Below are 57,671 nucleotides of genomic sequence, written 5' to 3' on the forward strand. Positions count from 1 at the left end.
CGCTTTCGTCCAAACGGCTAAGCGAACCGCCGAGTGCGGTCCCGCATGCTCGGTGGTGTGAGAGGTGGGTCGGGAAACCCGACCCACCTACTCGATTGCCGTCGAACAGTTCCGGCACGACGGCCTGGTGGACGAACCGGTGATTCGCAAGGCTCGGTGTGCCATGGACGTCAGTATGGTTGCCGGGTAGGCCAGCACTGAGATGTATGTGCCTGACGCGCTGGGCCCCAACGGCATGCTCAATATCTTCGGCGAGCTGGTAGATGGCCCCAACTTGTTCGGCGGCCTGTTGCAGGCTGGCTGGTGGAGCATCAAAGTGCAGGCTGAGCTGAGCTAACCACGGGCGGTCTTTGAAGCTTTGGATAATGTCTTCGCGGTGATCACGTAGTCCGATGCCCAGGTGTGATGCCGCCAAAATACCGTCATCGCTGGATGTTTGTGGGGTGATCCGCAGCCCGATGACCGGCAGGGCGAGTGCGCCATCGCCAATCTGATCGACCCGATCCAATTCTGTAAAGCTATCCACGCTGAAACTGATATCGGCTTCTACGAGTTGGCGCAGCATGGCGCGGGAATTGGCTGCTGCATTGTGCACTATTTCGTGAGGGAGGAAGCCGCAGCGACGGGAAATGACGAGCTGGCTGGCAGACGCTGCCTGAACGCCCAGCCCACGAACCCGAATATGCTCCAGCACGCCGGGCAGCGTCATCTGCTCGAGGGTGACCGTGTGTGCCACCCACTGCTCCGGATAGGCCTCAAACAGCTGTTCGATGAGCTGATCGAGGACGTTGAAATCTATCGCACCGAGTACCGGGGTGGTCTCGTTGAGGAGCGGAGCGAGTTCTTTAATGGCCGTGGTGCGTTGCGCTGTGATCTGTGTCGCTGAAACCGTCATGCCCTGATCTTACGATGCAGGGTAGGACGCGATAAAAATTGGGTGACTCGTCAGAAAACGTGCATTGCGGTTATTGTCGAGATATGACACAGAATTATGAACCTGGCTCAGAGCAGTACCCCAGTGGTCAAAGCGACCAGGGCTACGGCTGGCAACACCCACCCGGATACCCCGTGCCACCACAGAACCCCGAGGGGCAATCCGCTTCGACCACGTCGTTGGTGCTCGGCATTATCGGCCTGTTTACCTTCGGCATTATTTTGGGGCCGTTGGCGATCTATTTCGCGGTCAAAGCTGAACGCAATGGTGTCTCGGCGACCCCGGGCAAAGTCATCGGTTGGATTGTCACCATCTTGCACGGTCTTGGCATTCTCATCGGCATCATCGCGATGATTTTTGTCATCGCGGCGGCATCCTCGTCGTTATCGAATGCCGCGCTGCTGTTGTTGTGAACTTGTTAACTCCAGCGTGCGATGGCGCGTTTCTCGGCGAGACCCAAGAGGATGTCGGTGATTTTGCCGAGGACAGCCAACAATATGATGGCTAAGATGAGCCGATCGGTTCGTCCGTTATTTTGCGAGTCGGTCAATAAGAACCCGAGCCCCATTGATGAGGCGATGAGTTCGGCAGCGACCAAGAACAACCAGGCTTGTGCTAGTGCCAACCGGAGCCCAGAGAAAATGGATGGTACGACGGCGGGCAGTTGGATGGTCTTGAACAGGCGGATGCCTTTATATCCGAATGCGCGGCCGGCTTCGACCAGGTGTTGGTCCACGTGTTGTAGGCCCGCATAGAGCGTAGTGAAGACTGGGAAAAACGCGCCGATCGCGATGAGCGTGACCTTGGAATCTTCGCCAATCTGCATCCACAGAATGAGCAGCGGCACCCAGGCCAGTGAGGGCACGGCACGCAGCGCACCCAGGATGGGAGTCAGGAGTGCGTCGGCCCAGCGCGAGAGCCCTAGCACCGCACCGAAGATCATGCCGAGTACAGCACCGATGCCGAAACCAATCAGGACACGCTGGACCGAGATGCCGATATGCATCCACAGGTCGCCGCGCTCCAGGAGCCCCACCGTGGCGTCGATGACGGCGCTGGGGGACGGCAACTGAACCGGGGTAAACAGCTCTGCTGCAGTGACCGCCCACCAGGCGATGAATAGCGCGATGGGTACGAGGAACCCGATGACAGGTTTGACGCCTTTGCGGTCGAGAAAGCGTGTTTTCTTAGCGGTCGGCGCCGGGCTGGTGCCGGCCTGGTCGAGGTTGGGCTTGTGCTGACTGGTGACGTCTGTTTTTTCGATGGTGGTCATATTTACTCAGCACTCTCCGCATTTTCGGCGAACTCGGGACGCAATAGGGTCTCGAGTGCTTCATCCACATTTTCCTGGTTATCGACATCACCGGAGGTCACGAAGATCGAGGAGATATTCGACAGCACCTCGGTCTGGTCTTCACCTGGAACCGGGCTGATATCGAAACCGGAACGCTCGTTGATGACGATTTCGGCGACGTCCTCTTCAATTTCGCCTTCATCAGCGAGCAATTGGGCGGTTTCTGCTGGATTCTCCAGCGCCCATTCGCGTGCACGCTCATAGGTATCGACAACCGTTTGTGCCACTTCAGGCGATTCTTCGAGGAAGGACTCAGTGGCGTTCAAAAACGAGTAGGTATTCAAGTCCACGTTGCGATAGAGGAATTCGGTATCGTCCTCGGCGCCGGCCATGATCGGATCCAGACCAGCCCAGGCATCGACCGAACCGTTATTCAGCGCCGTGTAGCCATCTGCGTGCTGGACGTTTTGTACTTCGAGGTCATCGAGCTCGAGGCCAGCTTCTTCGACGGCTTGTACGAGGAAGAAGTACGGATCGGTTCCGCGAGTGGCCGCAACCGCGCGTCCTTGAAGATCCTCGACCGATTCGATGTCGGAGTCTTGCGGTACCACCAGGGCGGTCCATTCGACGTTGCCAACCACGCTGATGGTTTGGATCGGGGTGCCCGTCGAGCGGGCCAACAGTGCAGCGGAACCTGCGGTTGAGCCAACGTCGATGGCTTCTGCGCGCAGGTTCTCATTGGCGCGGTTCGAGCCGGCCGAGTATACCCATTCAACGTCGCCGTCGAGCTCTTCTTCTAACCAACCCTGATCTTTGATAATCAGTGACAGTGGGTTGTAGGTGGCGTAGTCGATGCTCAGGGTTTCGGCTGCGGTCTCGGCTTCGGCGTTTTCACCGGCACAGGAGGTCAATGCCAGTGCGCCAGACAGGATCGCTGCGGACAGAGTTTTACGTGACAAGGACATGGTTATACCTCCGAGGTTGCAAGTGTTTCGACGCCGAGGCCGGTCAGCAGTTGTTTCCGCAGCGAGACGAGCGCTGGGTCATGGCTAACACGTGGGCGTGGTACAGGTGGTGTGAAGATGTTGGCGATGGTTGCACCCTGGGTGTGGGGCGAGTCATCGAGCAGTACGATGCGGTCTGATAGCAGCAGTGCTTCGTCGACGTCGTGGGTGACCATGACGGTGGTCGTGCCGGTTTGTGCATGCACATCCAACAGCAATTGCTGCATTTTGATGCGGGTCAGCGCATCGAGGGCGCCAAACGGTTCGTCGAGCAGCAGGATTTCTGGGTCACGCGCCATGGCGCGAGCCAATGATGCACGCTGGGCCATACCGCCCGAAATTTTCCGAGGACGATGCTCGGCGGCATCGGTGAGGCCAACCAGCTCAAGTAGTTCAGCCACTCGCGCTCTACCCTCGGCCTTGGAGAGTCCGTCGGGCAAACCAATCGCGACGTTGTCTGCCACGGTGGCCCAGGGGAGGAGCCGAGGTTCCTGGAAACCCACCGCGCAGCGGGCGTCATATTCGTTGACTTCCGTGTTTTCGATCAGCACCTTGCCGGTGAAGCCGGTGTCGAGGCCACCGAGCGCGCGCAGCAGCGTGGATTTTCCAGAGCCAGAGGCCCCGATGATTGAGATGATCTCTGCGGCACCGATTTCGAGGTTCACTCCGGTCAAAATCTGGCGGGTTGAGCCATTGGTACCGAAAGCGCGACCAACATTTCGGCAGGCAACGGCAGGGGTTGATACTGAATGCGTCATCAAGGATTCACTCCATCGATCTCTTGGCATTAGCACCTGCCCCGCGGGGTGGTTGCTGCGACGTCAACGAGCCAAGTCTCTTAGTCGCTCTGGATGGTTACGAAGCACAAGCTTAGACGAACCTGCACGGAAAAGGGAAATGCACCCGTCATATGCTTAACGAAAAATGCCAGGGAGTCGCGTCCTCCCTGGCATCTTCGGATCGGTCGGTTATGCGCGGTCGGTTTTTGCCTGGCGCCGGTTTTCGACGATCGCCAGCACCTCGTCGCCTGCGTTTGGCCCGGGTTTTACACCGGTCGGTACACGGAAGAAGAACAGCGCGCCGATGCCCCACCAGATGGCGAAGATCAGCCACGGCTGCCAGTCAAGCGCCGAAGGCATGCCCGGTAGGTACACGCTGAACAGTGCACCGGTGAGCACAGTCGCGGTCCAGCCGATGAGTTCACCACCGCGGCCCTTGCCACCAATGCGCAGCGGGCGGTCCATGCCGGGATCGCGACGACGCAGCACGATAAAGATGACCGAGACCATGAAGTAGGCGATGATAATCGATGGTGCACCGGAATCGACCAGCCAGGTCAGCATGTTTTCGCCAAAGAAGGGCGCCAGCAAAGAGAGTCCACCGATGAAGTACAACGCGTTGGCCGGAGTCCGATATTTGGGGTGCAGCTGACCAAACCAGGCAGGCAACATCCCGGTGCGCGCCATCGAATAAACCAGCCGGGAAGCCCCCAGCATCAGCGAGTTCCACGAGGTCAAAATCCCCGCGATACCACCAGCAATGAGAATGTTTGCCATCAACTGGGAATTGAATAAGGAACCGAAGGCATCGGCGACCGCAATATCCGCTTGGGCAAGCTCATCTCCGCTCATCGCCGACGACGTCGTGACCACAACCATGATGTACCAAATGGTGGCCATCGCAACCGAGATAATCACGAGACGACCAATTTTACGAGCAGGGACGTTGACTTCTTCGGCAGACTGCGGGATCACATCGAAACCGATAAACAAGAACGGAATGGCGATGAGCACCGTGAAGAATCCTGCCGTCCCCGGAGTAAAGAACGGTTCCATATTGCCAGCATCACCGCGGGTGGCCGAGCCGAAAATCATCAAGATGCCGACGACGATCAAGAAGATCACGGTGAAGTTTTGCGCTATCGACGCCTGCTTGACGCCCCGCACGTTGAGCCACGTGATGACCAACGCGCCAGCTACGCCGATAAGCGCCCATGTTAGGTGGACGGTATCACCGGCAATGTCCCACATGGGCAGCGCATTGATCTCGGGAAAAATATAGGCGACCGTTCGCGGGAAGGCCACCGCTTCAAAGGCCACAATGGTGACGTAGCCGCCCACCAGCGCCCAGGAACCGATGAACGCAAACCGCGGGCCCAATCCTCGCAACACGTACTGGTGCACACCACCGGCAAGTGGCATGGCCGAGGTCAGTTCCGAATACACCAGCCCGACCACCGCCATAATCGCGCCACCCACCACTATGGCGGCGACTGCACCCATGGTGCCGGCCTCTTGAATCCAGCCACCGGTCAGGACAACCCAACCGAAACCGATCATCGCGCCGAACCCGAGGGCGAGCGCATCAATATTGGTCAGCGTCTTCGCCAGCTTTACCGGCTGCTGCCCCGACTCTTTCGATGACATGCTGTTACCTTTCTCATAAATTCACTTCCTCAGCCTAGGACAGCATTAGCGCTTATCAGCGTAATGTTGTGACATTGCAGCTGGCAATGTTGCTCACATCTGTGTTTGAATCAGGTGTGTAACCCATCCAGAGCGGCTAAGAGATCTGGCTCGTTGACGCCGCAGCAACCACACAGAGTGCAGGTGCTACCGCCAGAACCGATGGAAGGAGAACTCATCGTGTCATCAAATCGCCAAATTCTCTTTAACGCCTTCGATATGAACTGTGTCGGGCACCAATCACCAGGCCTGTGGCGTCATCCGCAGGATCACTCCCGCGATTACAACAAGCTTTCCTACTGGACCCAGCTAGCACAAACTCTTGAAAAGGGTCTGTTCGACGGGCTCTTCATTGCTGATGTGCTGGGCCCATATGATGTCTATGGCGACAACGCCAACGCCGCACTGACGTCCGGTGCTCAGGTCCCGGTCAATGACCCATTCCTACTGGTCTCCGCGATGGCCGCGGTCACCAAGAACCTGGGTTTTGGTATCACCGCGGGTACGTCGTATGAACATCCCTTCCCGTTTGCGCGTCGTCTTGCCACCCTGGACCACGTCACCGACGGCCGTGTGGGCTGGAACGTCGTGACCGGGTACTTACCATCGGCCGCCCGCAACATGGGCAATGACGACCAGATGGAACACGATCGCCGCTACGAGCACGCTGATGAGTATCTCGAAGTGATTTACAAGCTGCTTGAAGGCTCTTGGGAAGACGATGCTGTGCAGGTCGACCGTGAGAACAACGTGTTCACCGACCCGGCCAAGGTGCACAATATTGAACACGAAGGTGGATTCTTCAAAGTACCGGGTGCAGCGGTTACCGAGCCATCGGCCCAGCGAACCCCGGTCATTTACCAGGCGGGCGCCTCAACGCGCGGTCGTGCCTTCGGGGCAAAACATGCTGAAGCGACCTTTATTAACTCACCAACCACGCAGCTGCAAGCTCAGTCTGTTGCAAAGACTCGCGAAGAACTCGTCAAAGCTGGACGCGATCCTTACGACATTCGAATCTTTGGCATGCAGACCATCATTACCGCTGCGACGGATGAAGCTGCCTGGGAGAAGTACCGGGATCTCGCACAGTATGCGGATGTTGAAGGTGCGCTATCGCTCATGTCGGGGTGGATGGGTACCGACTTCTCGAAATACGATTTGGATGCTCCGATTGGTCATATCGAATCCAACGCCATCCAGTCAGCTGCGGAAACGTTCCGTAAGGCTTCCGGTGATGGCGAAGAATGGACTGTCCGGAAACTGGCCGAATGGGTTGGTGTCGGGGGCTTCGGGCCAATTCTGGTTGGCTCCGGCGCCACGGTAGCCGAAGAGCTCATTCGTATCCAAGACGAAGCCGACATCGACGGTTTCAACCTGGCGTACCACATCACCCCGGGCACATTCGAAGACATCGTCGAGTACGTTGTCCCAGAGCTGCAGGCCCGCGGACGGTACAAAACCCAATACACCGAAGGCACGCTGCGTCATAAACTCTTTGGTCGCGGCGACTACCTACCCGACACCCACGTCGGTGCCAGCTATAAGCTCGGTGCAAAAGCAGCGGTATAACGCGGTAGCTCTCCGAAGACAGCACTGCCCCACAAACCTGATGCTCGAGGTCGGTGGGGCGGTGTGTCGAAGACGTTTATGTAAACGCCTTGGACGCGGTATCGAGTTGTTGTACTTCGTCGTTAGTCAGTTGCAGATCGGCTGCTGCGATCAGCGCTGGCAGCTGGTCTACGTTGGATGCGGATGCCACGGGCGCGGTCACACCCTTGGCCAATAACCATGCGAGCGATATGGTTGCGGGTTCCACGGAGTGCACCCCAGCAATTTCAACCACCGCGTTGACGACGTTGAGCGCCTCATCGGTGATCAGGTCTTCGGCGAAGCCCTGGCGTGCTTTGCCTTCGATGTCAGCTTTGGAACGGTATTTACCGGTCAAAACACCAGACGCCAGTGCAAAGAACGGGAAGACCGCGGCATTGAATTCTGTAGCGATAGGGCGGTAGCCCTGCTCGTAGTCCTTGCGGTGGATCAAGTTGTACTGCGGCTGGATAGCCACCGGCACCGTGAGGCCTTCAGCCTTCGCGGTTTCAAACCATTCACGCATGCGCTCAGGTGAGAAGTTGGATAGCGCGAGGTGCTTGACGCGGCCGGACTCCACCAAGCTGTGGGCATGGCGTACCTGGTCGATGATCGTAACGTTTTCGTCATCGTAGTGGGCGTAGTAGATGTCCACGTGGTCGGTCTGCAAACGTTTCAGGGAGTCATCGAGTGCGGCCTCGACGTTGTCTTCGCTGAGCCCGGGACGAGTCGGTAAGCCCCCGACTTTGGTCGCGATGATGACCTGATCGCGGTTCCCGCGGGCGGCAAGCCATTCGCCAATAACCTTTTCGGATTCGCCGTCCTCATGCCCTTCGGCCCACACCGAGTACAGGTCGGCGGTATCGATGAAGTTGCCGCCGGCAGCAACGAACTCATCCAGTACTTTAAACGATGCGTCACGGTCTGACGTCCAGCCGAAGGTGTTGCCTCCGAGGTTCAATGGAAAGACGTCGAGATGTGTGTTTGGGATGCGGGCCATGTGCACTCCCTGAGCAGTAGGTGAGGCATGCAGAGATTTTACTTGCGATGGAGACTAACTTAACTGAACTGACTTTCTGCGTCAAGTAATGTAGTCTAGCGATATGAGCAACACACCTGAACCCCGTTGGTTGGATGAAGAAGAAGACTTTACCTGGAGGGCCGTGTGGTCGTTAATGACTTGGCTGCCGGTCAAACTGGAAGCTCAGTTGCGTGAAGACCATGGGCTAAGTTTGTATGAGTACTATGCGCTCTCACAAATCTCGGAAGCCCCGAACCGCGCGATACGACTCAGTGAGCTGGCCGGTATCACGAATATGACGTTGTCGCACCTATCCAGGGTGATCTCACGGATGATGAAGGCCGGTTGGGTTGAGCGAGTGGTCGATCCCAACGATGGTCGATATACACTGGGCCAATTAACGGATGCAGGGTGGGATAAAGTCGTGGAAATGGCGCCCGGTCACGTGGAGGCAGTGCGCCATGCGATTTTCGATCAGCTGACTGATGAGCAGATTCATGCGCTAGGCGAAGCCTCTGCTCGAGTTGCGGAAGCCGTCTCGCCGCATGGCAAGGTCACCGGCCGTCCTGGAAGCTAAGCCTCAATCCACCGATCAGATAGGTGGATAGCGTTTGCGGCAGGGAAGGATCGATGAGCTGCGATTGCGCATTCTGGGGCTCGGGAAAGTCTCCCGGCTTTGCAGCGGTTGTGTCCACTGATTGGTTTCCGAGCATCGCTCCTGCTGCTTGGCCTGACGCCCAGCTTCGAGGTGGATGGTGATCATGACACAGCTGGTGGTGGACTCAGCGTATTGTGCCATAACCGGTCAAACGCGGTAGCCCACTTCCCATGCGTGGGTAAATGGTAAATGCAGTACCAGTTTGCGGGCGCGGTGCGCGAGCCGGGCGGCAATGTTGAGCAGTTTCTGACGCAGACTGACCGTCCTAGCATTACCCAGGTCGCCACCAGCAAGCGTTCCAGCGGCGCGCGGTAGGTTGCGACTGATCGCAGCAGTCACAAACCAAGCCGCGTTGGCATAAAACTTACCGGAAGGCATATGGGCCAAGGGTCCTGCTTTTAGGTCTGCAAACACCTACTCGACGACCGTGTGTTGGCCGTGGACCTTATCTGCGGCCACCGTCTCCAGGACGGATTTTTAACGGTGGTGAAGAAGACGTGATACCAGTAGGTGGTAAAGAGCTGGCTGTGGGCGGCTACCAGTTTGGTGGCGTTGAGCTCCGGGATACGACGCACCACCAACCGGCTAGCCACTTGCTCGCCTTTGGCTTTCGATGAGAATGTGGTGAAAGCAATTTCCGCGACCTGGGGCAGCAGAGACCCACCGACCAGTGTCTTCTCAAAGATGGCTTGCGGGTACTTGATCCCCATCTATGCATCCGCTGGGGTGTCAGCAATAGCATTCATCACTGCCGCGTTTTGTGGCACAGTCACCGAGTAGTCGGCTCCAGCCGCGCGAACTGACAGCACCCCGAACCGAGCGAGTTGTTGGCCAAGGATCAACGGTGCGGCTTTGGCTGTGGAAATGGTGGCAGTCAGCCCGTTGAGACCGCGCAGTGTGTAGTAACCGAGCCCGGCGCCATGTTTGTTGGGCGAAAAGACCTCGATCGCCATGTCATCAAAGTCCACAAACACCATCTCACGACCGGTGCCATCCGGTGGGCTCACCGGCAACAGCTCGGTCTGGTGGCTCAAGTTGGTCAGGAATCTGGCGGCCACTGCGACCAGCTGTTTCCCATGCCCATGCGTGTATTCACACAGATGTGAGCCCAGCGTTGAGGGCGCCTACACCGCGGAACAATGATTTCATACCACCATGGCGCAGAATGTCCCTATTATTAATACTGTCAGCACCAGCAGCCAGCCCAGACACCAGCGACATGATCTTTGCCTCTGGGTTCGCGCCTTTATCCGCCCCAGTATTGAACACCGTGAGCCACTGGTCAGCCAGCCGTTTCAGACCAGCATTCTGCGCCAATCGCAACAGTGGCGCAAGTCCTGCCGACGACACGAGATTGCGCTCGTCAAAGGCATAGGCAATACCCGCAGCAGTGTAATTAAATAACATCTCAGAGGTGTCCTGCTGACCCTAATAAGAGTTTTCTCAAAAATCACTATTATCCAAGGTAAGGGACACTTCTTTAGTTGAAACGCCGCACCCACAGCCAATTTATCGATGGATCTAGGCTAAAGACTCACACCAAGGCGTGAATGAAACCAAAAAGTCTGACTTGTTTTTCCTAGCGCTGTTTTGAAGCTCTTCAAACCTGGCGGACGTCAAGCGGTTATCGTGCCGGACAGCGTAGTGTTCGACTCCTGTAAAGCACATATAGATCTGCGGAAAATGCTGGTTGAGGAGCAGAAGCTGGTCGTCGTATTTAGGCTCTCCTCAGACGTGTTTGAGCAAGATGCTGGTGGTTCTATCGCATGTCAGTTCTGTCCTAAAACCAACCAGGCGGCATTTGTAATGTCTTGTCCTCCTGAACGTTTCGGCTGCCTACGGCATCGCCGCAGTTTCATGGAATATTTTCGGGGGCGTATAACCACCAACACCGCTATCCCGGGATCGACTTCCATACCCCAGCTGACGTGCACTTTAACCTCACTGCACAAGTCCACCAAGCCCCCACAGAGCCATGCAAGCCGCTTGGCCGGCACACCAAGAGCGTTCTGCCCACAACAGATTATGGGCGGGCGGCTTCCTGGGACAGGTGGAATTTCTGGATATTAGCGTAGAGCGACCTACTTCTCGGCTGGATCTGATTGTCATTGCAACGCTAGCCAGTAGATGGAGCTATAGTAAAAAGTCTTGCCATTGGGTCGGACGCTAGTATCTTGCTGCCAACTACCTCCAGCCCCGGCCTCGATCTACTCCGGTTTAACATACCCAACGCTAGAGTGACCATCCTCCATCAACTGACAGCACTGTACCGGTGCAGTAGGTCGCATCTTCCGCAAGAAAGACTGCGGCTTTGGCAATTTCATCTGCCGTTCCAAACCTGCCCATTAGTGTTTCCGCATGGATTTTTTCGCGAGCTCCCTCTGGCACAGCAGAAGTCATGTCAGTGTCGACGAATCCCGGCGCAAGAATATTAACCCGAATGCCATCTCGTCCGAGTTCTTTTGCAAGAGAGCGGCCGAAACCAACCATTGCCGCTTTGGCGGAGCCGTATGCTGTGTCGCCAGCGTGTCCTATCAAGCCGACTACAGAAGAAATCAGGACGATGCTCGGGGCATCACTTTTCCGCAGTTCGGGCAGGACTGCGCGAGTCAATTGTGCCAGTGAGCTGATATTCGCCTCAATGACACTCCACCAATCGTCGTGGGAGACCTTGTCGATTCTGCCACCTTTCCAAAGGCCCGCATTGACAACCACCCCGTCGAGATGACCGAATTGGCGCACCATGGCCTGGACAGCCTGTTCTGCGGAGTCAGTCGAGCTCAACTGATAACGAATTGGGGCGACGTGGTCACCAAATTCTTCAGCCAACGCTTGGGCTCGTTCTGGGCTGGAGTTGTATGTGGCGCCTACCGCAATGTTTCGTTCAGCTAGGCGGCGAACGATCTGAGATCCGATACCGCGGGAGCCACCGGTTACGAGAACGGTCCGACGGCGTGGTGCCTCTTTTTTATCTGGTAAATAACTAGTCATATTGGTATTGTATCGACTAGTACATTTTCTTCAAGAGTTAGTTAAGACGCCAGTACATGGAAGTTGGAGGCGGGAATGAGCAATGCAGAAACAGCGGCTGCGGGCAAATCGGGAGCTTTAGCTGGTATTCGAATCCTTGAACTAGGTGGTATCGGTCCGGGGCCTTTTTGTGGGATGTTGCTCGCTGATCTAGGTGCTGAAGTGGTGCAAGTGAAACCTCCTGGTGCGGTTGGAACTGAACAAGCAGGGGAAGTGCTCAATCGAGGACGTCGGTCACTCACTCTCGATTTGAAAGAAGAAGCAGGTCGGGAGATCGCCCTGAAAATTGCCTCTGAAAGCCACGCAGTTATAGAAGGCTTCCGTCCAGGAGTTGCCGAACGTCTTGGCCTGGGGCCTAAGGACTGCGCAGCACGCAATCCGGGAATCGTGTACGGTCGAATGACCGGTTGGGGCCAATCGGGACCTCTGTCAGACTACGCTGGTCATGACATAAACTACATTGGCCTTACAGGCGCGTTAGACGCAATAGGATTGCGCGATGGACCGCCTGTTCCTCCGTTGAACCTAGTCGGAGACTTCGGCGGTGGTGGTGTTTACCTTGCTCTCGGAGTTGTGAGCGCGGTCTGGGAAGCTTCCCAGTCTGGCGTCGGTCAGGTCGTCGATGCATCTATCGTCGACGGTACAGCTTCGCTATTGGCAATGCTCATGGGAATGCGTAGTACAGGCGAGTGGAATGGTGCTCGCGGCGAAAACCTGCTTGATGGGGGAGCGCACTTTTATGGAGTTTACGAATGTTCTGATGGAAGGTACATGTCAGTTGGCTCCATCGAATCGAAATTTTATGACCAATTACTTGGTGGGCTTCAGCTAGAGGACCCACCTGACGTGGATCGGCTGTCCTCCTATGAGTGGCCGCGACTGCGTAGTCGAGTAGAGCAAGCTTTCCGCGCTCGACCACAGCAAGAATGGACCGAAATCTTCGCCAATCTTGATGCATGTGTCACGCCGGTTCTTACGATTGAAGAGGCGCAAAATCATCCTCATAACCAGGACCGTCGGTACATTGAGGAACATCATGGCGTAATGCAACCTGGGCCCGCACCGAGATTCTCTCGAAGTCACGCTCAGGGTGCGAGGGCAGTTCCTCGAATTGGACAGCACACGGATGATATTTTGGGCCGTATCGGTATAGGGAAGGACGACATCGATGCCTTGAGATCGAAGGGAGTCATTGGTTGAAACCGTTTCCAAAGGTGCCGGAGCTGGCCATACTTATGACTCCATATGGGTGATACCCGATAGGTCTCGAGGGCAAATGAATATACGGCTCGTTGCGAGTCATTGGTTGGCGCCAGGCAGGATCGGTAACGTCGACGGCGAGCGCTACTCGCAGGTATCGCCGAATATTTAGACGCGCATATCTGCGGTGCGTTAGCGCATGTTGTGGCTGCCGGTTTCAACCCAGATGATGTTTGTGCACATCGGTCTATGAAGGACGAACGTTGATCGAAGTGCAACAGGCCCGACTCCACCCCACGCAGGCCAGCCGCCTCGGCGGCACCGGATCCCGGCCTGGCTACGATACCACTCCGCGAAAATCTCTTGTTTCGGGTCAATGGTGCGGGTTAACAGCCCTTGTGAGCGAACCGTGAGGCTCTTGTTCACTCGAATATTGCGTAGCCTTATGAGATAACCGTCGAGGAGTCCGGCATGAACCTAGATATTGGGCGGCACTGTTTGCCACCATCCACTGGCTCTGAACAAGCCCATCGGAAAATCGGCCGGTGGCTCTCACTAGCACCATGAGTGGGCTCCGGTACTGAGAATATTCAGGCAAATTCACCTTTGGTCGTGTATCAATAGTAACGTCCCGTGATTGGTTGTGTGTTCCAACTGAGCATGGTGATATGCAGCAGGTCATGTGGGGGACAGACAAAGCGTTAATCAACCATTGAAATAATGACTTTCCCTCGAAGTCCGCCGGCTCTAAACCGATTAAAGGCGGCAATCGAGTCTTCAAGGGAATGAATATTCGCTATGGGCGGGACAAGGGTTTTGTTTGAAACCATGGGAAGCATTTCGTGAAACGCGCGCCCCAAGAGCTGCGGCCTCCTATCTCGATAATCTGTCAGCTGGAAGCCATGAACTGAAATATTCTTCACTAGTATGTGACCTGGTTTGATCTCAGGCTGACTGCCGGAAGCGAACCCTGTTATGACAATATTGCCTTCCCAACCTGTCGCACGAATGACTTGTTTGAGCACGTCTCCACCTACAGACTCTAAGGTGATATCAACACCCTGTCCGTCTGTAATGTGCATTATATCGTCACGCAAGGTACTTGGTGTTGAGGTTAGAACATGGTGAGCGCCGAGACTCCTTGCAAGATCAGCGCGATCGTTGTCCCGAGCAAGAGCGATCACCGTGTTCGCACCGTACGCGTTTGCCAAGTCAACACCTGCAGAACCTACGCCACCTCCGGCACCGGTGATTAGTACGGTATCTGACGCGCGGAGGCCGGCTCGATGCATCAAGCCGATCCAAGCAGTAGCGTAGACCACGCTGAAAGCTGCTGCATCGATGTAAGTCACTTCATCGGGTAGTGCATAAATTTGGTGTTCGGTGGCTATAACTTTTTCGGCGTGGCCGCCGTGAGGCACCAAGGCTAGTACTCGATCATCGATCCTGAACTTCGATGACCTGTTTCCAACTGCTGCCACCCGGCCAGCAACTTCAATCCCCGGGGTAAACGGCAATTTTGGCAGCGCCTGGTACGTTCCGTCGATCACCATGAGATCAGGGTAATTGATACTTGAAGCCTGAACGTCAATGAGGACTTCGTCGGACTTTGGAGTGGGGTTAGGTAACTCTAACAATTCTATAGACTCAGGCTTACCGAATTCTCGAACGGTTAATGCGCGCATAGACTTCCTCTTTGTTGAGCCCGTTGTTAAATTGATCTTCTTACGTTGCTGTCTTTGAAGCCTCTATAGACTTAAGCGACGCACGGCGGAGCTTACCTGTGGCGGTGCGGGGCAACTCGTCCAGGAATTCGACGATACGTGGATACGCGTGCCTGCCGATTCTGTCGCGCACCGCATTCTGAAGGCGTTTGATCAGGTCACTTTCAGGTGTCGCATCAGATGCTTTCACGAGAACCGCGCGGACGATTTGACCGCGGCTGGGATCTGGTTCTGCGACCACCGCAGCCTCATCGACCCCTGGATCTTCGAGTAGCACTGCCTCAACCTCGGCAGGACCCACGTTATAGCCTGATGTGACGATGATATCGTCGGCACGCCCCAGAAAGCGCCATCCTCCGTTCTCAGTGCGCTCCAATAAATCATCTGTGATGTAATACCCCTCTTCCCAACGAGAGTCCCAAGTCTCTGGGACATTGTCGTAGCCAATGGACAATTGGAAGCGCGGCTTCTGTATTGCAAGTTGACCAGGGCCATTTTTAACTTCATGGCCTTCGGTGTTCACCAATTTCACATGGAAACCTGGGATTGGTGCAGACAAGGCACCTGGCTCATCGTCGTCCGTTTTGACTAGGTCGCCAAGGACCATGCCGAGCTCGGTTAAGCCGTATCCATCGCGTAGAGGCGAACCTGTGAGTTCTCGCCAGCGATTTGCTGTTTCTTCGTCAAGCGGCTCCCCGGCGCTGTTGGCGCCGCGAAGACTTTGCGGTAATCCTGAACGTGTGGCAGTGGCTAAGAGACGACGGTAAGCGCTGGGGGCACTTGAAATGAAGGTGGCTTGTTCTTCCTTCATCAGTTGCACCCATGCTTTCGGGTCAAAATCGCCAGTGTAAATAATACGTGTCACACCTAAAGCCATGGGTGTGACCCCGGTTGTATAGAGACCGTATGACCAGCCAGGGTCGCTAGTAGCAAAGAGTATGTCAGTCTTGTCCACGCCAAAGACACTGAGGGTATACGGCATTAACGCAACGAACCCTGAGTGGGGAATGATACAAGCTTTGGGGGTACTCGTAGTTCCGCTTGTGTACATGAGTGTAGCCGGAGTGTCGCGATTTGTATTGGCAATAGAAAAGTCCGGATTGCACCGTTCCAGTTCGGCCCAGTAACTGACATCACCTTGGCGAAGCCCGATCCCGCGGGGACCGGCTACAGTGAATATGCTGATCCCATTGGACAATTGTTGTTTGGCATCGCCGAGGGTGTCGCGCCATTGATGACCAACGACGATGGCCTTGGAACCCGAATCTTCCAAACGCTCTGATATGGCGTCGGAACCAAAACCAACAAACAGTGGAACGTACACAAGACCCGTTTTCCAGGCAGCTAACGCCGTAATCCACGTTTCGATTTGACGGGATAGCATTCCTGCAACTCGATCGCCGCGTTTGAGACCAGCCTCTTTAAACATCGTTGAAGCTTTGGCTACTTCCATCGAGAGTTGATGGTAAGTCCAAAATTCTTTGGTGCCGTCAGCGTTCCGGAGGATCATGGCTAACTTGCTGCGGTCGTTTGCCCACTTGCCGCAGACATCTACATACGTATTAAAATCTTCATCCGGGTCCTGGACCAGGTGCTCGGCTACCTGGTCCCAAGCCTCGTCAATCTTGCGTTGTTCCATGGCGAACCACCTCTCTTTTGCGTGCGCTTATAATTTGGGGAAATAGAATTAGACTGGACAGTACATTATCGGTATGACCGTGCCATGTGAATTGAGGCACGTATATGTGCAATTTAAGAGTTTGGAGTTATTCCATGCAGCAGAATGTCGCAGAAATGATCAGCGATTTCCTCGGGGGATTTGTGGCCGTCCGGGTTGATCCAAAGGTAGCTGTAGTTGTGCATCCCGAGTACTGCCTGCACTGTGAGAGAGTCGACTTGATAGAAGTCTCCTGTGGACTGTCCTTCGTTTAATAGCGTGCGCCAGACGCTGGCAAATCGAGACCGGAGATCTCTCACTTTCTCGCTGCGTCTTCCGCTCAGGGCATGCGCTTCTCGAAAGTAGACTGTCCACTCTTGTCGATTGTCCGCAATCACCCGCATGAGCTTTCGACTCAGTCGCCGAAAGCGCTCTTCCACGGGCAGCGGAGTATTCACTAGTGACTCGCCGTAATCCACCATTTCCTGTACGTGCCGAACACTTAAATCGTAAAGGAGCTGCTCCTTGCTACCGATGTGATAATAGAGTGCGCCGCGACCCAAGTTGACGGCATCACCTAATTCACTTAGGCCAGTTGCGTGATAGCCGTTCTGAGAAAAGAGTTCGGCCGCCGTGCGCAGGATGCGCTGTTTCGTCTCCATGCCTTTAGGCGTATGACCCCTCGTGGAACTAGCGGTTGTGCTTGTGCTCAATCACTTCTCCTATAGTATTTTGTTGAATAATTGGAGCAGCCGTGCTCGGTGCTGGACAGTTTGTTTTTAGCGCTTTGCGGCACGCTGAATGAATGTGCTTGAAAGACGTTGCTTGCCTTATATTTTAACGGTTTGGAAGGGCGTGGCCCCCGTTTGGCCACTGAATGTGACTCTCGCCGTGTGATGTGGGGTACCGGGTGGGTTAGTACCAGGAAGACGGCTCCCCTCTGCTTACCAAGAACAGCCATTATTGCGCGAGACCGTTGGGTAAACCTTTATCGCCAAGTCGTTATTGCGAGGTTGTTGATTGTTGGGTATTCAGTGATGTCTAACTTTGGCTGCCTTAGGAACCGTGAGTGCAATTACCGTAATTGCGCAGGCGAGGATGATATAGAGCGCAAGTGCCCATTCTCCTTGGGTGGCTGCGGCAATGGCGGTAGCGAGGAATGGAGCTGTAGAGCTGAACACCATACCGCCCATTTGATAAGCGAAAGCGGCTCCCGTATAGCGTACAGCAGCTGGGAAGAGCGCGCTTACGTATCCGGCTACTGCCGAGTAAGTCACGGCGTGACCTATGGTGATGACAAGGATCATGCCGAGCATGACTAGCACAGTGTTAGCTGTGGCGAACAGGAGCAGCACAGGATATGCGATTATCGCCATGTAGATAGATCCGAAGATAAGCATTTTGCGTGGACCAATCCTATCTGCCCAGATCGAAGCAAGGGGTACAGTGAAGAGGTCTAGTACACACGCCAGTAGCAGTGTGAGTAGTAGGACTTGACGGGATATTCCCATCTCGTCCGGCCCGTAAGAAAGCATGAAAACGGTAACGAGGTAGAACGGGACAAGTGAAACAGCTTGAGTAAATAGCCCTACGAAGAAAGCTGGCGTCTGCGTCTTGAAGACTTCTACGATGGGGAACTTGGTTACCCGGTCTTCATCCTTGACTTGCTGAAACTCTGGAGATTCGACGATCTTCATGCGAATGTACAGGCCGACGATCACTAACAGGCCACTGGCCCAGAAGGGGATGCGCCATCCCCACGCCATCATTTCCGCCTCCGGCATCAATTCAACAAGTAGGAAGGCGCCGGTTGATAATACCAGCCCCGCGGGTACTCCAGCCTGCGGAAAGCTGCCGTAGAAAGCACGTTTGCGTGGTGGCGCGTGCTCAACAGCCATCAGGACTGCACCACCCCATTCACCGCCGACTGCAAAGCCCTGAAGTACGCGAGCTATCACCAGAAGAATCGGTGCCATGATCCCAATGTCGTCGTAAGTCGGAATGAAGCCGATACTGACCGTCGCGATCCCCATGATAAGTAGCGAAAGAACGAGCATCGTCTTTCGCCCGATACGATCCCCAAAGTGCCCGAAGACGATCGCCCCAACTGGACGGGCGAAAAAAGCCACTCCGAAAGTTGCGAATGACGCAAGCGTACCTGCCACGGGATCTAAGTCCGGGAAAAAGGCGGTGTTGAACACCAGTGCAGCAGCTGTCCCGAAAATAAAGAAGTCATACCACTCGATGGCGGTTCCCGAGAAGCTGGCAATCGCCACTCTTCGAGGATCTGTGCTAGGGGGATTCTCCTGTTGCTGTTGCGTTGTCATCTCGCTTGGAGTTGTCACGTCATGTTCTCCATTCATGGGTAGGAATCACTATCGGGTGACTGATTTGCGAATCAAACACCTACGTGATGTTGGTTGAAGTGATGCGTATCACTTTGCCTCATTTCTGCTTGCCCGTCAAGATAATTGTATCCACCAGTACAAATAATTGTGCATCAAGGCAGGGCTCAATCCGCAAGTTCATGCGGTCATAAAAAATTAGGCAAAATACCGTCGACAAAAATGTAATGAACGGTATAATAATTTAATGTGAAAACCCACGTGGCAAGACTTGTGTTTGGGTTGCACATCAAGCGACCAAGGCTATATCTACGCCGTTGCACTCTGAGTGGGTTCTAAGCAGGAACGCTTGTGGGAACTATTTGTCAACAAGTAATAGGAGTAAAACATGACAGCTAATCAAAATACCGGTCTTCCAGATGAGGAATACCAGGTAATGCGTAACCAAATTAGCGAAGCAATCTGGAACGAGCTGGATCCTCTGGAGCAGCAAATTGAAGAACAGGAACGTATTCCAAACGAGACTGTTCTTCCTATTCTGAGCCGTATCGGTGCTTTCGGCCTATTGATCCCTCGTAAATATGGAGGACAGGGCCTCTCTATGCGTCAATATCTGCCGATTCTGTCGGAATTTGCGAAGATTCAGGGCGGCATCCGGGTCATCGTGCACGTTCACAACTCCTTTGCTCATGCACTCTCGGAAATTGGCAATGAAAAACAGCGAGAGGATTTATTGCCCGGGGCTGCCACCGGTGAAAAATCTGTAGCCTTTGCACTGACGGAACCCGAGCACGGGACGGGCGCCGATCTTGGCTCGACAGCTGTTCGGGCTGGTGATGGATACAGAATTAACGGTGATAAATGGTTGATTACTAACTCAGACTTCGCATCCCACTTCATAGTTTTTGCAAAAACTGCTGACGCTGAAGTCTCTGCCTTCTTGGTCCCACGAGACGCAAAAGGCCTTTCGATTGAGCCGATGCCGGAAACGATGGGGTGCAAAGGTGGCGAGCATGGGCAGATCTCATTCGATGATGTGCATGTACCGGCTTCCTCTCTGATTGGCTCCGAAGGAGAAGGTGGCGCCCATCTGGAACAAGCCCTTGAAATCAGTCGGGTGTTTATTGCTGCAAGTTCTTTAGGGACTTCCGAGCGTGCCCTAGAGCTCTCGTTGAAGCACGCACGGGAGCGTGTAACTTTCGGTAAACCAATCGGGGCGCGGCAGGCTGTGCAGCGATACTTGTCTGAAATGTCTACAGACGTCTATGCATTGCGTACTCTGCTTGCCGACGCCGCTCGAAAATGGGATGACGGACAGCGTATTCCTGCTGAGGCGAGCATGATCAAACTATTTGGGCTTGAAGCTGTTGGTCGGGTAACGGACCGTGCACTGCTCGTGCATGGAGGTATCGGATATACGCGGGCCCTTCCAATTGAACGACTGTACCGTGACGCCCGCCTAAATTGGATCGAGGAAGGCACTCCGACCATTCAGTATGCGGTAGCAGCGCGTGAGTTACTTAATGGATATACGTTCAATGACGCATTTGATGGAAAGGTCTTCTGATGTCAATAAAAGATGATAGCGTAGTCTTGCTTGGCGGAGCTAGGACCCCCTTTGGCCGCTTTGGCGGAAAGTTATCAAGTCAAACCGCCCAGGAGCTTGGAGCCGTAGCCATTGCAGGAGCCCTAGCCAATTCCGGTGTCAGGGCCGATTTGATTGACCAAGTGATTATGGGACAGGTGCTCCCCGCAGGTGGTGGCCAACTTACCGCACGGTCTGCTGCCGCTGCTGCTGGAGTGCCCATGAACGTACCCGCATTGAACATAAACCGGATGTGTCTGTCTGGGGTCGACGCGATAATGCAAGCCCAACAGGCAATTTTCTCCGGTCATGCTGACGTAGTAGTCGCGGGTGGACAAGAATCAATGAGTAACGCTCCCCATCTTCTGACCGATAGCAGGAGAGGCGTCCGTTATGGCAGTGCTGGATTAATTGACCATCTAGAATTTGACGGATTGCAGGACGCGTTCACTGGACAATCAATGGGTTCGCTTACTGAAGCAGATAACGTCAACTATAGAATAGGGCGTAGTCAGCAAGACGCGCTGGCTGCTCGATCACACCAGCGTGCAGCCGTCGCAGCTGAAAGGGGCACGTTAGCAAAAGAGATTGTCCCCGTCACGGTAGGGAGTGGCGCTGCTGCTCAAGAGGTTGCCATCGATGAAGGTATTCGCCCCGATACGACGGAGGAAAGTCTCGCTCGGCTACCACCGGTTTTTGCTAAAGACGGCACGCTTACCGCGGGTAATTCATCTCCGATCTCAGACGGTGCTGCTGCCGTCGTGGTAGCCCGACGTAGTGTGGCGAAAGACCTGGGGCTACCGTGGCTCGTTGAACTTGGTGCCGGTTCTGTAGTGGCTGGCCCTGATTCGGGTCTGCATGAACAACCCGCAAACGCGCTTATGAAGGCTTGCGAGCGTGAGGGCCTCTCGCCCGAAGAACTCGATCTGGTGGAAATTAACGAAGCGTTTGCTGCAGTCGTGATTGCGTCACAACAACGTCTTGGCTTATCCGACATGAGAGTTAATGTAAGCGGTGGAGCCATAGCTTTAGGCCACCCCATAGGAACTTCTGGCGCCCGGCTTGCGCTTCACTTAGCCAATGAAATACACGAACGTGGAAAAACGATCGGTGCGCTGTCACTTTGTGGTGCTGGTGGTCAGGGGCAGGCTTTGATACTTCGAGCTCCTGAATAATTCCAAACAAGAATTCTTGAGGTCAACCTGGTCAGCGCTTATTTTTATCAGGCGGGCCAGTCTGAGAACCAGACACAAACGTGGAGTCATAAGCGACTAGCCACGTAGTTAAGAAGGGGAACCAATGTTCAACAACGTATCTAGTTTCAGTGCCATCGTTACCGGCGGGGCATCTGGACTCGGTCTAGCAACGACAAAGATGTTGGTGGCAGCAGGTGCTCACGTCGTCGTTGTAGACTTGCCGGATGGTGAAGACTCCAGTACTCGTGCTGATGTCATCGCCGAGCTTGGTAACCGAGCACAATTTTGCCCGGGCGATGTGACTAACCCGGAAATTGCTGGAAGAGCGGTACAACTAGCAATAACAGAGGGGCCCCTAAGAGTAGCGGTCAACTGTGCTGGCGTGGCTACACCTGGCAAGCTCGTCGGCCGTAACGGTCCGCTTGAATATAATCGTTTCATGAAAGTCACTGAGATTAACTTGGGTGGGACAGTAAACTTCATGTCACATGCTGCGCAAGCCATGAAAGATAATGAGCTCGATCCAGAAGACCGTGGTGTCTTGATTAACACCGCGTCCGTGGCAGCTTATGATGGCCAAATTGGGCAGATTGCTTATGCCGCTTCCAAAGGTGCAGTTGCCTCACTTACGCTGCCAGCAGCACGTGAATTAGCGTCATCTCAGATCCGCGTTGTTACTATTGCACCGGGGCTCTTCGAAACGCCGATGATGGCCGGATTGCCGGATGAAGCACGTGCAGCATTAGCTACTAAGACTCCACACCCGGCCCGTCTTGGTCGCCCTGATGACTATGCCACCATGGTGCGTCAGATCATTGATAACCCAATGCTTAACGGGGAGGTTATCCGGCTTGACGGGAGTGTCCGGTTGGAGCCAAAATAAACCCTTCCTCCCCTCGTTAATCGGACACACACTATCAGAGGTCAGCCCACGGCTGGCTCGGGCGTACCTCTTCTTCCAGCTGGAACGATCAGCAATGTTCGGCCAGTAGTGGTTGCTGCTCATCGGTAGAATCCTTCATCAAATTTGAGCATTGCTCACGAACCTGAGATAGGGGCGCCTACTGCGCGTGTACGACCTGAAGTATGCAGGCCGGTTCATCAAACGTGGTGCTCTCTGTTGGTGCCACATTAGCGCGCGTTCCACGCTTCCATGAGGAGGCGGTCTGACTCTTGCTGCGCGGCTGGATCCCAGATGTTGCCGGTAACCATGATTTCATCGGCCTGGGTGTAGGCCAGAACCCGCTCGATTTGTTCGAGCACTTCCTCTTGCGTGCCATAAATGCTGGAGGCCAACGCTTTGCTGATTCGCCGTTGCTGTTGTTCCGACGGTTCGGCAGCCATGATCGTGTCCGGGTCTTCGAGTGGTTGGAATACACCGATGCTGCGTGACCGGGTGAGCGCCCATGCTTCGGATAATACGAGTTGTTCGGCAGCTTGTCGTGATGCCGCGATGGCAATATTTACCGACGCGATGACATGGGGCTGATGCTCACGCAGAGGTGACCTCGTAAAGCGTTGTCGGTATTCTGCAACGGCTTGATTCGTTTCGTTCGTGGTGTTCAAGCCGCGGGTGACCGCTGGGCCACCGAGCACCAGCCCTGCACCACGTGTCGCGGCAAGTTGTGCGGATCCGCCTCCGGTGAGGATATGCAGGGGTGTCTGTGAACGATCCTGTGGGTAGGCGGTGACTTCGCCGGTGCCATTGAGATATCCGATGATGTCGTCAACGTTGTCGGCGAAATGCTCTTTTGCGTCTGCTGCGTGCTGCAGGGCAGCGCGCACGGGTTTTGTGAACCCAACGGATGCACCAAGTCCGGCATCAAAGCGGTTATCTGTCAGTGCCGTCAGTGTGCCAATGTGTTCGGCGATAACAAACGGCTGGTGGCTGGGAACCATAATGCCGCCGGTGCCAAGCCGAATGTGCGACGTTGCCGCCGCGAGGTGAGGTATCAATAAGGTCGGCGAGGAACCGGCGATGCCGGGTACTGAGTGATGTTCGGCCACCCAGAAACGTTGATAGCCCAACTTCTCGGCCTGCTGTGCCCGCGATGTGACCTCGGCAAAGATAGCTCGGGCCTCAACGGTTTGGCCGTTGATGACCCGAGTATTGGCCCGGTCGAGAATGGACAGTGGGACTGAGCTCATGTTCTCTAAACCCTAGTGCTGTTGGACGGCCAGTACCACAACACCGGATTCGAACATTTCTTCGTTCAGCTGCTCAAGACTCGTAATCTCATGTACCGGCAGGCCGTAATAGCGTGCTAGCTCTGCGACGGGTGCTTCCTGCTGGAACACCACAAGTGCGCCACGTTGCAAATAATCGACGGCAGCACGGAAGTCAGACAGTGAATCCATAAGCCCAGACTGGTGCGTGACCACCACAATCGTGCGATCATCCCTCGCGATGGAAGCGCCCATGCCGGCCTCGACTGCACCGGAAGGGAAGAACATGTAGCCCTTATGATCCCGCACCCGCAGGTAGCTGGTGGCGTATCCTGCCTGGGCTGATTGGTCGACGACGACGGTGCGCTCGGTGGGCAGTACTTCTTCGAGTCGCTCCAGGAACGCGCGTGGATCGACGGTATCTTCGCGGAGTTGATGTTCTGGAATTGGGCGCGAGTTCCAGTATTTCGTTTTTAGTTGCTCGAGCGTGTGCTCGGTGCGGTACCCGGTTTTGGGTTCCGCAATCAGCTTGCTTGTTTCGACTTCAAGTGCGGTGGCCACTGCTTGTGCATCAGCGATCATCGACTGCGAGACCGGACTAAAGCGTCCCACCGCCCAGGGTGAGGTGTCGACCTGGATGATGGCCGCACTGGGGTTGATGAGTTTGCCGTCTCGCGTCGTCCAGTCATCAAGCGCTGCACCAAACACGACGATAACGTCGGCGCCGCGTGCCAACTCAGCGGTGGTTGGCGTCGAGATTTTGCCCAACGTCCCGATGTTGAATGCTTGGTCTTCCAACAGGCCGTGTGCCCCCGTGGTGGTGGCCAAGAGGGCTCCAGTGGCATCAGCAAGCGAGACGATTGCTGATTTCGCATGTCGTGCTCCACGACCAGCGATAATCAGCGGCCAACGCGCTTGCGCGAGCGTTTTTGCGGCGCGCACGACCTGAGAAGTCTGTGGGACGGCACCGGTTCGAGGAGCTTCAAATTGTGGTTCGGCTTCATCGGTGATCTCGGCACTGAGATTCTCCGGATCCACTTGCAACACGGCAGGCAGTTGTTTATTCAACCCATCGATGACATCGACCATCGCCTGGGAAATATTCTCGGCTTCGCCAGCAGGTACTGCCACAGCACCAACGCCGGTGATGAGTCCTGCCCAGTTGGCTCGCACTCCGTTGAATGAATCCTCTGGTTCGACCAGGATGATCACCATCGAGAGCTTATCGCGTACGGCCTGGCCGATCTTATTCAAGCTGCCGAGAAAGTCGGAGGAGGCATCCAAAACAACGGCGGCCGGTGGCCCACCGGCATGGCGGTAGCCCGCAGCAGCCATGACGGCGCCGTCGGCGGTCCCAGTTGCGACGATATTAAAGGCAATCTCTGCGATACCGTCAGCGGTAGCTATATTGCCTTCAGCATCGTCAAACGCCTCGGTCAATGGCGAATCCCAGAGTTGTTCTGGAATAAACACGGTTTCCACGCCGGTAGCTGCACAGAGCTGCGCTAACCGGGTCGAATACACCAATTGGGCCACAATACCTCCTCGAGCATGATCCTCTCTAAGGATACGGTTTGAACCATTGAACGTAAATCACCACTGCTGGTTCTGCCGTGTCGCTCCGCCAATCGCGGTAAATACAAAGGCGAGAGGAAGGCTAAACGTACTGGCCAACACTATGGGGCGGTGTGTGAATTGGTCACACACCGCCCCATTTCTAAGGATTTTGACGTCTGAAGCTCGTTAGCCGTTTTGCTCCTGCCAGCGATCTACACATTCTGCAGCGCCGTCGGCGACGTTGTCATTGGACTCATGTGCGTTGTAGTGCTCCTTGTAGGCGGCAAGGTACTCGTCGGGATTTTCAAAGTTGTACTCACTGACAACGTCAACCCAGAGTTCTTCCGCGCGATCGCCGATGTCATTATTCCAACGCTCGGCTTCGGCATCATCCCAGCGATCAAAATTCTCTACATCCGGGGAGTCGATCATGCTCTGGCAAACTTCGTCAATGCGCTCGTTGTACGCGTTCATTGCTTCGCCATAGTTGAGCTCATCGGTGACTTCATCAACGGTCGCTTGAAGATCCTCTGGAAGAGACTCATAGGCATCTTTGTTCCACCACATTCCGTATGAGGTATATTGACCGAGCCCGGGGTCAGTCCAGTACGGCGCCTGTTCAGCGACCGCGTATTGCACGGCAAAGTCCAGGGCCGAAGCAACTGAATCGATGACTCCGCGCTGGAGTGCTTCATACGTTTCGGCCGCTGTGATGGCAGAAATATTCATTCCTGCATCTTGAAGAACCTGCTGGGTGACCGGTCCGGCTGCACGAGCTTGGAGGCCGTCAACGTCGTCGAGGTTGTCTACGGGTTCTTGGGAGCCGAGGAACAGTGTGCCAACCGGCCAGGCGCTCGCCAGATGCAGGTTGTTGTCTTCGAGGTCCTGTTTGGCTGGTTCGTATTCATTGTGCACGTCGTACATGGCGCTAATCGCGGCTTGCATGTCAGTGTTCATACCGATGATCGAGGTCACAGACATAGATGGCAGCATATGCGGGGTGTAGTCGGTAATTGTGGTGCCGATATCGGCCCGCCCATCACTAACGCACTCGGCAATTTCATCAAGCGAGCAGAGTACTTCGAAGTCGGTGCGGTCGAATGTGACGCGACCGTCAGTGCGTTCTTCGATCATCTCCAGGTAGCGATCCTGTACCGCCTCATGGGGTGTGCCAACCTGGGCTCCGTTCGCAAGCACAAAGTTGAATTCTTCGGCACCGTCTTGCGCTTCCGTTTGGGCGCACGCGGATAGGGAAAGTGCGGTAACAGCGGCGACTGCAATGCCTTTGAATGAGCCTCGGAGCCGCTTGCTGGGTTTCGTCGTAGTCATAGTGATGAGTCCTGATTGGGTTGGTTGTTGGAACGGGGTTCCAGAAAGTTTCTACACTCTCAACCACCAAAATGTGATGAGTGATACATCCATAATGGTCGCGCGTCACACAAAAGAAAACTATGCTTACCTAAAATGACAACAAAGAAAAACTTTGGAGCATCATGGAGATTCCATTCACCCTGCGGCAGTTGCAATATTTTCAGGCGGCAGCATCGTCTGGAAGCCTCTCGTCTGCGGCTGACTTGATGGGGGTGACGCCGACAGCGCTGTCATTGGCGTTGGAGGAGTTTGAAAAGCGTTTAGGTCTGAGTCTTCTGATCCGACGAAAGGGCCGCGGCATCATCTTGACCAGCGACGGGCACCGGATTCTCGAGAAGTCGAAACATCTCCTGTCAGATGCTGTCCAACTCATGGATGAAGCGTCAGACTCACGTCGTGAAGTGTCCGGGGTATTGCGCGTGGGAGTATTTACGACTCTTGCGCCATTCTTTAGCCCACCGATACTGAAAGATTTCGCTGCAAAGTATCCCGGGATAGATGTGCGTGTTGTTGAGGGGAGCGCCCAAATGCTGCACGATCAGTTGATCTCAGGTCAACTTGACCTTGCGGTTCAGTATGGGTTCCAGGTTTCTGAAAATCTGTTTTTTACTCCGCTGTTTGAGTTCAGGCCTTACTTGCTCGTTCCGGCTGAACATCGCGTCGCAGCTCTACGTGAAGTCAGCCTGAAGCAAGTCGCTGACGATCCTGTTATTGGCTTAAATATTCAGCCAACGTTGCAGAACACCCGGCATATCTATGAGCAGGTAGGAATATCGCCGACGATAATTCATAACACCTCGAGTTTTGAAGTCGCGCGTTGCCTCGTGGGGAACGATCTCGGAGTGACGGTGTTGTTCCAGCGCGCTGCGACGACCTCGACCTATGACGGTACGTCGGTTGTCGCCTTACGACTCACGGATAGCATTCGACCGTCGACTCTCGGAGTGGTGCAGGCGATGTCAGCAACAGAAACCGAACGCGTGCGAGTGATGGTTGATTTCGTTGATGACTTATTGAATACCTCAGAGATATTTCAACCGCTCTAGTGCTCGCGATTTGGCTTGTGTTTCGAGGTGTCGGTCATGTTGGTGATTAGCTTGGCAACGGCACTTGCTCGACGTGTTGGTTTCGCATCCATGTGGTGGGACAACACGACCGGTTCGGCGTTGAGGGGTGGCTCAATCTCTCGGTGTACGAGTCGTAGCCCTTCGTATGACATGTCGGTCATCGTCTGCTGAAAAAACAGTGAGTAGCCGAAGCCGCGTGCAACCATCGAACGGACGGTCTCATAACTTGTGGATCGATGAATGACCCACGGACGGAGGCCGCGTTCGTGTAACAACCGAAGCGTGTTGTCCCCGGCCGGAGGTAAATCCAGCAGAATCAAGGGATCTTGCTCTAGGGATTCAAGTTTGACGGCGGGTAGCGCAGCCATCGGGTGTTCCTCCGGCAATGCTACGTGCGGTGAGGTCTGAAATAATTCCTCGCTCAAGATGCCTGTGGGGAGGCCGACTCGATACGAGATCATCATATCGAGGTGGCCATTCAGTAGCTTCTCAGCCAGTATTTCAACGGGACCTTCTTCGATGTCTAGTTGCACCGCCGGTAGGTGATGAGCAGTCTGGGCCCATAGTTCCGGAACGACTGTTGCTGCCAGCGTGGAGTAGCATCCAACTTTGACCTGCCCCCGTGGCACACTGCCCACATTGCCAATGTGGAGCGGCAGTTCTTTTGCGTGATCCAATAATTCACTGGCACGAATCACTAAGTCCTGCCCCGCGGCTGTTGTCGTGAGCCCTTTCGCGCGACGACGGATAAATAGCTGGGTGTCAAAAATCGATTCCAACGCCGTGACGGCTGATGAAACCGCATTCGGGGTGACGAATACTGCATCCGCTGCAGCGGCAAACGAGCCATTCTCAGCCGCAGCGATAAATAACTCAAGCTGCCGCAGGGTGGGTTGGGTTCCGGAAGTGTTCACCATACCGAAATTTTACTGCACATAAAACACGATTATCCTCAGTTGCACTTGTTTATTGCATGCGTCACAGTAAGTGATGTGAGTAGCATGAAAATTTTCGAGCAGAAGGCGCAGATCGCAGGTCTCGCATGGGGCGTGCACGAACCATTTCGCGACTACATTAATCGCATGAGTGATGGGCACATGTATGCACTTGAAGGTGCCGAACTTCTGGAAACGGAGGAGACCTTCTTTCCTCTGGATACGCAACGCACCTCTGCTGATGCGCTTCGTTTTATCGGAAGTCTGCAATTCACTGGACACCACGGCATGCTGGCCGTCAGGATTCAGCAGCCTTGGCTACAGCAGGTCGACGATATGACGGCATTGACCATCACCGATCCGTTTGAAGAAAACGCCCGGATGCCAATGGTCCACGTCGAGCTCGGAAATGATAGCGCCGGCTCGACCCAGTTAATGGAAGAAGGAGCGGACGTGTTTATGGGAAATTACCGCACAAACACCGCTTTTGATCCAGTGCGCATCGTATGGATAGGAAAGGACTGACACCACATGACTCATCATGGCAACGTACAACAGGCTCCGGTGGCCGACTGGGTGACGATCTCTGAACTGTATCGCGACCCGTTTCCCATCTTTGAGCGGCTGCGCAACGAAGGCGGCGTCCATTGGGTCCCTGCTGTCGGACGGTATCTTGTGACGTCCTATGATGCCGTACACGACACTGAGCTGGATCAGGAAACTTATTCTGCCAACGAGCAAGGTTCGCTGATGATCCGTGCCATGGGACATTCCATGTTGCGTAAAGACGACCCGGAGCACCGCGTTGAACGGCAGGCCTGGCAACCGGTGTTGCGACCATCTGTGGTGAAAAAGACCTGGATGCCAATTTTCGAGCGCAATGCAGTGCGCTACCTAGAAGAACTCAAAGCGAAAGGCTCCGGCGCGGATCTCGTGTGGGATTTCGCAGCGCCGTATGCGGCTGAAAATTTGCGTGCAGTCACCGGATTACACAACGTGACGCAACAAGATTTGCAGCGTTGGTCGCAGACGATGATCGATGCCACTGGAAACTACGGAGACGATCCCGTTGTCTGGGCCAAGGGGGAGGCGTCCTATAACGAAGTCGATGAAGCACTCGACGAAATGCTTGATTGGCACCGTCGTCGTCCAGACGACTCATTGCTTTCAGCGCTCGTGCGGCTGCCCGATTATCAGATGCCGGTCGAGTCGATCCGCGCCAACCTCAAAATGACGATCGGTGGTGGCTTGAATGAACCCCGTGATGCCATTGGTGTTGCTTCGTGGGCGTTGATGCAAAACCCAGAGCAGCTCGCGATAGTGCAACACGACCCCTCCCAGTGGGATGCCGTCTTTGATGAAGCAATCCGTTGGGTTGCTCCGATTGGCATGTATTCACGCCAAACCACGCGCGATGTGGTGCTGCAGGATACTTTCCTGCCAGCCGGTGCCAAACTTGGTATTTGTCTGCTCTCCGCCAATCGTGACGAGGGCTATTGGAGTGATCCAGCGCGGTTCGACATCACCCGAACTGATGAAGGCGCCCACCTTGCCTTCGGTAAAGGGGTGCACGTCTGCTTGGGAGCGTGGGTTGCTCGCGCGCAATTCGGCGCTGCCTTGCCAAAGCTTTTCACTGAACTGCCGAATCTCGGGTTAATTCAAGACAAACCCGCGGAGGCGGGTGGCTGGGTATTTCGCGGCATGGACCTGCTGCCCGTCCAATGGGGTACAGCCGTTGATGCTCCCGCGCCGGCCCACCGTGCTCCCCAGGTCGCGATCGTCGGCTCAGGACCAGCGGGTTGCTACACAGCTCAAGCGATCAAGCGCACTCTGCCAGATGCGCGGGTCAGCGTGTTCGATCAGTCGCCTATCCCGTTTGGACTCGTGCGTTCAGGCGTTGCAGCAGATCATCAAGGGACTAAAGACGTTGAGGTGCAATTTAGCCAACTCTTTGAGCGTCAGGGTGTGGAATTTGTGGGGTCTACCCGAGTTCACACAGGGGAAGTCGCAACGGATGTCGCGATTGATGGTCGCCCATCTTTCCACGCGCCAAAAGTCTCCTCCATGCACACGTCAGGTGCTGACATCACGCTGCAGCAGTTACGTGACACCCACGATGCCGTTGTCGTGGCCACCGGACTCGGGGCCGATAATAAACTTCCTGTGCCGGGGGCCGATGAGCACAGCATCTACGGGGCGGGACGTATTGCCAAACTCCTTAACGCGGATGCGACTGAGCATCAGTTTGATCAGCCGCTGCCGCAACTTGGTGATAGCACTACCATCGTGGGCAATGGCAACGTCGCCATGGATATCGTGCGGTTGCTGGCTTCAACGCGTGAGCAGCTGGCAACGTCGGACATTCACGATGAGGTTCACGCAGCTCTGACGAGTCAACTAACCACCATCAACGTCATCGGCCGTTCTGCGCTGTCCGATGCGAAATTCGACCCGGTGATGCTGCGCGAAATCTCTGAGCTGCGGGGTGTTCAGCACGCGGTCACCGGGTTTGATCCGCAGCAGGTCACGAGTCACGACGATGCACGTGTGGCGCTGGTTTCCCAACTCGCCGCGCGCGAAGCGGACTCGGATGCATGGCTACATATCAATTGGTACTTTGGTCACACGCCGAAACAGGTTACGAGACTCGAAGACTCGGTCGTGGGGCTCCACGTGGCCACCGATTCAGCGGAGCGTGTCGTGGAGTCGTCATCGATTATCACCGCTATCGGTTTCGGCGCCATTGATGGTCAGCAGCTAGTCGAAGTTGAAGAACAAGCCGCCGCAACAGGTCGTGTCGAACCGGGCTTGTATGTTGCCGGGTGGTTGCGCCGTGGCCCCGTCGGGACCATACCAACGCAGCGAAGCGATGCACGTGAACTAGCGCAGCGCATTGCGGATGATCTGCAGGCGGGCCAGGGTAAACAGTACGTAGGGATGCCTGCTGTGCGGAAACATCTGGCACGGTCAACTACCTGGGACGGCTGGTTGCTCATAGATGCGCACGAAAAAACCAACAACGAGCAGCCTCGTCCACGCACGAAACTAACGGACGCCCGGCAGATTCGACTGCTGGCTGCTTCAGCAACTGACATGCCGCAATCTCACCAAGAAGAGGCTAAGAGGTCGCTTAATAACGAGCATCTGCCAAAGCTGACGGTTGCCTATGCTACAGAATCTGGCAATGCGGAGCTCGTGTCCGAGGAGCTGGTCAGAGTCGTAGCCGAACACGCTAATGCTTCGACGGTTGATCTGGCGACACTGCAGCCAAAAGATTTGCAGACCGATACGCCCATGCTGATCGTCACGTCGAGTTACGACGAAGGTGAACTGCCCACAAATATTCGATCACTTCACCAGCAGCTACTCGCAGAAGGGACGGATCTGTCGAAGTTGAGGTATGCACTCTTTGGCCTCGGAGACAATTCCTATGAGTTCTATTCTCGTGGCGCTGATGTCCTCGATGGCGCATTGCAGTCGCTCAGTGCCAGACGGATAGGTGACATCGGACGCCACGATGCTGGGGGAAGAGCCTTATCCACCGAAGAAGCAACAGTTTGGGTCCACCAGGTTATTGCGCAGTTGATGGCAAGCACTTCAGCGACAGTAATGGCTGGGTGACCAGTCTGAAGCTGAGAACTTAGAAATAGTCTCGCAAAACACTTGCGTGTGATTCGCATCACATGCATAATGGTGTCTACGATGGAAACCATCTGGTAGCTAATCGAAGGTCGCGACGACTTGCGGTCCTACCGAAGACGCAGATGTGTTGTTCCTGTGTGGTTATAAGAGGCAGGGATTTCTGTATTCCTGATGTACCGCTGAGGTTCTGTGGTTGCGGTACCGAGGCCCGGGGAAATCTGACCCCGGGCCTTGCTCATGTTCGAAGCGCTTACTCCTGGTCTTCTGCCCAAGGTTCGGGCGGTAATGTGACCTCCGGCTCGGAACCATCCGAAAGCTCCCATGCGGGAAATGGGCGATACTCTCCGGGAAGGCGAGGGGCTCGACCGGTTTGTTCATCACGATCTTCAGTATCCCAGGTCTCACCGGCCTGTGTCTGTTCCCGACGACGCTCCGCAATTGCTTCGATGAGTGGTTGATACGTGCCCCAATACACCGGGGAGTGGCCGGTCAGGGTGAGTCTGTCCTGTTGGGGGTCTGGTGCAGCCGCGAACCAAAAACCTTCCGGTGTTACTGCTGTGATCCTGGCTGAGCCGCTGGTTTCATCGCCCTGGGACACTATCTCCCAACCTCGATCTTCCCAGGAGGCCGCGATATCATCGCGCAGTGCATCGAGCGATTGGTCGGTATAGAGATAACGTTGGACTCGGAAGTAATAACTATTGTCCTGTGTTGCGCCAGTCGGGGCCCGGTTCAGCGAACCACCCGCCCCAGGGACAATCTCTGAACGCGAACCACCGTCAAACCATCCGTCGTCAGATATCTTCGTCTGAACTTGTCCGAACCGCTCGTTAAATTCCTCGTATCGTAGTCCGGCGGCCTCGTATTGTTCTTCTAGACTCATCTGTTCCGCGTCTTCCCGTACCATTCCGACACCATCCTTTGGCACAGCTTCTTCTTGTGATGCGCTACAGCTTGTCAACAACATGATGCACGCTAGGACAGTGCCCATCAGGGATATCTTGCTTGCTTTTACCATCTGTCTACTATGCTTTCCAGTCAATTTGATGGGGTTCCTACGGAAAGCCTGTCATCAGTGGGGTATGGTGAAACATTTCCGCCACTGTCGACCGCCTGACGGTATTCGCCCTCCAAATCAGTCAGGGCGATAGTGGCTGCTGGACTGATTGCAATCGACTGGTGCAATCGTTTTCATTCCTTCCGTGATGTTGTCTTATCCTTGCGGCCTCGGGTCGTCGGGGGCGAGGCCCATGCGGGCATCGTGGATCCGATGAATGATTTCAATGCCAACCGCGCCCAGTGCTGCGATCCCCACGGCCGCAAGAATAATTGGCGTCGGAGGCAGCACGAAATGGTGATACCACTGCGAGAGCGGCACAACTAACACGAGCACGAAGACGATGTGCAGGACAACGAGCATGCCGACTTTTTGCCAGTTCAACGGTCTCGAAATGACATTGAGCAGCCAGAGTCCCGTCAGGGTCAGGGTGATGAAGGTGGCCGTCTGGAGCTGCTCCATTACCAGCGGGGCTGAGGGGTTCTCAGATTCGAATGGCAGCACACCGCTGAAGTCACCAGCCCACACGCGGGCATACCAGTTGATACCCCACAAGGCTGCTACCAGTACGATGCCCGACGGGATGGCGAACTTCAGCGCTCGTGATAAAAACCCTGCCACATAGCGGCGGGGGTTTGGCATCAACGCGAGAATAAATGACGCGAGCCCGATGAACAGGAAGTCGGCGGTAGACATCTGACGGGGGAGGGCTGGGTATTGCCAGGCCATCAGGGAAAAGACCAGAACAAACAAGAACGCGTAGGTGGTTTTGGCCAGGAACAAGTGGGCCAGTCGTTCCATGTTCGCAATGACCTTGCGGCCCTCTGCTAAAACGTTCGGGAGGCGTGAAAATTTTGAATCCAGGAGCACCATGCGGGAGACGGCTTTGGTTGCAGCTGATGCGTCACCCATCGCGATGCCAAGGTCGGCGGTCTTGACTGCTAGGGCATCGTTGACTCCGTCGCCGGTCATCGCCACGACGTGATCACGGTGCTGTAGCGCTTTGACCATCTGTTCTTTTTGGTCCGGTGAGACACGTCCAAAGACGGAGTACTCGTCCATGACTGCTGCCATGTCGTCGATGTTGTCGGGCAGGTTACGCGCGTCGTAGCCGGAACCTGGATGATCCCATCCCATTTGGCGGGCAACAGCTGCGACTGTATGTGGGGAGTCGCCCGAGATGACTTTCAATTCGACGCCCTGCTGCTGGAAATACTCCAAGGTTTCACGGGCATCGCCGCGGACTTTCTCCTCAAACGTCACGACGGCGATGGGGGCCAGCTGTGCGGGCAGCGCGGTCTCTTCCCCGAACCATGGATGTTTCGCTGAGGCGGTGTTCGACGGTGTCGTCGAATGAGCTAACAACATAGTGCGCTTTCCCGACGACGAGAGCTGCTCGGCTCGGGTATGGAGTTCGGTTTTGGTCGGTTCATCAACATTGAGGGCATCGATGAGCGATTCGGGTGCACCGAGAACCCACGCACCAACCGGGGCCTGGGTATCCTCGACGGTGCCAAACGCAAACGCGGACCAGCGCCGTTCCGAAGCAAAAGCAATCGCATCGGTTTGTGCCAGTTCGGGAAGCTGGGGGAACGGCTCGCGCAGCGCGGCAGCTGTGTTATTTGCGTTCGGGTCGGCACCGATGTGGCCGAGCACGAGCCTCCAGCCAGGGTCAGCGTCTGCCAATTGCTTGGCATGGGCGAATTGCATGACACCTTCGGTCAAGGTGCCGGTCTTATCCAGACACACGGTATCGACTCGCGCGAGGATCTCGACGGCTGGCTGCTCTTGAATGAGGACTTTTTTGCTGCCCAGGGTCAGGGCTGCCAAAGCAAAAGAGATGGTCGTCATCAGTGCCAGGCCCTGGGGGATCATCGTGGTGATCCCGGCAATGGTGGCGACCAACGCCGAGTTGAAGGTGCCGGCTTCGACCATCTGTTGCCATCCGCCCAAGGCTTTGATTTGGCCCCACGCTACGACGGCAATGAGCGGGATCAAAGCGAGGGTGATCCAGCTGGCCACCTTGTCCAAGGCGGTGCGAAGTTCGGAGTGAGCCTTGGTGAATTTGCGGGCACGCTTGGTGAGCCGCGCGGCGTGCGAGTCGTGTCCGACGCCGGTGATGCGAAAATACCCGTTGCCGCTGACCACCGAGGTCCCCGACAGCACGGTGGCATCAGTGGGTTTATAGACCGGATCGGCTTCACCAGTAATGAGCGACTCGTCAATATCGAGACTCTCAGAAGCTAACACCAGCCCGTCGGCGGGTACCTGGTCGCCGGAGCGCAGATAGACGACGTCATCGAGCACCGCGTCGGCGATATTGATCGCGGTGTGTTCACCGTTGCGGCGTACCATGATGGCGTCTTGGTGGAGCAGCGCGATGCGGTCGAGTTTGCGTTTGGCCGAGTACTCTTGGACGACGCCGATGACCACGTTGGCAACACCAGCGATGGCGAACAGCAAGTCGAGCCAACGTCCCAAAATGATGATGCCTACGGCACACAGGAAAATGACCAGGTTGAATAAGGTCAGGATGTGGGTGCGCAGGATGGTGGCCAGGGAGCGCGAGGAATCCTCGGGCTGAATATTCACCAGACCGGTGTCGGTGCGAGCACTGACTTCGGCGTCATTGAGTCCGCGGTGTAACAAGACCTCGTCGTCGATGCGGCCTGGATCGGCGGCGCCTCGGGCGGTCAAGAGGGTATGGCGGTGGGCAGCCGAGACGTCGACCTGGGACGTGTCGCGGCTGGTGTGTTCTGCGGTGTTACCTACAGATGCAGATTCGGTCACTCACTACCTCAATCGACCAACGGTATTGCCACTATCCCTATCCTACCGAGTGACAGGTTAACCAACCTCAGCACGCAGATGGATTTAATCTTTCTACAAAACCCTACAGAAGTATGAGGGCCAACCGTTCTTTCCAGCGGTTCGCGGGAGCTGTGTTAAACACTGTCGGCTGGGAAGATTGCCCATCCCAGCCGACAGCGATGACCCCAGTGTTAGTTACCGAAGCGTTTTGGTAGGGCAGTGGCCCAATCTTCACGCAGTTCGTCAAGCGTTGCGGTAAAGAGGTCCTGAATTTCTAGGGCATTCGAACCGGCATCGACCACACCGATGCGCAGTGACGGGTAGCCGCGCGATTCAGCAATACCGCGGAAGCGGACCTCCTCGGACAGCGGGACGGCCACGAGGGCCCGAGCTTGCGATTCGGAGAACAAGGCGGTGAACGCATCGATGTTGTCGCGTTCGGTCACATAGTCCAGATTAATACGCACCCCGACCCCGCTCTGTAACACCATATCTGCCAGGGCGCCGGCAAGCCCCCCATCGGAGAGGTCATGTGCGGCATCAAGCATATGCGTCCGCGAGGCATTCGACAATAAACCAGCGAGTTGCTGCTCCTTGGCCAAATCGACGTTCGGCGGTGTGCCACCCAAGTGGCCGCGCAGGTGCGCGAATTGTGAACCGTCGAGCTCATCGAAGGTTTCACCCAGCAGGTAGATGGCCGAACCGTCGAAGGCCGGGTGCAACCAGGATGGGACCGCGGTGGCCACATCGTCGTAGCGGCCCAGGGTGACGATCATCGGCGTCGGGTGAATTGCGGTATCCACCGTCTGGTTGTACAACGACACGTTGCCGCCGGTGACCGGAACGCCCAATTGTTGGCAGGCGTCGGCAATCCCACGCGTAGATTCGGCGAACTGCCACATCACGCCCGGATCCTCGGGTGACCCGAAATTCAGGCCATCGGAGACACCCAGCGGTGTCGCACCGGAGGTCGCCACGTTGCGGTAGGACTCTGCCACGGCCAGTTGGGAACCCCGATACGGATCCAGGTACACATAACGCGAGTTGCAGTCGATTGCCAGGCCAATGCCCATTCCGGTTTCTTCATCAATACGGATGACCCCGGAGTCATTGGGTGCGCCCTGACGGGTATTGCCCCCGACCGACGAATCGGTCTGCGAGGTGATCCAGGAGCGGTCAGCCATATTGGCCGACCCCATGAGCTCGATGAGGGCCTGTTTCAGCTCGTCACCGGTTGCCGGCAGGTCAGCTGCCGCCGAGGATGCGCGGAAGGTATCGGCTTGCAGCACGTCCTGGGATGCCGGTCGAGCATAAGGCCGTTCGTAGACGGGGCCGTCATCGGCCACGGTGACCGGATCAACATCGACGATGCGCTCGCCGTTCCAGTCAATCGTGAGTCGACCCGAGTCATTGACTTCACCCAGCCACGAGTACTCGACGCCGTATTTGGCCATGATCTGTTCGAATGCTTCGGAGTTGTCCGGAGTGACCACGGCCATCATGCGTTCCTGGGACTCCGACATCAAAATGTCTCCGGCCGTTAGGCCTTCATCACGCAGCAACACGTTGGTCAGTTCGATGTGCATGCCACCGTCCCCGCTGGCAGCGAGCTCACTGGTGGCACACGCGACACCGGCGGCACCAAGATCTTGGATGCCTTCGACCAGTGATTTGGAGAATAATTCGAGGGTGGCCTCGATGATCACGTTTTCTTGCAGCGGGTCACCCGCTTGGACCACCGGGGTGTTTGCGGCGCCCTCGTCATCAAATGCCGCCGAGCTCATGGCGGCACCACCAATGCCGTCGCCGCCGGTGCGAGCACCAAACAAGACGATTTTGTTGCCGGTACCCGAGGCTTGGGCCAGTCGCAGATCTTCGTGGCGCAGCACGCCAACGGCTCCGGCGTTGACCAGCGGGTTGCCTTGGAACACCGCATCAAAGTCGGTTTCTCCAGCGATATTGGGGACACCCAAGATGTTGCCGTAGTGTCCAACACCGGCCACCGCGCCCTTCATGATGCGGGCGGTATCTTCATGATCTTCGTGACCCACACGCAGTGCATCCAGCACGGCGACCGGGCGTGCGCCCATCGAAATGATGTCACGCACCACGCCACCAATACCGGTGGCTGCACCTTGGAATGGTTCGAGGTACGACGGGGAGTTGTGGGACTCGACCTTGAACGTCACTGCCCAGCCGTCGCCCAGATCCACCACGCCGGCATTTTCACCCAGACCCACCAGCATGTTCTGCTGCATTTCCTCGGTGGTTTTTTGTCCGAACTGTTTCAGGTGTACTTTCGAAGATTTATATGAGGTGTGCTCGGACCACATCGACGAGTACATAGCCAACTCGGCCTCGGTCGGACGGCGGCCCAGAATGTCGCGGATCCGTCCGTATTCTTCCTCGTTCAATCCCAGTGCAGCCCACTGCTGTTCAACCTCGGGTGTGGCACCCGCGTGGTCGACCGTATCTAGTTGTTCGTTATTCACTGACAACTCCTTCACCATTGTTGACAGCACCGGCAGTGCGGACAACCGATACAAACAGTCCCTGACCATCGACACCCAACCGCGGGCCGTCAGGATGATCGGTACCAAAACCTTCTTCAATTGCATATTCAGGGCTGGCCAGCAGACCCAATACGGAGCCGTCATCAGAACTGATCCCCGCAATATTGTGCGCCGAACCCGCAGTCGAATTGTTGGCTCGGACGATGACGTTGCCACCTGACTCGAGTGCTTCCAATTCCTCTTCGGTGACGACGTAGTGGTTGTATGCACCCTTTTGCACTAGCCGAATGTGTTCACCGGTGTCGTAGAAGGAGCTGATGGCCGTTGTATTATTTTCGATCACGAAGTCGATTTCAGTGTGCGAATAGCCGGGCGAATTATTCGCAATGACCGCGCCTGGCAACAGATCGGCTTCGGTCAGCACCTGAAAGCCATTGCCCAGCCCGATGAGCGTGAGCTCTTCGGCCTTGACTGCGTCGGCAAGTACCCGCATGATCGGCTGGGTGGCTGCCAGTGCCCCTGCGCGCAGATAGTCACCATAGGAAAAACCACCGGGCAACAGCACAACCTTGAGGTCTGCCACATCAGGGGCCACGGTGGTTTTCGGGTGCAGCTGAACCGGTGTGCCACCGGCGAGTTCAACTGCTCGGAGCACCGATGGTGCATCCGTTGCTGCGTCGAACATGACGACGCCGATTTTCGGTGTACTCATTTAGCCACCTCGACATTGGCAATATATTCGGTTGAAGGATTTGCTAATAATTCTGCTGCCAGGGCTTTGGCACGATCCAGAACATCTGCGGTCACGTCACCCTCGACAGTGAGTTCAAAACGTTTTCCTTGCCGGACCTGTGAGAACTCGCGGAACCCTAATTCGGGGAGCCGGGCTTCGATGGCTTTGCCCTGTGGGTCAAGCACTTCTGGTTTCGGCATAACTTCAACGACGATATTGGGCATGATTGCTCCTGATCTGGGATCTACCAATTGGCACACTTGATTTTATCGAAAAACGCTGGGCTTCGAACCAATGGGTCGAAGCCACCAAAGAGCGGCCAAAATCAAGCTCGATTGTTGACATAACCGTGCTCATACGCCCAAATTACCGCGTGGATGCGATCTTTGACTTCTAACTTCATCAGAATATTTGAGACGTGGGTCTTCACTGTTGCCGGCCCAACAAATAAGTCCTCTGCAATATCCGCATTCGACTTGCCTTTAACGATCATTTGTAGAATCTCGTCCTCTCGACGGGTCAGGCCGACATCCGGTGTTGCCTCGGGTTCGGTTGCGGTGACCGTCTGCTCGGCCGGTTGGGCCAGCATGCGATGCAATACTCGCCCGGTGACTTCGGGAGCCAGCAGTGATTCGCCATCGGCGACCACTTTGATCGCATGAATCAGGTGCTCGGGGCCGGCGGTTTTCAAGAGGAATCCAGAAGCCCCGGCGCGCAGTGTGGCAAATAAAAACTCATCCCGGTCAAACGTCGTAAGAATGAGGATCCCTGCCCGAGCGTTAGCGTCAACCAGAGCCTTGGTCGCTTGGATACCGTCCATGTCTGGCATTTGGACATCCATGCACACGACATCCGGATCTAACTGCGCTACCTTGTCGATCGCTTCACGGCCGTCGGAAGCTTCCCCCACGACTTCGATGCCTGGCTCCGTCGATAAGATCGTAGCCAACCCGGTACGCAACATCGGTTGGTCGTCGACGAGCAGGACACGAATGGATGATTCAGACATCAGGATCTTTCCGTTGATATTGCACAGGGCACCCGAACAATGACCTTCCAGCCGTAGGGTGTCCGTGGTCCATATTCTAACGTGCCGTCCACCGCCTGAACGCGCTCTTTCATACCCTGCACACCGGTTCCCGTCCCGGTGGACATGGGCTCATATTCTTTACCGTTATCGATGACAGACAGCGTCATATCGGTATCGCCATAGTGCAATTGCACTTGAATTTCGACGTCGTTGCCGGCATGCTTACGCGCATTTGACAGTGCCTCTTGTGCCACGCGATACAGTGTCAGTTCGGTGGCTGCCGAGACTTCAGCCGGTTCCCCGGTCACCTCAAATGTGACGGTTTGCTCGGTGGAATCGGCATGTTGCACCAGTTCGAGCAACTGGCTGAGATCCGGGAGGGGTTCGGCAGAACCGTCTTGGTCGCGCAGCGTATACACCATAGTCTGCAATTCCTGGACCGCCTGGGCTGAGGAGGCTTCGATATGATTCAACTGGTCAACTACGGAGGCGGTATCTCGGCCCGCTTCAAGGAGCCGTCGTGCTGCGGACGCATGCACACCCATAACAGTCACGTGGTGGGCCATGATGTCATGCAGTTCGCGGGCGATGTGCATTCGTTCCGCCTGGACCGCGGCATCAGCAATTTTCCGATTAGCGACTGCCAGCTCATCGTGGGCCTTCTGTAATTCCCAGCGCTGTTTGGCCCGATGCCATGCCCGACCACCAAAATAACAGGCCGAGACATAGAACCCGAGCGACAAAATGAGCGTGGTGGCCAAGAAATAGAGAATCTCACTGAGATTCACATCACGCAGTGCCGCTTCGCTTGCCTGGGTGGCATCATCATCGAGGGAGACCATTACAAACGGGACGCCAAATTGGACGACTACTACGATGAAGCGCACCCAGAAGGCCAGCCGCCGATTCGAGACCCAAGCACCCACCGAGTAAATCGTCATGAAGCCGACGAACAACAGAGAGTAAAACTCCCATGCAGCCGTAAACGATGCGATGAGCACCACAGCTGTGAACAGCGACAGGATAAAAATCGGATAGCGACGGTAGAACACTAGTAACGCTGAAATGAACAGTGAAAAGATCTGTGCGATGAGCAGATTGGACCCCACGTCCTCCAATAACGTCGTCAGCCGCAGAGCCTGCAGACTGAGCACAGAAACAAAGCCCACGACCACCGCAAGAATGGTGTCATTGCGCAACCAGTTTTCTGGCAGCTCACGGATAAATCTCGTGTGGTCCGTCGTGTCTGTACTTATCTGGGGGCTTGGATTTTTCGACATGCGCTGGGCCTTCGGGACGGGGCAAACCTCGGGGTTTTGTTGGCTTACATACTAGTCACGCGTTAGAGGATACACCCGGAATAACTTTCGTCGTTGGGGCTGCGTAGCATCGGCTACCAGTATGGGAATCATGTCGCGCAACACCTCGTGCCGGTGGACATATTCATGCTGTTCTTGGAAGACTTTCGAAAAAGCGACGAACAAAAAGAAGTTGCCGGTATATAGGGCCACGTAGACTAACACGGTCCAATAGATGGTTTCTACGATGCCATGATGGGTTGCCAGGATGGTTTCGATTCCGCTGACGTTGGCGCTGGAGCCTCCGGCGAGATCTTGTAACAGCAAGAGAAACTCTGGTGACGCCATAAAGAACGACAGAATAATTGGTATTGACCAATTTACTAACCGACTGAAGCCGTTAAGGAAGCGTTCTTGACGACTCGACTTGATCATCAGCATCACGGCAGCGAGGCAGAAAAAAGTGATCGTGCTGAACAGCATGACGGACAAAAGAAAACCCAATTCGCTAAACAGCGGCGTGTACCCGCTGTCTGTCTGATGATTCGTCATCAAGAAATGCAGCATGCTGAAGGCCACCAGCAGCAAGGCCACTGCCGTGGGGAGGACTCTGGCCAGAATGGTGACTCGGTGGCGATACAGGTTTGGTGCTGAGGTGGTCTGACGAGCTGTGAAGATTCCTTCGAGGGCGAGCCAAATGGTGCGCGGTGACTTATCTAAATAGCATGCCAAATCATGTATGGCGCTCAATGAGTGTTCAACCGTATCGAACCGTGCTGGCGTGAACGACCCCCGATGGGCGGTATTGCAGGAGTCGCAGGTGGCACGGCGCACTGGCGAAGTCTCTGCCTCAATCGAGGGCTGGGTTTTCATTGAGTCCGCGGCGTCGTTGGTACGCAGTTTGCGCATACGTCGTCTGACAACCGAATCGGTTCGAGGTCGGGACTTTTGTAATAATAGGCGTTGGCGCCAGTCCGTTGGTCGGGTCTGCTCATGGTCATCCATGGTGGCGGCGATTTCGTGCCGAAGCTCGGCCAATTCCTCGTCTGAAACGTGATCTTCACGAGCCCACCGTGTATTGGTCATATAGGCATGTATATCAACTTTGCGTTCATGACCTACGCACGCTGGTCGGTGAGCCCCAAGTACTCGGCGATGACGGTGGCATCTAGGGATGCCAGCGCCTCGGGCGTGAACGGTGGGTTTTGCGTTGCGTCCGGTAAGCGGATGTTGTCCAGCGCGAATTGGACGGCGTCCCAATCGATGCCATCGAGGATTAACTGTGGTTTGGCAAACGCAAGCTTTGGCGACATGGTGATCCAGCCGGGGCCCGCGACGCCTTGTGAAGTGTTGATAATAAAACGGTACGGGCCGGTGTCTTGCTCCGTTGCGGGCTGGACGAGTATGGGCGTGGCACCACGAACGTGCAAGTTGTACCACAGGTTATTCTCGGATTGTTTGGCTGCTGCGATGGTTTCAGCATCGGCGGTATTCAGATATTGCAGTAAGGCCGGGTCTTTGTCTTCCAGGTACGAACTGTCGTAGCGGGATGCGATGATTACCCGACGGTTCTCCGCCACGGGATATTCCCAGTCGTCGGCTTCGATAACTTTTTCAGTGACGTCAGTGGGTGGTGGCAGCATAGGGTGCATATGGTAGGGCTGGATGCCCAGGGCCCAGGCCTTGTCTTCGTTGAGTACCAGATACTTTTTGCCGGGGACATCCCATCCATGGCGAATCTCAAAGAAATCGTCCATTCGGTAGGATACCTGTTGGTTTCCATCATCGCGGAGTACATCCTGCCAGGACGATGCTGGATTCAGTCGTGAGTAGGGTACTTCTTTTGTGACTGTGGCGTTGAAGAGTTCCCCGCCGTCAGACATTTCGAACGTGTTGGAAGACTGTGGCCGTTCATTGGTGAAGATGAGCACTGACCAGTCGAGTATTTCATCTTCGTGTTCTGTGGCATCCAATATTCCGCGGTCAAACGAGTGGATGCGTTGGATGCGGACCCGGTTGGTGAGATACCAACGCAGTGCGTGCCCAGCGTGGCGGTGAAGAAATGCCGACGGCAGCAGCCAGGCAGAGACGGCACCGGGTGCCAGAAACTTATGCGTGGCCAAGACAAAATGGTTGTACAGATCTGCCAGACCGGTGGGCCGAATGCCCGAGGCGGTTTCGGCGGCATCGGCCGAGAGAATCTTCTCGTCTGAGCTGAGCCGGTGATGCTGTGTTGCCGGTGGACGGGACAGTACCAGTGTGGCCTTTGGTAGGTGATCGGCTGTCAACCGCATGAAATCTACATCAGAGACTGTGAGTCCAGCCGGGGCCCACAGATCGTGGGCTAAAGCAGCGAGGTGTTCATCCTGTTCCACACCGTGGGCACGACGGATGGCGAGCTCATCGGTTTTTTCGGCGGCATCGTGAAGTAGCGCGGAGAAGAATATGCCGGAACCGATACACGGTTCTAGAAAGCTGACCTCACGGCCGGGATGATATTTCAAGGCAAGGCCAGCAATATCGCTGGCTAAATCAAACGGGGTTGCGCCTTGCTGGGAGGAGTGCTGTTGGTCGTCGGAGCGGAGTTTCTCTAAGAAGACTTGGCCGGTCTGGCGTACGGTTTCTGTGCCCGTTACGTCGAAGTCGAATCCCAACACACTGCCTCCTTCCGCCACGAAAACGGCCATCTATGCCGTCGCTTTCCAACCCTAATGTGTCAAGTTGTACACGCGAGAGATATGCGCAAATATGTAGCGAAACGTGAGCGCCACGGCAGAACATCAGTTCTCTGCGGTGGCGCTCAGCTGCTTGTGCCGGGTTTAGCGGCCGGTACCACCGTGGACGGTGACTTCGTCCTCGACAGCATTCTCTGTGGTTGTTTCGGCAATGACGACAGAGTCGAACTGTGCCGAATCTTCTACCGCATAGCCCCGCGAAATATCACGTTGCACTTGTTTGCCCATTGCTCCTTCGACCATTACGCATACACGCTCGCGCCTCTCTGCGAAGAATGCTGCGAAGTCATTAGACCGCAAGGCACCAGCCGGAATCAGATGAGATTCCAATACGTTGTCGAGCGTTGTCGAGGATATTTGGCCGTTCCGCTCGACGAGATCTAGGTAGTGTGATGGTGCACGTCCGCCTATGGTCCGATTCGTCTTGGCGCTGATCGCACTTTTATTGATAATCGATTCACGGTGCTCATCATCGATGTTGTGATCGAAACACCATTTTTTGGGAAAGATGTGGTGGATGTCGACCGCGAGCTCTCGGTGTTGAAATAGATCCAGTCGTTTGTCTTCCATCCAGTCGCGCGCTTCGTTGGCCAGCAACAACGCATATATACCTTTATAAGCGGCTGCATTACGTGTCCTTAACGAGTGGAGGCGTGATTCGACAAACTGTGCATCTTGAACTGTTGTAGGAAGACTGGCGTTCTCGGTTCCTAGTGCCCAAGCGGGGACCATCATCAAATCTCGGACGAACCTGGTGTCCGTCGTACCACCGTATAGTTCGCCTAGAATCCCGCACCAGAACCATTGAATAAGGCGGCTGTGCGGTCCACGTAGGTTGGCGTCATCTGCCATCACCACTTTGATCGCCGCGAGAGGGATGAGCTGACTACGATACGGAAGGAATTTGGTATCGAAAATGTGTCGATCAGCCATAAATCCTGCAGCCCATATGAATGCATTGCGCAGCGGCTCTAGCCATTCAAGGTAGTCACTGAGCGTGAGTCGTAAGACATCCTCACTTCTTGCGGAGACGGCAGCCGCTCGTGTTCTTGTGTCCGCGAGATGACGCTTGCGTGTAGCTAGGAGGGTGGCTGCTTTGAGGAAATCAGTGCTTTCTAGATCCTGAAGTACAGGATGAGCTGCAAAACTCTCTTGTGTTTCTCGCCAGTTCTCATTGAGTCGGAAATCTGTTCCGTGTTCTGCATAGTAGTCACCATCTCCTGCAAAAGTGGCAGTTAATAGTTCGAACACGTTGAGTTCAAGACCGCCGGTATTTACTTTCTCGAACACCGTTGCAACCGCAGCTTTGGAAGTATTGCCGTCCAATTCGATGGCAGGAATAGAATACCGTTGGGCGGGTGTGAGAACCTCGGCATGGAATCGAGTGGCGTCTTCCTGATTCAACATCATGTAGTGCATCATCCAGGACTGACTCTCTGAGGGTTTGAGCAGGAGGTTGAGTGGAAAGTAGCCGTGGTGGCGCTGCGCTTCCTCGCTGGAGAGGTCCAATACAATATCGCGATTAAAGTTCGTTTTAATCTTTCCGTCTGCATCCACAGAAATGACTGACTCGTCGATACAGTCTTCACCGGCTAGAGCACGTTCGATGTTCACAAAGTACTTGCGTGCCATAAGTTTGCCACGCGAATCCTTCGTTTCGACAACCCCGTCGCCGGTAAGTGCCTGGGTTAGAGACGTGAGTCGCTGCTGACCATCAAGTAGTAGATGGGAAGGCTCTACAGATTGATGAATGTCAACGCCTTCTACGGGCCGGGGTTTGAAACGTACCTCATCATTGTCAGTGTCCAGCAGCATTACCACGCCCATTGGGTGTCCGCGCAGAATAGTCACTAACAGCTGGCGGATGCGCTCGTCATCCCATTTATAGCCCCTTTGGAAGTCCGGAAGTTGAATGGTGCCATTAACAGTCCAGTCTAAGTATCTATCCAAAGTGTGCTGTGGTGTTTGAAATCCCATGCCAACACACTAGCTGCATCGTCTCGAGTTTGAAATTTCTATAAGTCTCACGCAGGGACATCGATACGTAGGTTCCAAATAACTCGAAGAGTCACAGGCGTTTCTTCGCAATTGGACAGGAAACAAAAAACCACCGCAGAGAACTAGTTCTCTGCGGTGGCGCTCAGCTGTTTGTGCTGGGTTTAGCGTCCGGTACCACCGTGGACGGTGGCTTCTTCCTCAGCATCCAGTCCAAATGCGTTGTGAATTTCTTGTACCGCGGCAGCCAGTTTGTCTTCCGCGGTGACCACGGAGATGCGAATCTCGGAGGTCGAAATCAGATCGATGTTGGCTCCGGCCCGGTGGAGGGCATCGAAGAAGGTTGCCGAAACACCTGGGTTGGAACGCATGCCCGCACCGATCAACGAGATTTTGCCGATGTTGCGCTGGTGTGTGACATCGTCGAACCCGATACCTGCTTGGGCATCCCGCAAAGCGGCGATGGCCTCTTTGGTCTGATCCAGTGGCACTGTAAACGAGATGTCTGTTGCCCCAGCCCCGGCACGGGATGGGTTTTGGACGATCATGTCAATGTTGGTGTTGGACGACGCGACCACCTGGAAAATTTCTGCGGCTTTTCCTGGGATGTCTGGGACACCGACGATGGTGACTTTTGCTTCGGAGGTGTCATGTGCAACACCGGAGACGATTGGCTGTTCCATGGGCTGGCCTTCTGGTAGTTGGATGGTCTCTTGTTCATCTGGGATCACCCAGGTGCCTTCTTGCTCAGTGAACGAGGAGCGGACGTGGAGTTTCACACCGAAACGGCGGGCGTATTCAACGGAACGCAAATGGAGGATCTTGGATCCGGAGGCTGCCAGTTCCAGCATCTCTTCGGAAGAAATTTCATCGATCTTGCTGGCAGCTGGGACGACGCGGGGGTCGGCGGTAAAAATACCGTCCACGTCGGAGTAGATTTCGCAAGCATCCGCGTTGAGGGCGGCCGCGAGGGCAACAGCGGTTGTATCGGATCCGCCGCGCCCCATCGTGGTGATATCCTTGGATTCGGGGGACATGCCCTGAAAACCGGCGATAATGGCGACGTTGCCGTCATCGATTGCCTCTTGGATGCGTGTGGGGGAGACCCGGGTAATGCGGGCCTCGCCGTGGTACACGTCGGTGAGCATACCGGCCTGGGAACCGGTGAAGGAGCGTGCTTTGGAACCGTTGGAATCTACGGCCATGGCCAACAGGGCCATGGAGATGCGCTCACCAGCTGACAGGAGAATATCCATTTCACGTGCTGGGGCATCGTCGGTCACTTGACCGGCCAGATCCAGCAGATCATCTGTGGTGTCGCCCATCGCGGAAACGACGACAACAACTTGATGGCCGGCACGTTGTGTGGCGACCACTCGGCGGGCGACGCGTTGTATTCCTTCGGCGTCGGCGACAGATGAACCGCCGTATTTTTGGATGATCAGGCTCATAACTACCTTTTGGTTAGAAAATGGGACTGACGTTAAGTGTAGCGGCCAGGTGGCGGCGGGCCGCTAAAGTTTGCGGCGGCCTTCAAAGGCCCGCCCGAGCGTGACTTCATCGGCGTATTCAAGATCCCCACCGACGGGGAGCCCGGAGGCAAGGCGTGACAGCGTGAGCCCGACCGGTGAGAGCATGCGTGTCAGGTAGGTTGCGGTGGCTTCACCTTCGAGGTTGGGGTTGGTGGCGAGAATGACTTCGGTGACTTCTTCGTCCTGGAGGCGTGTGAGCAGTTCTCGTACGCGGAGTTGTTCGGGTCCGATGCCACCGATGGGGTTGATAGCTCCGCCGAGCACGTGGTAGCGGCCGTTGTAGGTGCGTGTGCGTTCGATGGCGATGACGTCTTGGGATTCTTCAACCACGCACAGCAGGCCTGCATCGCGGTGTTCATCACGGCAGATTGCACACGTGCTGTGTTCCGAGACGTTGAAGCAGATTTCACAGAGTCGAATTTTGGTTTTGACCTCGGTGATGGCTTCGGCCAGGGCGACCATGTCATCTTCTGGGGCTTCAAGAATGTGGAAGGCGATGCGCTGGGCAGACTTGGGGCCGATGCCCGGGAGTCTTCCGAGTTCATCGATGAGGGACTGGACCGCACCGTCGTACACGTTGGGGCCTTTCTATGGACGAGGGTTCTAAAGTTTCGGGGAGCCGTCTGCGTTGCGTTCTTCAACCAGACGAGCATTGAGCACGTTTTCGACGACGCTTCGGCCGGCGAGACCGGAGTCCTCGATGATTTCGTCATCATCCGACGCGTAATCATCGTCGTCATCGTCGGGTGTTTTTTCTTCTTGTACCGCGGGTTCGCCGTCCGTTTGTGTGGGTTGTTGGCCAGCGTATTGTGCGACCATTTCGGCAAAACGTGATCCCGCAGCAGGCTTGGTGTTTTCCTGCTGTGGTTTGTTGCCACCCGAGCTCGATGGGATGACGTCATTGAAACGCCGTTGGAACTCTTCGCGCAGCTCGGCTTCAGACTTGGCAAACGCCGGGGCGAAGGGCTCTTCGGCGGGTTCATTGCGGGGAATAAACCCGGCATAGCCGTCATCGGCAACCGGATCTGGACCCGTCGAAAGCTGTGGTTCTTCCGCAGGCGCTTGTTCGACCGGTGGGGTGGCTGCCGCAGGTGATTGTTGCGGCGCCTGGTGTGGAGGCGGTTGGTCTTGTGGCTGCTGTGATCCAACGTTTTGCCACGGATCTTCGGCCGGCATCCAGTCATCATCCGGTGGACCCCATTGGGAAGCTGGTTCACCCCAGTCTGATGCAGGTTGGCCCCACGCTTGGTCGGGTTCACCAGACCCCCAGCCTGCCACACCGGTGGCCGGCGGCTGCGGGTGAATCGGATTCGATTGTGGCGCGGGTTGCTGTGGCGAGGGTTGTTGCACGGGCTGCTGTTGAGCAGGTTGTGACGGCGCGACCGTCTGCGGGGGTGCTTGCGGTGAGGCTTGTTGTCCAGCGTTCTGCGGTGGTGGGACCGGGCTCGACTGCGGCGCCGGCTGCGTATGTTGTGCAGGTGGTTGGTGCTGGGCCGGTGGTTGCTGTGGTGCTGTGGGCGTTGGTTCGGGGGCAGCCTGGGCAGATGGTCTCTGTTCAGGCTGTGGCCGCTCGTCGCGGCTAGGTCCTTTTGGGGAACCACCGTCTGAGGTGCCCGAGATGAGATCCAGAGTGGGTTGGATGCCTAATACCTGGTTGAATCCCGCGGCGAGGAGTTTCTCTCCACCGCGCATCTGTACGGTATTGCGAGCGCCATCGTTGTCGAAGCCGATGGTCAACAGCTGGCCGTCAAAACCGACGACCTGTGCATTGCCGTTGATCGTCATCCAGATCAGACGCGATTCGTTTTTGAGATATTCCAGGACTTCTGGCCACGCACGACGCACCATCTCGACCTGGGATGGTTGCTGTTGTGCTGGGGCTTCTGGTGCTGCAGCCTGTGGTGGTTGTTGCGCGGCTGGTTGTTGCGGCTGTGCAGGGGGAGTCTGCTGCTGTGATTGTTGCGCCGCTGGCTGTGGTTGTGCCTGCTCTGGCTGCTGGTGCGACTGTTCCTGCGGTGCAGCGGTCGGCTCCGGCTCAGCTGCAGGAGTCGGTTCTGGGGCCGGTTCCGGAGACGGTGTATTGGCCGCCGGTTCGGGGGTTAGCTGTGGCGGTGGCTCAGACGGAGTCTCTTGTTGTTCGTCACGCACAAGCGCCGCACGTGCTGCTGCGGCACCGGACAGTCCGGTTTCTTGAGCCGCTGCGTGGTGCTGCGGCGGCGCGGGCTGAGTCGGCGTCGCATCGGGTGCTTCAGGTACGCCGCCGTATTCGATGCGACGCTCCAGTCGATCCATACGTGCCGCGAGTCCGCGTTCTGTCTCGTCGGTGGCCGGCAACATGAGGCGGGCCATCAACAGTTCTAAGTGCAGCCGCGGCGAGGTTGCCCCATTCATTTGCGTCAGTGCGGCAGCCGTAATATCTGCTGCACGCGAGACTTCGGCCGATCCCAACTGGTTTGCTTGGGCCTCGAGTCGCCGCAGCTGGTCCTCGGGCATACCGTGGAGGATCGCGGCGGCCTGTTCCGGAGCAGCTTTGGTGATCACCACATCACGGAAACGTTCGAGCAGATCCTGGACGAAGCGTTCTGGATCCTGGCCAGACTGCACGACCTGATCAACAACCCGAAACACAGTTGGTGAATCTTCAGCCGCCAGTGCATTGACGACATCATCGAGGAGGTTCTCTGGGGTAAAGCCCAACAGGTTCACGGCAAGGTCGTAGCCAACGCCGTCGTCGGTGGCACCGGCCAGCAGCTGGTCGAGGACCGACAGGGTGTCACGGACTGAACCACCACCGGCACGAATCACCAGCGACAAAACGCCCGGGGCAATCGGGATCTGTTCCTGGGAAGCAAGCGTCTCCAAGTACTGCATCAACGGCTCTGGCGGCACCAGACGGAACGGATAGTGATGGGTACGCGAGCGGATAGTCCCGATCACTTTATCGGGCTCGGTCGTGGCAAAAATAAACTTGATGTGTTCTGGCGGCTCTTCAACGATCTTTAGCAGCGCGTTGAAACCGGCCGAAGTGACCATGTGTGCTTCGTCAATGATGAAGACTTTGTACCGGTCACGGGTTGGTGCAAAGGTCGCACGTTCACGCAGATCGCGTGCGTCGTCCACACCACCGTGGGATGCCGCGTCGATTTCAATGACATCGAGCGAGCCCGGTCCACCGGTTGCCAGATCGGTGCAGGAATCGCATTGTCCGCACGGGTGGGCTGTGGGGCCCTGGGCACAGTTGAGGCAGCGTGCCAGAATTCTGGCCGACGTGGTTTTCCCACAACCGCGGGGACCCGAAAACAGGTAGGCATGATTGATCCGGTGTTTGTCGATGGCGTTGGCCAACGGCACAGTCACATGCTCTTGGCCAATAACCTGTTCAAACGTATCCGGCCGATAGCGGCGATATAAAGCGGTGGTCACTCTCAATACCCTAGCTTGCTGTCGTGGCAATCGTTAGCAGTACAATCTGCTGGCAGAACTCCCAGTCTAGACTTTAATCGTCCCGCTCGACGAAAGGAAAACTCATGGTGGAAACAGATCCGACCGACGCAGCCGTGGCAACGCGTGAGGTGCTCGATCGTGTCTTTACCGACGCACACACCACCAATACGTTTTCGCAAGGTCCAGTTGATCCCGTCATCATCGCCCAAGCTTATGAGGATATTCGGTGGGCTCCCACTCAAATGAATTCGCAACCGATGCGCATGACGCTGGTATATTCCGCCGATGCGAAGCAGCGACTTGATCCCCACATGAAGGGTGGAAATCGTGCCAAGACATTGGCTGCACCCATGACGATCATCGCGGCGTGGGATCCGCGATGGCATGACCATCTACCGCATTTGGCTCCGCACAAAGCGGGTGCGCATGACAAGCTCGACCCGGATCCGGTAGCACGCGAGCAGATAGCACAGGTCTCGGCCCACCTGCAGATTGGTTATTTGATCGTCGCCTTGCGGGCACATGGTTTACACGTTGGTCCGATGACTGGTTTTAACGCCGCACGCGTCGACGAGGAATTCCACACAGACACCGGGTGGAAAACCGCAGTCATCATCAACGCTGGTTGGAAACCAAACGATGACGACGCCAAAGCCGTTCGTCCACGTGCCGGCCGGTTATCCTTCGATGACGCCTGCCAGATCATATAGAACTAGTCATATTGCAACCCAAACTACCCGTCGACGTACACTACCAACGTATCCAACGGTCAAAAGGAGTCGGGAAAATGTGTGGGCCAGACGTTGCTGCGGCCATGGTCGAAGAACTCCGCTCAAGGATGCCGAATCCACCGCCCCAACAGTGTGCCATCGTCGTAGAAAACGATCCTGTTGGACGTGCTGTACTCGCACTGCTGTGGGAACACCGAAGTCATCTGACTATCTACCTCTTGACCCATAGTCCAGCCGCTGGTCATGAGCTCGCATTGCAGTCGGGCATCGCATCGGTCCGCAACGCCCCGGACGTCCACCTGCTTGCTGCCTACGAGCTGCCACAGGTGCTGGATAGTGACGGTGCGTTGATCTGGGCGGTGGAGGCAGCACGCACGGACGAAAGTGTTCAAAATATACTGGTGCGGCGAAACGTCGCGCAGACGTGGATGCCATTGGCAGGACCCTTCGATGCGCTTACACAACGGTACCCGGTGCAAACCGCGCCCAGCCACGAACTGATCCTGCGGGACATCATCCGAGACCATGCCAGGTTCCTGAACTTCTTCGGCGATCGGCTCAATCCCAAAGACCTCTATGAACGTTCCAAATACCCCGCGTGGATCGCACCACCTCAAGATTTTATGGCCGCGGTCCCACCCATGCAGCGTGTGACCACCGATGCGGACGGCAACACACTGGCCACCACCACCTTCGACGGAGCGTTGAGGCTCCACGCCGAGCATATGCTGCAGGATCACCGCACATGGATTGAGCTTGACCCCATACTTCAGGTGCTCGACGAGGCACGCTATGACATCATGGTGACCGTCAGTAGTGCGTATGAGAATCCCAACGCCAAGGGTGCGCTCGCAGTCCAAATCCACCGTGATGAAACATTGATGGCCTCGATCGACATCGCGACCTCGCCGGCTGAAGTACAAGTCCCCATACGCGCTGTTCCACACAGTGCACGCCTGAGGATCTCCGTGGTGGCGCTGAAAGATAATCCGAGAACATCCTGGTCCAAGGCATCGCACACGGAACTTCGCGTCGCAATACATCCCGAAGGGACCTATGCTGCGCCGCGGGGCACTGGCAAAGCGAAAGCCTGGTTGAAACGATTCACTTCACGCCGCCAACCTGCTACATAGGAGCAACATGGTAACGCCCACCTGGACACGACTGTATGCCCGAGGCTTTTTCCTGAGTTCTGAACCGGTGGCGATCTTCGAAGAGCTTGCACACTATCGCTGGTACGATCTTGCAGGAGACGTGCTCTTTGCCGATGAGATCACCGAGGTGGGGATTGCCTACAAGGGAGATGATTGGCTCGTCACGATCGGCAAGCTGTTGCCCTTGTCTACCGGGGCGATCGACCCGCGTGCCGCCACAATCGCTGATGATCTCCTGGAGCTCTTTCAGCGCGATGGCTTTACAGGCACTGAGCGGGCGCTCTACGACATTGGTGGACGGCATGCGGTGCTGTTGAAATCAAAGGGCCGCATTATTGCCTATAACGATGCCGCAGGTCACCGCACCGTGTACTTCAACCAGGCACAACAGCGCATCGCCTCCCACTTTGACATGCTGCAGCTGCTCACCTCCACACCGACCTCATCATGCCCGTTTGATAGTGAACGGCCCGCCACCTCACCCGACGGTCTGTGGGATGTCACCGGAAACCCGGATATTAAAGCGCTGCTCCCGAATCATCGGTTGCATTTGCACGACGGGTCTCAACCGCGCTTCGGGCTCATGAACCCGAACCCGTATAAAAACGTGGACTGGGCTGAAAAAGTTGAGACGATCCACCAGTTGTGGGACGAGCAGCTGCAACAACTGTTTGCGATGGCGCCACAGCATCGTCTCGGCATCTCGCTATCTGGAGGACTCGATTCACGCACAGTGCTGGCACACATGCGCCCGTATCTAGACAACGTCACGGCTTTTACCTATACGGCGTCCAACGTGAAAACGGGCAAGACTCCGACGTCATTTTGGCAGCGCACCATGGTGACCGACCACAATGTGCTGATGCAGCTTGCCGATCACTTACCCAAGGATTTTCATGTGCTCGTCAAGCCGAGAACACCGAATCTGACAGCAGACGACATCGCGGTGATGGAACGTAATGCGATGCGAAATCATGGGCAACCAATGGTGCGCATGTATAAAGACATCTTTCCCAATGTGAATAGTATTCACGTGCGCGGTAACTTCGTCGAAATGGGCCGCTTGATCCGGGGACAGTTAGATATTCCCGGAAGAAAAGATCGTCTGGCTCCGGTGTTGAGTGAAGTCGTGCGTCGAAGAAAACCCGATGTGGAAGCCTTTGCACCTTTCTTTTGGAACAAAGTTGATCAATTTCAATACGATCTACTGCACGACGATGTCGAATACACCGATACGTATCATTGGGAAAACCGGTCGTCACGTTGGTATGCGGAAATTGCGAACGAAACGGACATGGTGTTCGATTCGATCGTGCCGGTCAATGCGCGGCGAATCTATGAGATCCTTCTGAGTCCCCGCCGGGATGTTCGCCCCGGGGCCCAGTTACAAGTGGACTTGATCCATCGTGCCTGGCCAGAACTCTTGGCCTATGGTTTCAATGATGAAAAAGATCGGTACACCACCACCGTGCGCAAGCAGTTGTTAGAACAACAGGCTTAACCCAAGAACCCCTCACGCACCTGTCAGAGCATACCGACCCTTGCTGCATTCCTGCCCTGGGGGAGTTAAGTAAGATGGCACCGCGTGAGGGGCCGGAGTCCATAATACCAATTTGTGGCCAAAGAGCGAATTCGAGTTGAATCGTTCACTGCTGGTGATTTGAACGATGAAAACACGCTGTTGGGAAACAGCGTTGCCCGCGTTTGAAAGCGCGTGCCACAGTGTAGGCATGAGAATTGATATCTGGTCTGACATTGCCTGCCCGTGGTGCTACATCGGGCTCACCCGTTTTGAACAAGCCCTCGAAGCATTCCCACACAAGGACGCGGTAGAAGTGCACTATCGGACGTTCCAATTGGATCCCAGCTTGCCCGAACGCGATGACCGCAGCGAAATGCAGTACCTCGCCGAAACAAAAGGGATGCCTTCGAACCAAGTTCACCAAATGCTCGAGACCGTGGCATCGCACGGCAAAAAAGCTGGTCTCGACTTCAACATGGACGACGTTGTCGTGGCGAACTCTTGGACCGCCCACCGTTTATTGCACCTGGCAAAAGAGCACGATCACGACGTCACAGACCATGACCAGAAGATCACGTCGGTGTTGAAACGTGAATTACTCGCGGGGCATTTCGCACACGGACTCGACCTGTCGGACCACGACCAACTTGTCCAAGTCGCCGTCTCAGTTGGTCTCCAAGAAGATCGGGTTCGCCAAGTGCTGGCGTCAGATGAATTCAACGCCCAGGCCCAAGCCGATGTCGACCAAGCCCGTTCACTAGGTGTCAGTGCGGTCCCAACCTATGTTTTGGCGGAAAAGTATGCGCTGCCCGGCGCACAATCGGTCGAGACCTTCAGTGGAGCACTGACACAAGTCTGGGATGAACTCAATCCGGCCCCACTCCAGACTCTGGGTGCTGACGGGGATGCATGTGGGGCTGAGGGCTGCGACTAACGAGGAACGCGTCATTTTGCGTATTCGCTTGTGGATGGGCTATGCTAAATCTGGTCTTTGCAAGATGAACATTTTGCAAAGTTCTCCTGGAGGATTCGCATAGCGGCCTAGTGCGCACGCCTGGAACGCGTGTTGGGTGAAAGCCCTCAGGGGTTCAAATCCCCTATCCTCCGCGCGACATAAAACCCTGCTGGATCGTTGATCTGGCGGGGTTTTTGCGTTGGTCCTAACCCAGGATTGGCGTCCAGAACAGGCGGAAACTAGTCCACTGCTAGGTCGCGCTTTTGATATTGGATACTTCGGTGCTGGCCGACCTCAAAGTAGCCGAAGGCAAATTGCGATAGAGGCGGAGCGCTCGCAGTGCTACCACGATCGCGACAATGTCAACGACTTCCTGGAGGAGCGCACCGATCGTGGCCGGTAGGTAACCAAAGGCTGCAATCGTCATTAAACCGATAGAGACTGCCATGCCGAACCACATCGATTGCATTGCGATGGCTACGGTTCGGCGAGAAATGTGCACGACATCGGCTAAGCGTGAGAAGTTTTCCGAGGTGATGACGGCATCTGCTGATTCAGAAGCCGCCGTAGCGCCACGGGCGCCCATGGCGATACCGACATCTGCGGTAGCCAGGATAGGCGCATCATTGATGCCATCACCCACCATCAAAGTTGGCGCTGGAAGTTTTTGCACGATATAAACTTTGTCTGTAGGTGTCATGGAGGCGTGTACTTGGTCCGCGGAGAATTGCACTTCCTTAGCGACAGCCAGCGCGGTGCCTCGCATGTCCCCGGTTACCATAACCATGTCCTCAACCCCGTGGTCGGCTAACCAGTTCAGGGTTGCGGTAGAAGTTTGACGAAGTGGGTCCGACAGTACGATGATGCCCAGCAGCTCTTGGTCCCGTGCCACGTATACGGCAGTTTCGCCGGCGCGTAGTTCCGTTTCGGTAAACGCCGGGACAACTTCGGCAATAAATGCGGATTTTCCCACACGAAGTTGTTCCCCTACTTCTGTGGTTGCAGTAACGCCATTGGTGGCAATTTCCTCTGCATCAGCGATGCCAACGGGCTCGACATTTTCTGACCGCGCATAGTTGACGATGGGGTCGGCGAAGACGTGCACCGAGTACTGTTCTGCCGATGCCGCCATCTGGAGGGTCTCGTGTGCGGTGCCCTTTACTGGTTCAACACGAGCCACGGTGGGTTCCCCGCGGGTCAGTGTGCCGGTCTTGTCAAAAGCAGCAGACTTGATCTTAGCCAGCCGTTCCAGTGTGCCCCCGTCTTTGATAATGACATTGGCACGAGCCGCCGAGGACATCCCGCCCATGAAGGAAACCGGGGCTCCGATGAGTAGGGGACAGGGGGTCGCAACAACCAGGACTTCGGCGAATCGGACTGGATCTCCTGAATACCACCAGGCGACCCCGGCGACAATGAGCGAAACGATCGTAAAAGGTACAGCGTAACGATCTGCCAATCGCACCATTGGTGCGCGTGAACTGACCGCTTCTTCCACCAGTTGCACGATTTTTGAGTAGTGTGAGTCCGCCGCGGTGGAGGTCGCAATCATGTGAAAGGTACCGGTGCCGTTGATAGTTCCAGAAATAATGTCCTGTCCCGAATGTTTTGTAACGGGTAAGGACTCGCCGGTGACTGATGATTCGTCCAGGGACGCATAGTCAGAACTTAACTGTCCGTCAACCGGCACGACTTCCGAGCCACGAACTACCAATTGATCGCC

The 57,671-nt window shown here is 55.7% G+C and carries 47 protein-coding genes, 1 tRNA gene, 1 other RNA gene and 2 riboswitches (1 of these 51 running past the window's edge); of the genes, 15 read left to right on the plus strand and 34 right to left on the minus strand.

Annotated elements, in window-relative coordinates; translation table 11 throughout:
• Positions 1-895 (minus strand): type III PLP-dependent enzyme domain-containing protein (locus tag ACYVJT_RS04435; protein ID WP_499418131.1); only part of this gene is annotated, 895 nt, incomplete at its 3' end.
• An 83-nt stretch (positions 896-978) separates the two neighbouring features.
• On the opposite strand from ACYVJT_RS04435, the gene ACYVJT_RS04440 reads away from it, so the two are divergent.
• Positions 979-1,347, plus strand: a complete 369-nt coding sequence (locus ACYVJT_RS04440) for a DUF4190 domain-containing protein (protein ID WP_343956495.1) — start codon at positions 979-981, stop codon at positions 1,345-1,347.
• Between the two features lie 5 nt (positions 1,348-1,352).
• Here the strand turns inward: ACYVJT_RS04440 and ACYVJT_RS04445 are convergent, their stop codons facing one another.
• From ACYVJT_RS04445 to ACYVJT_RS04460, 4 genes are all read right to left on the minus strand, one after another.
• On the minus strand, positions 1,353-2,207 hold the full coding sequence (locus ACYVJT_RS04445) for an ABC transporter permease (RefSeq protein WP_343956496.1): 855 nt from the start codon (positions 2,205-2,207) through the stop codon (positions 1,353-1,355).
• 2 nt (positions 2,208-2,209) lie between these two features.
• The gene (locus ACYVJT_RS04450; protein WP_343956497.1) at positions 2,210-3,193 is read right to left on the minus strand and encodes an aliphatic sulfonate ABC transporter substrate-binding protein; all 984 of its coding nucleotides are present in this window, start codon (positions 3,191-3,193) and stop codon (positions 2,210-2,212) included.
• A 2-nt stretch (positions 3,194-3,195) separates the two neighbouring features.
• The gene (locus ACYVJT_RS04455; RefSeq protein WP_343956498.1) at positions 3,196-3,990 is read right to left on the minus strand and encodes an ABC transporter ATP-binding protein; all 795 of its coding nucleotides are present in this window, start codon (positions 3,988-3,990) and stop codon (positions 3,196-3,198) included.
• Positions 3,991-3,999: 9 nt separating this feature from the next.
• Positions 4,000-4,090: riboswitch (SAM riboswitch) on the minus strand.
• Between the two features lie 110 nt (positions 4,091-4,200).
• Positions 4,201-5,658 carry an APC family permease gene (locus tag ACYVJT_RS04460; RefSeq protein ID WP_343956500.1) on the minus strand — a complete coding sequence of 486 codons (1,458 nt, stop codon included), beginning with the start codon at positions 5,656-5,658 and terminating at the stop codon, positions 4,201-4,203.
• A gap of 120 nt (positions 5,659-5,778) precedes the next feature.
• Positions 5,779-5,866: riboswitch (SAM riboswitch) on the plus strand.
• On the opposite strand from ACYVJT_RS04460, the gene ACYVJT_RS04465 reads away from it, so the two are divergent.
• A complete protein-coding gene (locus ACYVJT_RS04465) occupies positions 5,860-7,266 on the plus strand; it encodes an LLM class flavin-dependent oxidoreductase (protein ID WP_343956635.1) in 1,407 nt (468 codons plus the stop codon). It overlaps the preceding riboswitch by 7 nt.
• A gap of 76 nt (positions 7,267-7,342) precedes the next feature.
• On the opposite strand, the gene ACYVJT_RS04470 is transcribed toward ACYVJT_RS04465, so the two are convergent.
• Positions 7,343-8,284 carry an aldo/keto reductase gene (locus tag ACYVJT_RS04470; protein ID WP_343956501.1) on the minus strand — a complete coding sequence of 314 codons (942 nt, stop codon included), beginning with the start codon at positions 8,282-8,284 and terminating at the stop codon, positions 7,343-7,345.
• Between the two features lie 103 nt (positions 8,285-8,387).
• Here ACYVJT_RS04470 and ACYVJT_RS04475 point away from each other — a divergent pair, with 103 nt between their 5' ends.
• Positions 8,388-8,882, plus strand: coding sequence for a MarR family winged helix-turn-helix transcriptional regulator (locus tag ACYVJT_RS04475; RefSeq protein WP_343956502.1), 495 nt, complete (start codon positions 8,388-8,390; stop codon positions 8,880-8,882).
• Positions 8,883-9,110: 228 nt separating this feature from the next.
• Here the strand turns inward: ACYVJT_RS04475 and ACYVJT_RS04480 are convergent, their stop codons facing one another.
• The 5 genes from ACYVJT_RS04480 to ACYVJT_RS04500 form a co-directional block, all read right to left on the minus strand.
• Complete coding sequence (locus ACYVJT_RS04480; protein WP_425579853.1) at positions 9,111-9,341, minus strand: hypothetical protein; 231 nt, start codon at positions 9,339-9,341, stop codon at positions 9,111-9,113.
• Between the two features lie 20 nt (positions 9,342-9,361).
• Positions 9,362-9,673: a hypothetical protein gene (locus ACYVJT_RS04485; RefSeq protein ID WP_425579854.1), complete on the minus strand. Its 312-nt coding sequence runs from the start codon at positions 9,671-9,673 to the stop codon at positions 9,362-9,364.
• Positions 9,674-9,997, minus strand: coding sequence for a hypothetical protein (locus tag ACYVJT_RS04490; protein ID WP_425579855.1), 324 nt, complete (start codon positions 9,995-9,997; stop codon positions 9,674-9,676). It lies immediately after the preceding gene.
• 58 nt (positions 9,998-10,055) lie between these two features.
• Positions 10,056-10,370: a hypothetical protein gene (locus ACYVJT_RS04495; protein ID WP_425579856.1), complete on the minus strand. Its 315-nt coding sequence runs from the start codon at positions 10,368-10,370 to the stop codon at positions 10,056-10,058.
• Positions 10,371-11,195: 825 nt separating this feature from the next.
• The gene (locus tag ACYVJT_RS04500) at positions 11,196-11,954 is read right to left on the minus strand and encodes an SDR family NAD(P)-dependent oxidoreductase (protein ID WP_343956503.1); all 759 of its coding nucleotides are present in this window, start codon (positions 11,952-11,954) and stop codon (positions 11,196-11,198) included.
• A gap of 75 nt (positions 11,955-12,029) precedes the next feature.
• On the opposite strand from ACYVJT_RS04500, the gene ACYVJT_RS04505 reads away from it, so the two are divergent.
• Complete coding sequence (locus ACYVJT_RS04505; RefSeq protein WP_343956504.1) at positions 12,030-13,193, plus strand: CaiB/BaiF CoA transferase family protein; 1,164 nt, start codon at positions 12,030-12,032, stop codon at positions 13,191-13,193.
• A 701-nt stretch (positions 13,194-13,894) separates the two neighbouring features.
• Here the strand turns inward: ACYVJT_RS04505 and ACYVJT_RS04510 are convergent.
• The 4 genes from ACYVJT_RS04510 to ACYVJT_RS04525 form a co-directional block, all read right to left on the minus strand.
• Positions 13,895-14,878, minus strand: a complete 984-nt coding sequence (locus ACYVJT_RS04510; RefSeq protein WP_343956505.1) for an NADPH:quinone oxidoreductase family protein — start codon at positions 14,876-14,878, stop codon at positions 13,895-13,897.
• Positions 14,879-14,918: 40 nt separating this feature from the next.
• Positions 14,919-16,556, minus strand: coding sequence for an AMP-binding protein (locus ACYVJT_RS04515; RefSeq protein WP_343956506.1), 1,638 nt, complete (start codon positions 16,554-16,556; stop codon positions 14,919-14,921).
• A 113-nt stretch (positions 16,557-16,669) separates the two neighbouring features.
• On the minus strand, positions 16,670-17,236 hold the full coding sequence (locus ACYVJT_RS04520) for a TetR/AcrR family transcriptional regulator (protein WP_343956507.1): 567 nt from the start codon (positions 17,234-17,236) through the stop codon (positions 16,670-16,672).
• Between the two features lie 369 nt (positions 17,237-17,605).
• Complete coding sequence (locus ACYVJT_RS04525; RefSeq protein ID WP_343956508.1) at positions 17,606-18,850, minus strand: MFS transporter; 1,245 nt, start codon at positions 18,848-18,850, stop codon at positions 17,606-17,608.
• A gap of 457 nt (positions 18,851-19,307) precedes the next feature.
• Here ACYVJT_RS04525 and ACYVJT_RS04530 point away from each other — a divergent pair, with 457 nt between their 5' ends.
• The 3 genes from ACYVJT_RS04530 to ACYVJT_RS04540 all read left to right on the plus strand — a co-directional run bounded on the left by ACYVJT_RS04530 (position 19,308) and on the right by ACYVJT_RS04540 (position 22,583).
• Positions 19,308-20,486, plus strand: a complete 1,179-nt coding sequence (locus ACYVJT_RS04530; protein ID WP_343956509.1) for an acyl-CoA dehydrogenase family protein — start codon at positions 19,308-19,310, stop codon at positions 20,484-20,486.
• Positions 20,486-21,679, plus strand: a complete 1,194-nt coding sequence (locus ACYVJT_RS04535; RefSeq protein WP_343956511.1) for an acetyl-CoA C-acyltransferase — start codon at positions 20,486-20,488, stop codon at positions 21,677-21,679. The genes ACYVJT_RS04530 and ACYVJT_RS04535 overlap by 1 nt, the downstream gene beginning before the upstream one ends.
• Positions 21,680-21,803: 124 nt before the next feature.
• Complete coding sequence (locus ACYVJT_RS04540) at positions 21,804-22,583, plus strand: SDR family NAD(P)-dependent oxidoreductase (RefSeq protein ID WP_343956512.1); 780 nt, start codon at positions 21,804-21,806, stop codon at positions 22,581-22,583.
• A gap of 248 nt (positions 22,584-22,831) precedes the next feature.
• Here the strand turns inward: ACYVJT_RS04540 and ACYVJT_RS04545 are convergent, their stop codons facing one another.
• The 3 genes from ACYVJT_RS04545 to dctP all read right to left on the minus strand — a co-directional run bounded on the left by ACYVJT_RS04545 (position 22,832) and on the right by dctP (position 26,752).
• A complete protein-coding gene (locus ACYVJT_RS04545) occupies positions 22,832-23,848 on the minus strand; it encodes an MsnO8 family LLM class oxidoreductase (RefSeq protein ID WP_343956513.1) in 1,017 nt (338 codons plus the stop codon).
• Between the two features lie 12 nt (positions 23,849-23,860).
• A complete protein-coding gene (locus ACYVJT_RS04550) occupies positions 23,861-25,402 on the minus strand; it encodes a thiamine pyrophosphate-binding protein (RefSeq protein WP_343956514.1) in 1,542 nt (513 codons plus the stop codon).
• A gap of 207 nt (positions 25,403-25,609) precedes the next feature.
• Positions 25,610-26,752: a TRAP transporter substrate-binding protein DctP gene (gene dctP / locus ACYVJT_RS04555; protein WP_343956515.1), complete on the minus strand. Its 1,143-nt coding sequence runs from the start codon at positions 26,750-26,752 to the stop codon at positions 25,610-25,612.
• Between the two features lie 164 nt (positions 26,753-26,916).
• Here dctP and ACYVJT_RS04560 point away from each other — a divergent pair, with 164 nt between their 5' ends.
• Positions 26,917-27,840: a LysR substrate-binding domain-containing protein gene (locus ACYVJT_RS04560; RefSeq protein WP_343956516.1), complete on the plus strand. Its 924-nt coding sequence runs from the start codon at positions 26,917-26,919 to the stop codon at positions 27,838-27,840.
• Here the strand turns inward: ACYVJT_RS04560 and ACYVJT_RS04565 are convergent.
• Positions 27,837-28,778 (minus strand): LysR family transcriptional regulator, encoded by a 942-nt coding sequence (locus tag ACYVJT_RS04565; RefSeq protein ID WP_343956517.1) that lies wholly within the window; start codon positions 28,776-28,778, stop codon positions 27,837-27,839. The genes ACYVJT_RS04560 and ACYVJT_RS04565 overlap by 4 nt on opposite strands.
• Positions 28,779-28,862: 84 nt before the next feature.
• Here ACYVJT_RS04565 and ACYVJT_RS04570 point away from each other — a divergent pair, with 84 nt between their 5' ends.
• The gene (locus tag ACYVJT_RS04570; protein ID WP_343956518.1) at positions 28,863-29,321 is read left to right on the plus strand and encodes an HtaA domain-containing protein; all 459 of its coding nucleotides are present in this window, start codon (positions 28,863-28,865) and stop codon (positions 29,319-29,321) included.
• 6 nt (positions 29,322-29,327) lie between these two features.
• On the plus strand, positions 29,328-32,417 hold the full coding sequence (locus ACYVJT_RS04575) for a cytochrome P450 (protein ID WP_343956519.1): 3,090 nt from the start codon (positions 29,328-29,330) through the stop codon (positions 32,415-32,417).
• Positions 32,418-32,688: 271 nt separating this feature from the next.
• Here ACYVJT_RS04575 and ACYVJT_RS04580 read toward each other — a convergent pair whose 3' ends face one another.
• From ACYVJT_RS04580 to ACYVJT_RS04640, 13 genes are all read right to left on the minus strand, one after another.
• Positions 32,689-33,345, minus strand: coding sequence for a hypothetical protein (locus ACYVJT_RS04580; RefSeq protein WP_343956520.1), 657 nt, complete (start codon positions 33,343-33,345; stop codon positions 32,689-32,691).
• A gap of 306 nt (positions 33,346-33,651) precedes the next feature.
• The gene (locus ACYVJT_RS04585; RefSeq protein WP_343956521.1) at positions 33,652-36,285 is read right to left on the minus strand and encodes an HAD-IC family P-type ATPase; all 2,634 of its coding nucleotides are present in this window, start codon (positions 36,283-36,285) and stop codon (positions 33,652-33,654) included.
• Between the two features lie 212 nt (positions 36,286-36,497).
• Positions 36,498-38,816 carry a phosphoribosylformylglycinamidine synthase subunit PurL gene (gene purL, locus ACYVJT_RS04590; RefSeq protein ID WP_425579857.1) on the minus strand — a complete coding sequence of 773 codons (2,319 nt, stop codon included), beginning with the start codon at positions 38,814-38,816 and terminating at the stop codon, positions 36,498-36,500.
• Entirely contained in the window at positions 38,791-39,531 is a 741-nt protein-coding gene (locus ACYVJT_RS04595; protein ID WP_343956523.1) for a phosphoribosylformylglycinamidine synthase subunit PurQ, read from the minus strand. The genes purL and ACYVJT_RS04595 overlap by 26 nt, the downstream gene beginning before the upstream one ends.
• Positions 39,528-39,776 (minus strand): phosphoribosylformylglycinamidine synthase subunit PurS, encoded by a 249-nt coding sequence (purS, locus tag ACYVJT_RS04600; RefSeq protein ID WP_343956524.1) that lies wholly within the window; start codon positions 39,774-39,776, stop codon positions 39,528-39,530. The genes ACYVJT_RS04595 and purS overlap by 4 nt, the downstream gene beginning before the upstream one ends.
• A 101-nt stretch (positions 39,777-39,877) precedes the next feature.
• Entirely contained in the window at positions 39,878-40,561 is a 684-nt protein-coding gene (locus ACYVJT_RS04605) for a response regulator (RefSeq protein ID WP_343956525.1), read from the minus strand.
• Positions 40,561-41,862: a sensor histidine kinase gene (locus ACYVJT_RS04610; protein WP_343956526.1), complete on the minus strand. Its 1,302-nt coding sequence runs from the start codon at positions 41,860-41,862 to the stop codon at positions 40,561-40,563. Before ACYVJT_RS04610 ends, ACYVJT_RS04605 begins: the two co-directional genes overlap by 1 nt.
• 51 nt (positions 41,863-41,913) lie before the next feature.
• Positions 41,914-42,966 (minus strand): hypothetical protein, encoded by a 1,053-nt coding sequence (locus ACYVJT_RS04615; protein ID WP_343956527.1) that lies wholly within the window; start codon positions 42,964-42,966, stop codon positions 41,914-41,916.
• Positions 42,967-42,998: 32 nt separating this feature from the next.
• Positions 42,999-44,537 carry a class I SAM-dependent methyltransferase gene (locus tag ACYVJT_RS04620; RefSeq protein WP_343956528.1) on the minus strand — a complete coding sequence of 513 codons (1,539 nt, stop codon included), beginning with the start codon at positions 44,535-44,537 and terminating at the stop codon, positions 42,999-43,001.
• A 162-nt stretch (positions 44,538-44,699) separates the two neighbouring features.
• Positions 44,700-46,592, minus strand: a complete 1,893-nt coding sequence (locus ACYVJT_RS04625; RefSeq protein WP_343956529.1) for a GmrSD restriction endonuclease domain-containing protein — start codon at positions 46,590-46,592, stop codon at positions 44,700-44,702.
• Positions 46,593-46,774: 182 nt separating this feature from the next.
• Positions 46,775-48,061, minus strand: coding sequence for an aspartate kinase (locus ACYVJT_RS04630; RefSeq protein WP_343956530.1), 1,287 nt, complete (start codon positions 48,059-48,061; stop codon positions 46,775-46,777).
• A 63-nt stretch (positions 48,062-48,124) separates the two neighbouring features.
• A complete protein-coding gene (recR, locus tag ACYVJT_RS04635) occupies positions 48,125-48,718 on the minus strand; it encodes a recombination mediator RecR (protein ID WP_343956531.1) in 594 nt (197 codons plus the stop codon).
• A gap of 27 nt (positions 48,719-48,745) precedes the next feature.
• The gene (locus tag ACYVJT_RS04640) at positions 48,746-51,565 is read right to left on the minus strand and encodes a DNA polymerase III subunit gamma and tau (protein WP_343956532.1); all 2,820 of its coding nucleotides are present in this window, start codon (positions 51,563-51,565) and stop codon (positions 48,746-48,748) included.
• Between the two features lie 104 nt (positions 51,566-51,669).
• Here ACYVJT_RS04640 and ACYVJT_RS04645 point away from each other — a divergent pair, with 104 nt between their 5' ends.
• The 3 genes from ACYVJT_RS04645 to ACYVJT_RS04655 all read left to right on the plus strand — a co-directional run bounded on the left by ACYVJT_RS04645 (position 51,670) and on the right by ACYVJT_RS04655 (position 54,972).
• The gene (locus ACYVJT_RS04645) at positions 51,670-52,296 is read left to right on the plus strand and encodes a malonic semialdehyde reductase (RefSeq protein ID WP_343956533.1); all 627 of its coding nucleotides are present in this window, start codon (positions 51,670-51,672) and stop codon (positions 52,294-52,296) included.
• A 77-nt stretch (positions 52,297-52,373) separates the two neighbouring features.
• A complete protein-coding gene (locus tag ACYVJT_RS04650; RefSeq protein WP_343956534.1) occupies positions 52,374-53,450 on the plus strand; it encodes a hypothetical protein in 1,077 nt (358 codons plus the stop codon).
• Between the two features lie 7 nt (positions 53,451-53,457).
• The gene (locus tag ACYVJT_RS04655) at positions 53,458-54,972 is read left to right on the plus strand and encodes an asparagine synthetase B family protein (RefSeq protein WP_343956535.1); all 1,515 of its coding nucleotides are present in this window, start codon (positions 53,458-53,460) and stop codon (positions 54,970-54,972) included.
• On the opposite strand, the gene ffs is transcribed toward ACYVJT_RS04655, so the two are convergent.
• Positions 54,973-55,069, minus strand: an RNA gene (gene ffs / locus ACYVJT_RS04660) — signal recognition particle sRNA small type. It abuts the gene before it with no gap.
• 132 nt (positions 55,070-55,201) lie between these two features.
• Here ffs and ACYVJT_RS04665 point away from each other — a divergent pair.
• Together ACYVJT_RS04665 and ACYVJT_RS04670 are read left to right on the plus strand one after the other, a co-directional pair.
• Complete coding sequence (locus tag ACYVJT_RS04665; RefSeq protein ID WP_343956536.1) at positions 55,202-55,927, plus strand: DsbA family oxidoreductase; 726 nt, start codon at positions 55,202-55,204, stop codon at positions 55,925-55,927.
• An 88-nt stretch (positions 55,928-56,015) separates the two neighbouring features.
• Positions 56,016-56,100 (plus strand) — tRNA-Ser (locus tag ACYVJT_RS04670).
• Between the two features lie 98 nt (positions 56,101-56,198).
• Here the strand turns inward: ACYVJT_RS04670 and ACYVJT_RS04675 are convergent.
• On the minus strand, positions 56,199-57,671 hold the 3' portion of the coding sequence (locus tag ACYVJT_RS04675) for a heavy metal translocating P-type ATPase (protein ID WP_343956537.1). 435 nt of this gene lie beyond the right edge of the window; only the last 1,473 of its 1,908 coding nucleotides appear in the window; the start codon falls outside the window, past its right edge — the gene reads right to left on this strand; its stop codon occupies positions 56,199-56,201.

It is taken from the genome of Yaniella soli (assembly GCF_054782375.1).

Bases quoted from the DNA above. Each gene is read 5' to 3' on its own strand.
- ACYVJT_RS04470 (WP_343956501.1), bottom strand. From the start codon at position 8,284: ATGGCCCGCATCCCAAACACACATCTCGACGTCTTTCCATTGAACCTC.
- ACYVJT_RS04605 (WP_343956525.1), bottom strand. From the start codon at position 40,561: ATGTCTGAATCATCCATTCGTGTCCTGCTCGTCGACGACCAACCGATG.
- ACYVJT_RS04455 (WP_343956498.1), bottom strand. From the start codon at position 3,990: ATGACGCATTCAGTATCAACCCCTGCCGTTGCCTGCCGAAATGTTGGT.
- ACYVJT_RS04515 (WP_343956506.1), bottom strand. From the start codon at position 16,556: ATGGAACAACGCAAGATTGACGAGGCTTGGGACCAGGTAGCCGAGCAC.
- purL (WP_425579857.1), bottom strand. From the start codon at position 38,816: ATGGTGAAGGAGTTGTCAGTGAATAACGAACAACTAGATACGGTCGAC.
- ACYVJT_RS04480 (WP_425579853.1), bottom strand. From the start codon at position 9,341: ATGCCTTCCGGTAAGTTTTATGCCAACGCGGCTTGGTTTGTGACTGCT.
- ACYVJT_RS04580 (WP_343956520.1), bottom strand. From the start codon at position 33,345: ATGGTACGGGAAGACGCGGAACAGATGAGTCTAGAAGAACAATACGAG.
- ACYVJT_RS04440 (WP_343956495.1), top strand. From the start codon at position 979: ATGACACAGAATTATGAACCTGGCTCAGAGCAGTACCCCAGTGGTCAA.
- ACYVJT_RS04505 (WP_343956504.1), top strand. From the start codon at position 12,030: ATGAGCAATGCAGAAACAGCGGCTGCGGGCAAATCGGGAGCTTTAGCT.
- ACYVJT_RS04610 (WP_343956526.1), bottom strand. From the start codon at position 41,862: ATGTCGAAAAATCCAAGCCCCCAGATAAGTACAGACACGACGGACCAC.
- ACYVJT_RS04495 (WP_425579856.1), bottom strand. From the start codon at position 10,370: ATGTTATTTAATTACACTGCTGCGGGTATTGCCTATGCCTTTGACGAG.
- ACYVJT_RS04445 (WP_343956496.1), bottom strand. From the start codon at position 2,207: ATGACCACCATCGAAAAAACAGACGTCACCAGTCAGCACAAGCCCAAC.
- ACYVJT_RS04615 (WP_343956527.1), bottom strand. From the start codon at position 42,966: ATGACCAATACACGGTGGGCTCGTGAAGATCACGTTTCAGACGAGGAA.
- purS (WP_343956524.1), bottom strand. From the start codon at position 39,776: ATGCCCAATATCGTCGTTGAAGTTATGCCGAAACCAGAAGTGCTTGAC.
- ACYVJT_RS04630 (WP_343956530.1), bottom strand. From the start codon at position 48,061: ATGAGCCTGATCATCCAAAAATACGGCGGTTCATCTGTCGCCGACGCC.
- ACYVJT_RS04655 (WP_343956535.1), top strand. From the start codon at position 53,458: ATGGTAACGCCCACCTGGACACGACTGTATGCCCGAGGCTTTTTCCTG.
- ACYVJT_RS04560 (WP_343956516.1), top strand. From the start codon at position 26,917: ATGGAGATTCCATTCACCCTGCGGCAGTTGCAATATTTTCAGGCGGCA.
- ACYVJT_RS04595 (WP_343956523.1), bottom strand. From the start codon at position 39,531: ATGAGTACACCGAAAATCGGCGTCGTCATGTTCGACGCAGCAACGGAT.
- ACYVJT_RS04540 (WP_343956512.1), top strand. From the start codon at position 21,804: ATGTTCAACAACGTATCTAGTTTCAGTGCCATCGTTACCGGCGGGGCA.
- ACYVJT_RS04575 (WP_343956519.1), top strand. From the start codon at position 29,328: ATGACTCATCATGGCAACGTACAACAGGCTCCGGTGGCCGACTGGGTG.
- ACYVJT_RS04645 (WP_343956533.1), top strand. From the start codon at position 51,670: ATGGTGGAAACAGATCCGACCGACGCAGCCGTGGCAACGCGTGAGGTG.
- ACYVJT_RS04460 (WP_343956500.1), bottom strand. From the start codon at position 5,658: ATGTCATCGAAAGAGTCGGGGCAGCAGCCGGTAAAGCTGGCGAAGACG.
- ACYVJT_RS04530 (WP_343956509.1), top strand. From the start codon at position 19,308: ATGACAGCTAATCAAAATACCGGTCTTCCAGATGAGGAATACCAGGTA.
- ACYVJT_RS04475 (WP_343956502.1), top strand. From the start codon at position 8,388: ATGAGCAACACACCTGAACCCCGTTGGTTGGATGAAGAAGAAGACTTT.
- ACYVJT_RS04650 (WP_343956534.1), top strand. From the start codon at position 52,374: ATGTGTGGGCCAGACGTTGCTGCGGCCATGGTCGAAGAACTCCGCTCA.
- ACYVJT_RS04485 (WP_425579854.1), bottom strand. From the start codon at position 9,673: ATGGGGATCAAGTACCCGCAAGCCATCTTTGAGAAGACACTGGTCGGT.
- dctP (WP_343956515.1), bottom strand. From the start codon at position 26,752: ATGACTACGACGAAACCCAGCAAGCGGCTCCGAGGCTCATTCAAAGGC.
- ACYVJT_RS04565 (WP_343956517.1), bottom strand. From the start codon at position 28,778: ATGGTGAACACTTCCGGAACCCAACCCACCCTGCGGCAGCTTGAGTTA.
- ACYVJT_RS04520 (WP_343956507.1), bottom strand. From the start codon at position 17,236: ATGGAGACGAAACAGCGCATCCTGCGCACGGCGGCCGAACTCTTTTCT.
- ACYVJT_RS04545 (WP_343956513.1), bottom strand. From the start codon at position 23,848: ATGAGCTCAGTCCCACTGTCCATTCTCGACCGGGCCAATACTCGGGTC.
- ACYVJT_RS04510 (WP_343956505.1), bottom strand. From the start codon at position 14,878: ATGCGCGCATTAACCGTTCGAGAATTCGGTAAGCCTGAGTCTATAGAA.
- ACYVJT_RS04535 (WP_343956511.1), top strand. From the start codon at position 20,486: ATGTCAATAAAAGATGATAGCGTAGTCTTGCTTGGCGGAGCTAGGACC.
- ACYVJT_RS04465 (WP_343956635.1), top strand. From the start codon at position 5,860: ATGGAAGGAGAACTCATCGTGTCATCAAATCGCCAAATTCTCTTTAAC.
- ACYVJT_RS04450 (WP_343956497.1), bottom strand. From the start codon at position 3,193: ATGTCCTTGTCACGTAAAACTCTGTCCGCAGCGATCCTGTCTGGCGCA.
- ACYVJT_RS04500 (WP_343956503.1), bottom strand. From the start codon at position 11,954: ATGACTAGTTATTTACCAGATAAAAAAGAGGCACCACGCCGTCGGACC.
- ACYVJT_RS04570 (WP_343956518.1), top strand. From the start codon at position 28,863: ATGAAAATTTTCGAGCAGAAGGCGCAGATCGCAGGTCTCGCATGGGGC.
- ACYVJT_RS04665 (WP_343956536.1), top strand. From the start codon at position 55,202: ATGAGAATTGATATCTGGTCTGACATTGCCTGCCCGTGGTGCTACATC.
- ACYVJT_RS04625 (WP_343956529.1), bottom strand. From the start codon at position 46,592: ATGGGATTTCAAACACCACAGCACACTTTGGATAGATACTTAGACTGG.